44 protein-coding genes (1 of these 44 cut by a window edge) are annotated in these 57671 nt (G+C 57.7%); 26 read left to right on the top strand and 18 right to left on the bottom strand.

The genetic code is table 11. The annotated features are described in order from the left end of the window. Together ACR0BI_RS10510 and ACR0BI_RS10515 are read right to left on the bottom strand one after the other, a co-directional pair. Positions 1-362, bottom strand: partial view of an ABC transporter substrate-binding protein gene (locus tag ACR0BI_RS10510; protein ID WP_170509482.1) — the start only. It extends 1204 nt beyond the left edge of the window; 362 of the gene's 1566 nt are visible here — the first part of the coding sequence; the start codon lies at positions 360-362; its stop codon lies off the left edge, out of view. Positions 363-387: 25 nt separating this feature from the next. Beyond that, positions 388-2364 carry a CocE/NonD family hydrolase gene (locus ACR0BI_RS10515; RefSeq protein WP_480562088.1) on the bottom strand — a complete coding sequence of 659 codons (1977 nt, stop codon included), beginning with the start codon at positions 2362-2364 and terminating at the stop codon, positions 388-390. Positions 2365-2495: 131 nt separating this feature from the next. On the opposite strand from ACR0BI_RS10515, the gene ACR0BI_RS10520 reads away from it, so the two are divergent. Next, complete coding sequence (locus tag ACR0BI_RS10520) at positions 2496-3299, top strand: helix-turn-helix transcriptional regulator (RefSeq protein WP_170422944.1); 804 nt, start codon at positions 2496-2498, stop codon at positions 3297-3299. A 65-nt stretch (positions 3300-3364) separates the two neighbouring features. Here ACR0BI_RS10520 and ACR0BI_RS10525 read toward each other — a convergent pair whose 3' ends face one another. Continuing rightward, on the bottom strand, positions 3365-4402 hold the full coding sequence (locus ACR0BI_RS10525) for a zinc-dependent alcohol dehydrogenase family protein (protein WP_480562085.1): 1038 nt from the start codon (positions 4400-4402) through the stop codon (positions 3365-3367). A 384-nt stretch (positions 4403-4786) separates the two neighbouring features. Between ACR0BI_RS10525 and ACR0BI_RS10530 the strand changes: the two genes are divergently transcribed. Together ACR0BI_RS10530 and ACR0BI_RS10535 are read left to right on the top strand one after the other, a co-directional pair. After that, the gene (locus ACR0BI_RS10530) at positions 4787-17998 is read left to right on the top strand and encodes a hypothetical protein (protein WP_480888630.1); all 13212 of its coding nucleotides are present in this window, start codon (positions 4787-4789) and stop codon (positions 17996-17998) included. A gap of 18 nt (positions 17999-18016) precedes the next feature. Beyond that, a complete protein-coding gene (locus ACR0BI_RS10535) occupies positions 18017-18496 on the top strand; it encodes an invasion associated locus B family protein (protein ID WP_170407630.1) in 480 nt (159 codons plus the stop codon). 173 nt (positions 18497-18669) lie between these two features. Here the strand turns inward: ACR0BI_RS10535 and ACR0BI_RS10540 are convergent, their stop codons facing one another. Genes ACR0BI_RS10540 through ACR0BI_RS10555 form a run of 4 tightly spaced genes read right to left on the bottom strand, consistent with a single transcriptional unit; the run spans position 18670 to position 24815 of the window. Further along, complete coding sequence (locus ACR0BI_RS10540) at positions 18670-20031, bottom strand: aminotransferase class III-fold pyridoxal phosphate-dependent enzyme (protein WP_480562081.1); 1362 nt, start codon at positions 20029-20031, stop codon at positions 18670-18672. A 29-nt stretch (positions 20032-20060) separates the two neighbouring features. Continuing rightward, a complete protein-coding gene (locus ACR0BI_RS10545; protein ID WP_480562080.1) occupies positions 20061-21164 on the bottom strand; it encodes a mandelate racemase/muconate lactonizing enzyme family protein in 1104 nt (367 codons plus the stop codon). 13 nt (positions 21165-21177) lie between these two features. Next, positions 21178-22293: a mandelate racemase/muconate lactonizing enzyme family protein gene (locus ACR0BI_RS10550; protein ID WP_170646979.1), complete on the bottom strand. Its 1116-nt coding sequence runs from the start codon at positions 22291-22293 to the stop codon at positions 21178-21180. A 47-nt stretch (positions 22294-22340) separates the two neighbouring features. Further along, the gene (locus ACR0BI_RS10555) at positions 22341-24815 is read right to left on the bottom strand and encodes an FAD-dependent oxidoreductase (RefSeq protein ID WP_170512046.1); all 2475 of its coding nucleotides are present in this window, start codon (positions 24813-24815) and stop codon (positions 22341-22343) included. Positions 24816-25029: 214 nt separating this feature from the next. On the opposite strand from ACR0BI_RS10555, the gene ACR0BI_RS10560 reads away from it, so the two are divergent. Both ACR0BI_RS10560 and ACR0BI_RS10565 read left to right on the top strand, forming a co-directional pair. Next, positions 25030-26121, top strand: a complete 1092-nt coding sequence (locus ACR0BI_RS10560; RefSeq protein WP_170394282.1) for an aromatic ring-hydroxylating oxygenase subunit alpha — start codon at positions 25030-25032, stop codon at positions 26119-26121. 198 nt (positions 26122-26319) lie between these two features. Continuing rightward, the gene (locus tag ACR0BI_RS10565; protein ID WP_480436495.1) at positions 26320-26706 is read left to right on the top strand and encodes a carboxymuconolactone decarboxylase family protein; all 387 of its coding nucleotides are present in this window, start codon (positions 26320-26322) and stop codon (positions 26704-26706) included. 86 nt (positions 26707-26792) lie between these two features. On the opposite strand, the gene ACR0BI_RS10570 is transcribed toward ACR0BI_RS10565, so the two are convergent. Next, positions 26793-27086 carry a hypothetical protein gene (locus tag ACR0BI_RS10570; protein WP_170407642.1) on the bottom strand — a complete coding sequence of 98 codons (294 nt, stop codon included), beginning with the start codon at positions 27084-27086 and terminating at the stop codon, positions 26793-26795. 218 nt (positions 27087-27304) lie between these two features. On the opposite strand from ACR0BI_RS10570, the gene phnC reads away from it, so the two are divergent. From phnC to ACR0BI_RS10595, 5 genes are all read left to right on the top strand, one after another. Further along, on the top strand, positions 27305-28120 hold the full coding sequence (gene phnC, locus ACR0BI_RS10575; protein WP_170394291.1) for a phosphonate ABC transporter ATP-binding protein: 816 nt from the start codon (positions 27305-27307) through the stop codon (positions 28118-28120). A 58-nt stretch (positions 28121-28178) separates the two neighbouring features. After that, positions 28179-29090: a phosphonate ABC transporter substrate-binding protein gene (phnD, locus tag ACR0BI_RS10580; protein WP_480562077.1), complete on the top strand. Its 912-nt coding sequence runs from the start codon at positions 28179-28181 to the stop codon at positions 29088-29090. A 65-nt stretch (positions 29091-29155) separates the two neighbouring features. Beyond that, positions 29156-30031, top strand: a complete 876-nt coding sequence (gene phnE / locus ACR0BI_RS10585) for a phosphonate ABC transporter, permease protein PhnE (protein WP_170509514.1) — start codon at positions 29156-29158, stop codon at positions 30029-30031. Further along, entirely contained in the window at positions 30028-31353 is a 1326-nt protein-coding gene (gene phnE / locus ACR0BI_RS10590; RefSeq protein WP_170512037.1) for a phosphonate ABC transporter, permease protein PhnE, read from the top strand. The genes phnE (ACR0BI_RS10585) and phnE (ACR0BI_RS10590) overlap by 4 nt, the downstream gene beginning before the upstream one ends. Continuing rightward, positions 31353-31970 (top strand): DapH/DapD/GlmU-related protein, encoded by a 618-nt coding sequence (locus tag ACR0BI_RS10595; protein ID WP_170663538.1) that lies wholly within the window; start codon positions 31353-31355, stop codon positions 31968-31970. The genes phnE (ACR0BI_RS10590) and ACR0BI_RS10595 overlap by 1 nt, the downstream gene beginning before the upstream one ends. On the opposite strand, the gene phnF is transcribed toward ACR0BI_RS10595, so the two are convergent. Then, the gene (gene phnF, locus ACR0BI_RS10600; RefSeq protein WP_170509522.1) at positions 31967-32686 is read right to left on the bottom strand and encodes a phosphonate metabolism transcriptional regulator PhnF; all 720 of its coding nucleotides are present in this window, start codon (positions 32684-32686) and stop codon (positions 31967-31969) included. The two genes, ACR0BI_RS10595 and phnF, sit on opposite strands and share 4 nt — an antisense overlap. A gap of 81 nt (positions 32687-32767) precedes the next feature. On the opposite strand from phnF, the gene phnG reads away from it, so the two are divergent. Genes phnG through phnN form a run of 7 tightly spaced genes read left to right on the top strand, consistent with a single transcriptional unit; the run spans position 32768 to position 37724 of the window. Next, positions 32768-33223 (top strand): phosphonate C-P lyase system protein PhnG, encoded by a 456-nt coding sequence (gene phnG / locus ACR0BI_RS10605; protein ID WP_170663537.1) that lies wholly within the window; start codon positions 32768-32770, stop codon positions 33221-33223. Continuing rightward, on the top strand, positions 33223-33786 hold the full coding sequence (gene phnH, locus ACR0BI_RS10610) for a phosphonate C-P lyase system protein PhnH (protein ID WP_170663536.1): 564 nt from the start codon (positions 33223-33225) through the stop codon (positions 33784-33786). The genes phnG and phnH overlap by 1 nt, the downstream gene beginning before the upstream one ends. Then, on the top strand, positions 33786-34874 hold the full coding sequence (locus ACR0BI_RS10615) for a carbon-phosphorus lyase complex subunit (RefSeq protein WP_480562074.1): 1089 nt from the start codon (positions 33786-33788) through the stop codon (positions 34872-34874). The genes phnH and ACR0BI_RS10615 overlap by 1 nt, the downstream gene beginning before the upstream one ends. Next, positions 34871-35722, top strand: coding sequence for an alpha-D-ribose 1-methylphosphonate 5-phosphate C-P-lyase PhnJ (locus ACR0BI_RS10620; RefSeq protein ID WP_170394314.1), 852 nt, complete (start codon positions 34871-34873; stop codon positions 35720-35722). Before ACR0BI_RS10615 ends, ACR0BI_RS10620 begins: the two co-directional genes overlap by 4 nt. Next, a complete protein-coding gene (phnK, locus tag ACR0BI_RS10625) occupies positions 35719-36489 on the top strand; it encodes a phosphonate C-P lyase system protein PhnK (RefSeq protein ID WP_170394315.1) in 771 nt (256 codons plus the stop codon). The genes ACR0BI_RS10620 and phnK overlap by 4 nt, the downstream gene beginning before the upstream one ends. 3 nt (positions 36490-36492) lie before the next feature. Continuing rightward, the gene (gene phnL, locus ACR0BI_RS10630; protein WP_480562072.1) at positions 36493-37176 is read left to right on the top strand and encodes a phosphonate C-P lyase system protein PhnL; all 684 of its coding nucleotides are present in this window, start codon (positions 36493-36495) and stop codon (positions 37174-37176) included. Further along, a complete protein-coding gene (gene phnN, locus ACR0BI_RS10635; protein WP_480562070.1) occupies positions 37173-37724 on the top strand; it encodes a phosphonate metabolism protein/1,5-bisphosphokinase (PRPP-forming) PhnN in 552 nt (183 codons plus the stop codon). Before phnL ends, phnN begins: the two co-directional genes overlap by 4 nt. Here phnN and ACR0BI_RS10640 read toward each other — a convergent pair. Then, entirely contained in the window at positions 37700-38371 is a 672-nt protein-coding gene (locus tag ACR0BI_RS10640; protein WP_480562068.1) for a DUF1045 domain-containing protein, read from the bottom strand. The two genes, phnN and ACR0BI_RS10640, sit on opposite strands and share 25 nt — an antisense overlap. On the opposite strand from ACR0BI_RS10640, the gene ACR0BI_RS10645 reads away from it, so the two are divergent. The 4 genes from ACR0BI_RS10645 to ACR0BI_RS10660 all read left to right on the top strand — a co-directional run bounded on the left by ACR0BI_RS10645 (position 38370) and on the right by ACR0BI_RS10660 (position 42425). Continuing rightward, complete coding sequence (locus ACR0BI_RS10645) at positions 38370-39563, top strand: alpha-D-ribose 1-methylphosphonate 5-triphosphate diphosphatase (RefSeq protein ID WP_480878657.1); 1194 nt, start codon at positions 38370-38372, stop codon at positions 39561-39563. The genes ACR0BI_RS10640 and ACR0BI_RS10645 overlap by 2 nt on opposite strands. A 445-nt stretch (positions 39564-40008) precedes the next feature. Next, entirely contained in the window at positions 40009-41157 is a 1149-nt protein-coding gene (locus ACR0BI_RS10650; protein ID WP_480562066.1) for a TolC family protein, read from the top strand. 447 nt (positions 41158-41604) lie between these two features. Beyond that, complete coding sequence (locus tag ACR0BI_RS10655; protein WP_170635875.1) at positions 41605-41874, top strand: 6TM ABC transporter family protein; 270 nt, start codon at positions 41605-41607, stop codon at positions 41872-41874. Between the two features lie 125 nt (positions 41875-41999). After that, positions 42000-42425, top strand: coding sequence for a P-loop NTPase family protein (locus ACR0BI_RS10660; RefSeq protein WP_480878660.1), 426 nt, complete (start codon positions 42000-42002; stop codon positions 42423-42425). Between the two features lie 342 nt (positions 42426-42767). On the opposite strand, the gene ACR0BI_RS10665 is transcribed toward ACR0BI_RS10660, so the two are convergent. Further along, positions 42768-43883: a metal ABC transporter solute-binding protein, Zn/Mn family gene (locus tag ACR0BI_RS10665; protein ID WP_170635873.1), complete on the bottom strand. Its 1116-nt coding sequence runs from the start codon at positions 43881-43883 to the stop codon at positions 42768-42770. Positions 43884-43939: 56 nt separating this feature from the next. Between ACR0BI_RS10665 and ACR0BI_RS10670 the strand changes: the two genes are divergently transcribed. Genes ACR0BI_RS10670 through ACR0BI_RS10680 form a run of 3 tightly spaced genes read left to right on the top strand, consistent with a single transcriptional unit; the run spans position 43940 to position 45998 of the window. Next, positions 43940-44452 carry a transcriptional repressor gene (locus ACR0BI_RS10670; protein WP_480562061.1) on the top strand — a complete coding sequence of 171 codons (513 nt, stop codon included), beginning with the start codon at positions 43940-43942 and terminating at the stop codon, positions 44450-44452. Positions 44453-44454: 2 nt separating this feature from the next. After that, positions 44455-45201, top strand: coding sequence for a metal ABC transporter ATP-binding protein (locus ACR0BI_RS10675; RefSeq protein ID WP_170407697.1), 747 nt, complete (start codon positions 44455-44457; stop codon positions 45199-45201). After that, entirely contained in the window at positions 45201-45998 is a 798-nt protein-coding gene (locus tag ACR0BI_RS10680) for a metal ABC transporter permease (RefSeq protein ID WP_480562060.1), read from the top strand. The genes ACR0BI_RS10675 and ACR0BI_RS10680 overlap by 1 nt, the downstream gene beginning before the upstream one ends. A 14-nt stretch (positions 45999-46012) precedes the next feature. On the opposite strand, the gene ACR0BI_RS10685 is transcribed toward ACR0BI_RS10680, so the two are convergent. The 4 genes from ACR0BI_RS10685 to ACR0BI_RS10700 all read right to left on the bottom strand — a co-directional run bounded on the left by ACR0BI_RS10685 (position 46013) and on the right by ACR0BI_RS10700 (position 50708). Then, complete coding sequence (locus ACR0BI_RS10685) at positions 46013-46594, bottom strand: XRE family transcriptional regulator (RefSeq protein ID WP_170801715.1); 582 nt, start codon at positions 46592-46594, stop codon at positions 46013-46015. Between the two features lie 147 nt (positions 46595-46741). Beyond that, positions 46742-47521, bottom strand: a complete 780-nt coding sequence (locus ACR0BI_RS10690; RefSeq protein WP_170407705.1) for a carnitinyl-CoA dehydratase — start codon at positions 47519-47521, stop codon at positions 46742-46744. Positions 47522-47524: 3 nt separating this feature from the next. After that, a complete protein-coding gene (locus ACR0BI_RS10695) occupies positions 47525-49540 on the bottom strand; it encodes an acetate--CoA ligase family protein (protein ID WP_480562057.1) in 2016 nt (671 codons plus the stop codon). 7 nt (positions 49541-49547) lie between these two features. Next, positions 49548-50708 carry an acyl-CoA dehydrogenase family protein gene (locus ACR0BI_RS10700; RefSeq protein WP_480562055.1) on the bottom strand — a complete coding sequence of 387 codons (1161 nt, stop codon included), beginning with the start codon at positions 50706-50708 and terminating at the stop codon, positions 49548-49550. A gap of 95 nt (positions 50709-50803) precedes the next feature. On the opposite strand from ACR0BI_RS10700, the gene ACR0BI_RS10705 reads away from it, so the two are divergent. Then, positions 50804-51721 carry a GlxA family transcriptional regulator gene (locus ACR0BI_RS10705; protein ID WP_480562053.1) on the top strand — a complete coding sequence of 306 codons (918 nt, stop codon included), beginning with the start codon at positions 50804-50806 and terminating at the stop codon, positions 51719-51721. Positions 51722-51729: 8 nt separating this feature from the next. Here ACR0BI_RS10705 and ACR0BI_RS10710 read toward each other — a convergent pair whose 3' ends face one another. Further along, positions 51730-54165, bottom strand: a complete 2436-nt coding sequence (locus ACR0BI_RS10710; RefSeq protein ID WP_480562051.1) for a GcvT family protein — start codon at positions 54163-54165, stop codon at positions 51730-51732. A 189-nt stretch (positions 54166-54354) separates the two neighbouring features. Here ACR0BI_RS10710 and ACR0BI_RS10715 point away from each other — a divergent pair, with 189 nt between their 5' ends. Beyond that, positions 54355-55872: a trimethylamine methyltransferase family protein gene (locus tag ACR0BI_RS10715; protein WP_170646954.1), complete on the top strand. Its 1518-nt coding sequence runs from the start codon at positions 54355-54357 to the stop codon at positions 55870-55872. 14 nt (positions 55873-55886) lie between these two features. Here the strand turns inward: ACR0BI_RS10715 and ACR0BI_RS10720 are convergent, their stop codons facing one another. Continuing rightward, positions 55887-56861: a LysR family transcriptional regulator gene (locus ACR0BI_RS10720; protein WP_480562049.1), complete on the bottom strand. Its 975-nt coding sequence runs from the start codon at positions 56859-56861 to the stop codon at positions 55887-55889. A gap of 100 nt (positions 56862-56961) precedes the next feature. Continuing rightward, positions 56962-57648: a GntR family transcriptional regulator gene (locus tag ACR0BI_RS10725; RefSeq protein ID WP_170394376.1), complete on the bottom strand. Its 687-nt coding sequence runs from the start codon at positions 57646-57648 to the stop codon at positions 56962-56964. Positions 57649-57671 lie beyond the last annotated feature (23 nt).

Here is a 57671-nt window from a genome sequence, read left to right on the forward strand (position 1 = left end):
GTCATCGCACCGAAGCCATTGGTGAAACCGATATCATCGCGTAGGGCGAACTTGATATGGGTCGGGTCAACCTGCTCGATCATCGCCGCCGCATCCAGCTGCCAACCCCATTCCTCGCCGGGCTTGTATTGGATCAGCTTGTTGTAAATCGAGGCATGCACTTCTTCTTCGACAACACCGACGGAATGTGCGGGGTCCATGTTCTGGGCATCACCGTAGGCGCGCACCCGCAACACCCCGTCATCAGCGGCGAAGGCGCGATTGGCCCAGCTTGCAGGCAGCGCGGATGCCGCCCCAAGCGCAGTTGCCCCTTTCAAGAAGCCCCTGCGCCCGACATTTGCTTTTGTCCATTCGATTTTCATGATGTTCTCCCTTGGGTCAGATCGTTTACAGAAGCCTGCGCGGGATGGTTTCGTTCCATTCCTTTGTCAGAACTTCTGTTTTGTCCGCGCCTTCGGTGGCGCGCAGTTTTCGATGCAGATAGAAATTCTCGACGTCACAGGTCATCGCGTTTTCGGTGCTGATCTCGACCTGCCATTCGTCCCTCTCGAACGTGAAACGCCAGCCCGCCGTGAATTGCGCGGTCGCTGGGTCATCAGGATGGATCGCATAGCGCATGGCGACGTGGCTTCCGACGATCAGGCCGTGGCCGGGGTCCTGTGCTTTGCCGTAGTCGTCGAATGTCTCAAGTATGACGGTTCCGTCCGCTTCGATGCGCCGTTCGGATCGGCCCGACGGCGCGCGCAGCTCGGTGCTTTGCAACGTCGGATAATCCTGCGCTGGTCCGGGATGTGCAGGATCAGCTTCCTCAGACATCGTCCGAACCGGCAAATACAGCGCCGAACCTTGCAGTTGCAACGTCACCTCTGCTGCTTCTGGCGCGGGCCAAACGATTGGCCAGTAAGAGGTAGACAGCGCAAGACGCAGGATGTGACCGGGTTTCACGCGATGCGCGCATTCATTTAGTGCAATTTCCGCACTGTAGACCTGACCGGGAACCAACGCTTCAGGGGTCTCGTGGCTCTTGTAGTGCGTCAGGTTCAGCGCCCGATAGGTGATCCGCTGAGAAACCCCATCCGGGGCGACATCACACAATCGCGCAATCAGTTGGGCTACCGGTCTGTCCACGGTGAAGGACAGTTTCAGTCGCGCCCGTCCAAGCAGTTCAAGCGGCTTGTCCAGCGGTGCCGTATCGAAACAAAGCGACAGTGCGTCATCGGCTGCTTGATCTTCGGCCAACTCATTGTCGATCCGCATGCCCGGGCAGAAATACCCGCCAGCCTGTCCGATATGGGCCGAATTCGATACGGCTGTCTCGGCCGTAGTGGCGACGTCGGAAAACCCACCCAATCCCAAATGCCAGACTTCATCGCTGACATTGGGCGACGGCCATTCTGTCTCGGCGATCCAGCGGCCCTGCCTGGGTTTGTTCTTTTTGCTCGGGCCAAAATGATCCTGCATATAGGTTCGGTAGGCGGGCAGGTCTTCAGCGCCATTCTGCTGCCCCTTCAGCCAGCGATCAAACCAGCCGATCACCTCGGAGTGGAAATCCCCAGCCTCTAGTTTCGAGATATGCGGATAGCGGTGCTCCCACGGTCCGATCAGCGCTTTTGACGGCACGGCCAGATTTGCTGCCAGCGCTGGCGGAGCGTTGACATATGCATCCGACCAACCCGTTATCGCAAGAACCGGAGCTTGAATCGCCGACCAATCCTCGCAAACCGAGCCATGTTTCCAGAACGCGCTGCGCGTTGGATGACGCAGCCAATCGGCTGCTGAGAATGGTACATTCTCAAGTCGGGCAAGCCAGTCTTCTCGCCAATCAGATCGCAGCTCGGGGTCTGCGGGCCGTGTCAAATAGGCGAACATCTGACTGCCCCAGTTGATATTGTCGCTTAACAGGCAGCCGCCCATGAAGTGTATGTCATCGGCGTACCGATCCACGGTCGAGGCGACACTGACCACCGCCTTGAGCTCGGGCGGATGGCGAAAGGCCAGCTGCAGCCCATTGAATCCTCCCCACGAGATACCGATCATCCCAATGTTTCCGTCGCACCAGTTTTGTGCGGCGATCCAACTCAGAACGGCTTCACCATCGCGGAGTTCCTGTTCCGAATACTCGTCGTCGAACTGCCCCTCGCTATCACCGGTTCCGGCAATGTCGACGCGGATGCAGGCGTATCCTGCCTCGGCAAATACTGGATGAGTGGTTGCATCTCGCGGCGCAGTTCCATCCCGTTTGCGATAGGGGAGGTATTCCAGAATGGCGGGTGACGGCCCGGTTTCGGGCAACCAAATTCGTGCAGCCAGTTTCCGACCATCCGGCAGGGCGATCCAGGTGTTTTCGATGATTTTTGTGGACATTCGGAGCGAGGTCCCGTTGTTGCGTTTGGTACAGCCAACCCGCATTCCGAAATTTATTGAACTGAGCTACTTTACGCGCTTTTATTCAATCTTTAGCATTATAGCGTCAAAACGCGAAAGAAATGACGCTTATGTCCGAAAGTTTTTCCGCAAATTTACGGTCTTTGTGCGCCGAGCGAGGCAATATCTCGCAAGTCTGTCGAGAAATCGGCCTGAACAGGCAGCAGTTTAATCGCTACCTCAACGGCGAAAGCTTGCCATCAGCCCACAACCTACGCCGTATCGCTCGGTATTTTGATCTGCCTGAGGCACAGCTTTTTGCGCCTCGGACGGAGTTTGAAGAAACATTAAAAGACTCGATCGTCCGTCGGAAAGAAACTCCTGCCAGCTTGTTTGTTAAGCCGTACAGTGATCAGGTGAAGAATCTCAGACGCTATGTGGGCTTCTATCATTCTTTCTTTTGCACCCCGTCTTGGCAGGGGCGCATTTTTTGTTCTCTGATTCGACTTAAGGAGGTGGATGGCGTCGTGACGATCCGCTCGCACGAAAACGCCACCTCCCCGGACAAAAGCGTTCGGCAGATTTCGCGCTACGAAGGGCTGGTTGCCCTGCGCGGTAACAGGATCTTCGCCACCGAACATGAATGCGGCAAGGAAGGAAGCATTGCGCAGACCATCCTTTATTCCGCGCATCGCCAACAGCTAAAATACTTGCGTGGCATGACAATGGGTGTGGCTTGGCGGCCGTTTCCACACCCTTATGCGGCGAAAACAATCTGGAAACGGCTTGATGAGCGCATTACCGCCCGTGAAGCGCTCACTGCCTGCGGTGTCTATTCAGAACAGAGTAAATCAATCGACCTGGCGGTCCGAAAGTACCTTTTGGGATCAGGCGATGCCCATTTTTCAGCGATACCAACAGAACTTGCCAATTGAGTGATGCATTTTGAAATCGCCGTTTAGTGGCGCCATTTTCGCACGGGGCGGATCCTGTTTGTAACTCAGAACCTTGTGACGACCGTCGCACCGATTGAGGTAAACTTATCCATCCCTATCAAGGCCTTGGGTGCGTCTTCCAGGCCGATTTTTTCCCCCACCAACCGCGCCGGATCCAACTTGCCATTTTTAATCATGTCGAGCATCGCGCCATAGCGATGCGCCTGCATCCCGTGCGAACCAAGCAATTCGATCTCTTGTCCTACGATCTTTGGCATGGGTACTGCTGGCGAAGCGTGCTCACCCAGCATCAGACCGACCTGAATGTGCTTGCCGCGCGGACGCAGGCAGAGGATCGAGTTGGTCATTGTGACGGGATGACCCAAAGCGTCGATTGACACATGGGAGCCGCCTTTGGTGATTTCGCGGATCGCTTCGGGAACATCAGCATCTGTACCGTCAATGATCGCAACTGCACCCAGTTCTTGCGCAAGTTCGAGTCTGGCTTCGTCTAGATCAACCCCGATGACATTGGCCCCGACGGCGGCAGCAATCATAACGGCTGACAGACCGACCCCACCGCAGCCATGCACGGCAACCCATTGACCGGCCGAGACCCTTCCTTGATCGACGACCGCGCGGAATGAAGTGGCAAACCTGCAGCCAAGGCTGGCGGCGGTTGCAAAATCCATGGTTTCGGGCAGCGCGACCAAATTAAGGTCAGCCTGATGAATTGGTACATATTCTGCGAAACTGCCCCAATGGGTAAAGCCGGGTTGCTCTTGATACAGACAGGTTTGCTGATGCCCTGCGTGACATTCGCTGCACGTTCCGCAGCCGCAGACGAAAGGCACGGTTACCTTGTCGCCAACTTTCCAGTTCTTTACATCCCGTCCGACGGCTTCGACCACGCCAGCCAACTCATGACCGGGTATGTGAGGCAGCTCGATATCACTGTCATGCCCCATCCACCCGTGCCAATCGCTGCGACAAACGCCGGTGGCTTCGACCTTCAGAACAACGCCATGAGTATCGGGTGCAGGGTCGTCGACTGTGACAACCTTGGGGGTTTGTTGGAACTTCTCGAACAGGACAGCCTTCATAGTGTGCTCTTTCATTTTTTCGAAAAGTTGTGTGAACCTAAACCAACTCAGCCGAACTGATCCAGCCTTAGGGATGAACCCAGGTTGTGGCATTTTAGCACTATTTTAACCAAATCCAGTTTTAGACAAATATGAGAAATCCACTCTCCTTAAACTTGCGCATATCTTTCTTTAGGTGGTGATGGGGAAATTCCCAAAAGCAATGTGTTGCTTTTGGGTGCAGCTCTTCTTTGCCTTCTGTGCTGGTGAATTGGGTTGTAGGGTCTCAAGGTGTCAAAGTTTTCAAACCTGCTGTTTGCGCTTTCTATTTTTCTATTTAATTCAACACCTTTGCTTGCCGCGCCGACTGCAGATTCAATTGTTGGAGACACTGTTAACAACCCTGTGACTGGTCTGGATACGACAGTCACTGCACTGATCGTGGATCCCGCTTCAACACCTACAGCCGGGACGACGGCTTTTGTTGAGACGGCGGATGGCTATGTGTTTCTCGTCAAAGATGCCGGCGATACAATTTACAACTCCGACAATCCCCCGCTGGCATTTGAGATTGTATCCATAACGGGAACAACGGCTCAGATCAGTAATTCTGGTGCGACCGGAACGGCCAGCTTGTCCACTCAGCTGACCCTGTCTCAGTACAACAGCAACTTCAACAGTTCGGGTACTCCTGGCTCTGTCACCCCGCCGGTGAACGTCTCCGGACCTAACGGTGTGAGCCAGGTCGTTTACGGGCGAGATGGCAGCAATGGGCGCGATGGTGCGCTTGTTGTGCCACCAAGTTCAGGTGGAAACGGTGCCGATGGCCCAACCCAGACACAAACCCTGAGCGGGAATGTCAACGCAACCAGCAATGTCGGTTGGCAAGTGGGTAGCGTTGGCGGTGACGGTGGTCAGGGCGGCGACTCGTATCTGAGCTTTTGGGACGGGCGCGATGGCGGCGACGGCGGGGAAGGCGGCACGGTTAACGCAACACAATCCTCCAGCAGCACGATCCAGACATCGGGCGACGGCTATGACGGTATATTTGCCTTCAGCCGCAGCGGCGAGGCTGGTGATGGTGGCAGCGGCTTCGCGGCTCCGGGTGGGGGCACCGGTGGCCACTCGGCAGATGGTGGCGATGTAACCGTTACGCAGCGGGGTGACATTTCTACGTCCGGCGACTCGGCTGATGGCATCTATGCGCTGAGCGTTTCGAACAACGGCGGTAATGGTGGCTCACAATGGGGGCTGGTTGGCTCGTCCGGTAACGGAGGCTATGGCGGTAGCGGTGGCACCGTAACGGTAAACACGACCTCAAGCGGTAGCATCTTGACGACCGGCGACTATGCGAACGGGATTTACGCCCAATCCATCGGCGGTTCGGGGGGGGCAGCGGGGACAAGTGGCAACTTGTTGGTTTCGCTCATTGGCGGGGCCGATAATGGCGGAAATGGAGGCAGGGTTAACGTCTCGCATGGTGGCGCGATTGAAACACAAGGTGATTTCGCGCGCGGTATTGTTGCCCAGTCCATCGGCGGCGGCGGCGGTTCGGGCGGAACTGCAGGCGGTCTGGTATCACTTTCTCTTGGTGGCGTGGGCTCGAACGGCGGTAGCGGGGACGCGGTGAATGTCACTGTGCAAGGTTCGGGAAGCATCCTGACTTCGGGCATTGGGGCTGACGGTGTCATGGCGCAATCCATCGGCGGCAGCGGCGGAACCGGTGCAAACTCCTATGGGCTTGTTGCGATTGGTGGCACAGGATCTCGGGGCGGAACGGGCGCTGCAGTGAGCGTCAGCAACTACGGGCGTATTGTAACCGAAGACGACAACGCCCGCGGGATTATCGCGCAATCCATCGGCGGCGGTGGCGGTGACGGCGGCTCGTCCGGCGGAATGGTCTCGGTCGGTGGCAATGGCAGCGGCGGTGGCAGCGGGTCCACTGTGACGATCGTGAATGACGGGATCATCACCACTTCGGGTGATGATGCGATGGGTATTCTGGCCCAGTCGATTGGTGGCGGTGGCGGCAATGGTGGTTCGTCCGGTTCGGTAGGTGCGTTTGTCGGGGTAGCCATCGGTGGTGATGGCGGGGCCGGAGGGACCGGTGGCAATGTCAACGTAACCTTATCCAACACCGATGGCAGCCAGCCGTCGGCTATCCGGACTTCGGGCGCGCGCTCGGCAGGTGTATTTGCACAATCCGTCGGCGGCGGTGGCGGCAACGGTGGCGGAGCGGTCTCGGTTGCGGTTGGCGCATTTGGCGCGGCATCGGTCTCGGTTGGTGGGTCCGCTGGCAATGGTGGCAACGGTGGGACGGTCACGCTTAGCGGCAGCGGTTCAGCTTCTGTACAAACCGGTGGTGACGACTCGGTTGGGGTGATGCTGCAATCTGTTGGCGGCGGTGGCGGCAATGGTGGCTATGCCGTATCTGTCGCAGCGTCAGGCGGCCCGGTATCGGGTTCGCTGGCTGTTGGGGTTGGCGGTGACGGTGGTACGGGCGGCACGGGTGGTCCGGTCACGGTTGGCCAGTTCGATGGTAGTGGCGTCGCAACAGCAGCTGGGTTTGAAGGCACTGTCGTCACGACCGGAAACCGATCGACAGGCATGCTGTTCCAGTCCGTCGGCGGGGGTGGTGGCAATGGTGGTTTGGCGGTCGCTGCGACCGGTGGCGCCTCGGCTCTGTTTTCGGGCAACGTGTCAGTTGGAATTGGCGGCAAGGCCGGCAGTGCGGGCAATGGTGGACTTGTTCAGGTCTATACCAATGCTGACGTGACCACGACTGGCACAAGCTCCAGCGCGATTATCGCGCAATCCGTGGGCGGCGGTGGCGGTAATGGTGGTGGAAGCATCGCGGCCGGTATCAGCGCAAGCGGAGGCGCTGCGGTCGGGATCAACGTCGGTGTCGGCGGAGATGGTGGTGGTGCCGGTATCGGTGGCAACGTCACTTTGCGCGCCGGTGGGACCTCAATCGAAACCAGTGGCGCATTCTCCAGCGGTGTCGTTGCGCAATCCGTTGGCGGCGGCGGTGGTAATGGTGGTTATGCCATCGGGGCCAGCGCCGATATTGCGGGCGGCGCTGCCGGGTCCATCAGTGTAGGCCTCGGCGGCAAAGCTGGCGGTGGAGGTGCGGGCGGTACAGTGACGGCCCAAGTTGATGCGGATGTCACAACCCGTGGGGACGATGCCGGTGCGGTCGTGGTGCAATCCATCGGCGGTGGCGGTGGCAATGGCGGTTTCAGCGTCGCTGCTGGCTTGGCGGCCGGCGGTGGCGGTGCCGGAACGATTGGAGTCGGACTTGGCGGCGACGGAGGCAGCGGCGGCATAGGCGGTACGGTAACCGGCGTGCGCGTCAACGGCGAGGTTCGGACCGAAGGTGCACGCTCGACGGCTGTCGTTATTCAATCCATCGGCGGTGGCGGTGGTAATGGTGGTTTCAATGTCACTGCCGGTGTGGCAGCGGCAGGAGCCGGTGCTGGGTCAATTGGCGTCGGGCTCGGCGGCAACGGCGATACAGGCGGCAATGGCGGCGTGGTTGAAGGCCAGGTTGCTGGAAACGTCACAACAGTGTCCGAAGGCTCAGGCGGCGTAGTTTTCCAATCCATCGGCGGCGGTGGTGGCAATGGTGGCTTCAACGTGACGGCCGGTGTTGCTGGTGCGGGGGCAGGTGGCGGTGCCGTCACCGTAGGCCTTGGTGGCGACGGCTCAGGAGGTGGAATCGGTCAATCGGTGACAGGTCGAGTCACAGGCACCGTAAGCACCGGTGGCGCGGACTCTACTGCCGTTCTGGCACAGTCCGTTGGCGGAGGCGGTGGCAATGGTGCTTTTAATGTTAGCGCGTCACTTGCAGGGGCTGGGGTTGCGAGCGGTGCAGTTTCAGTTGGCCTTGGCGGCGACGCAGGTACGGGCTCGACGGGTGGCACAGTCAATCTGACGACTACAAATACGATTGTAACTGTCGGGGACCGTTCTTCAGGCGTCGTCGCCCAATCCATCGGCGGTGGTGGCGGCAATGGTGGGTTTAATATCTCGGGGACTGGGGCCGGTGCAGGTACTGCAAGCGGTGCGGTCAGTGTCGGGCTTGGTGGAACGGGCGCAGGTGGCGGTAATGGCGGGTCGGTTACGCTAAGATCCAGTGGGACAATTCTGACGCAAGGCGACTCGGCGACGGCCTTCCTCGCGCAGTCCATCGGCGGTGGCGGAGGTAACGGCGGGTTTAACGTCAGCGCATCGGTTCAGGGATCGGGCACTGCAGGGGCTGGCGTCTCGGTCGGATTGGGTGGCAACGGCGGCGGTGGCGGCGATGGCAGCACGGTCGATGCCGCATCGAATAATGCGGTTGAAACGCAGGGGGATCAGTCCTCGGGCGTCGTAGCGCAATCCATCGGTGGCGGAGGCGGAAATGGTGGGTTCAACGTAGCCCCGGTTCTGTCGGGCGCAGGTACAGCCAGTGGTGCGGTGAGTGTAGGACTGGGTGGTTCAGGTGATACCGGCGGCAATGGCGGCATTGTCACGCTGACTTCGAATGGCACCATCCTGACGGATGGCTTCGCCTCAAGTGGGTTTGTTGCGCAGTCGCTTGGCGGTGGCGGTGGTAACGGCGGGTTCAATGTCTCGCCCACCGTGTCCGGGGCTGGAACGGGTGCGGGATCAGTTTCGGTTGGTCTGGGCGGCTCAGGGTCCGCCGGGGGTGACGGCAGTTTGGTGGCGGCCAGCACAACAGCTAACGTGGTAACCCGAGGGGATGCTTCGGTGGGTATCCTCGCGCAGTCCGTTGGTGGCGGTGGTGGTAATGGTGGCTTCAATGTCTCACCGGCTTTGGCTGGGGCCGGCACCGGATCGGGCGCGATCAGCGTTGGCCTGGGTGGGTCCGGTGGCAGCGGCGGCACGGGGGGTGTTGTTGGCCTGACGGTTGCCAATAGTGTTCAAACCGAAGGTGCGCAGTCCAGCGCAGTTGTGGCGCAATCAATCGGCGGCGGCGGCGGCAATGGCGGGTTCAACGTTTCTGCTTCCGTCGGTGGCGCAGGTACGGGTTCTGGCGCTGCGGCAGTTGGCTTGGGCGGTCGTGGAACTGGCGGCGGTGACGCCTCGGCGGTCACGGCGAATGTAACCGGGAATCTGATCACGCAAGGTGAAACCTCCAGCGGTCTCTTGGCACAATCTGTCGGCGGTGGCGGCGGTAATGGTGGCATGAACGTCTCGGTTGCAGTGGCCGCGGCGGGCACCGGCTCGGGTGGGGCATCCGTGGGTCTTGGTGGGGCGTCCGGTACCGGCGGCAACGGAGGCACAGTTGAAGCCACATTGAACGGAAACGTCTCGACACAAGGCGATGAATCCGGCGGGGTGATCGTGCAAAGCCTTGGCGGCGGTGGGGGCAATGGAGGCATGAATGTTTCCGCCACAGTCACTGTCGCAGGAACCGGCAGCGGTGGTGCGTCTGTTGGTCTTGGTGGCAGCGGTGGCGACGGGGGCGACGCGGATACGGCCGAAGGCACGGTCGTTGGCAATGTTACCACTACCGGTGACAATTCTGGCGGCGTCTTGGTGCAATCTGCTGCGGGTGGCGGCGGCAATGGCGGGCTGAACGTATCAGCAGCCGTGAACATCTCGGGGACCGGGGGCGGCGCCGTCGGGGTTGGCATCGGTGGCTCGGGTGGCGATGGCGGTGCTGCGAGCGCGGCGACGGGGTCGGTCACCGGCGATGTCACTACAAGTGGTGAGAACGCAGCGGGCGTTCTGGTCCAATCCGTTGGCGGCGGCGGCGGTAATGGCGGCGTCAACATCTCGGGCGCTCTGAGCATCGCACGCACTGGATCGGGTGCGGCAGGTATCGGCGTGGGCGGCTTCGGCGGCAGTGGCGGGACCAGCGGGGTAGTCGACAACACGTTCTCGGGCAATGTGAGCACCTCGGGTCCGCGGTCGGCAGGTATTATTGCACAAAGCCTTGGCGGAGGTGGCGGCAATGGCGCCACAAACATTTCCGGGGCCATTTCTGTAGCCAGCAACTATTCCGGCGGTTTGGGGATCGGCGTCGGCGGCTTTGGCGGGGACGGTGGTGCGGCAGATAACGTCACGCAGCGGGTCACCGGAGATGTCATGACAACCGGTGATGACTCGGTCGGAATTCTGACGCAAAGCCTCGGCGGCGGTGGTGGCAACGGCGGCACCAACATTTCGGCAGCGTTGTCTCTGTCCCGATCAGCCAATGCGGCGGTCGGCATCGGTGTGGGCGGTTTTGGCGGCGGCGGTGCTGATGCCGGAGCGTTGGTGCAATCGACAATCACCGGTGGAGTAACCACAACAGGTGATCGCAGCACCGGGATCCTGACACAGAGCCTTGGCGGCGGTGGTGGCAACGGCGGCACTAATATCTCGGCCTCGTTGGGTATCAGCCAGGAAAATGGCGGCTCGGTCAGTCTGGGCGTTGGCGGCTTCGGTGGCGGGGCGGGTAACGCTGGTGAAGTGAACAGCACATTGCGCTCAAGAACGGACAGCAGTGGCACAACTTCGGTGGTAACCACTGGCGTAGACAGTATTGGTGTCATGGCCCAGTCGGTCGGCGGCGGCGGCGGTAACGGCGGTCTGAACGTTTCTGGCGCTGTCAATCTCACCGGCAAATCCGGTGCAGCGGTTGCCCTGGGACTTGGTGGCTTTGGTGGCGGTGGTGGCAATGCCGATGCGGTCACGTTGGATGTTCAAAGCGATGTAGTGACGGCGGGTGACGGATCGCATGGTCTGTTTGCGCAAAGCCTTGGTGGCGGTGGCGGCACCGGGGGCGTGAATATTTCGGGCACTCTGGCGCTGACCAAACCATCGGGGTCGGACACGATCTTTTCGGTTTCAGCGGGTGTTGGCGGCTTTGGCGGGGCGGGTGGTGATGCAAGCGATGTCGATCTGGACTATACCGGCAATGTACAGGCCGTACCGATGGTCGAGCAATCGGATGGCACTTTCGCCGTTGATGAAAGCAAAGGGGCCAGTGGCATCATTGCCCAGTCGCTTGGTGGCGGTGGCGGTGACGGCGGCACGAACGTCTCGGGTGGCCTCGCGATAAGCGGCAAACCCGGTGCGGGTCAGACGGACAGCAGTAAATCCTATGCGGTTGTCGTGGGCGTTGGAGGTTTTGGCGGCGGCGGTGGAGATGCCGGAAATGTCGATGTGAACATTGGCGCAGGCAGTACGATCACAGCTCACGGCACTGGCCAATCCGGCCTGCTGGCCCAATCCGTTGGCGGCGGCGGTGGCAACGGTGGTCTGAACGTGTCAGGCGGGATCGTATCCGACAGCTCTCTGATCGTGGGCGTCGGTGGTTTCGCAGGCGATGGCGGCCAGGCCGGAGACGTCACGGTCACCTCGCAAGCGGATATTACGGTTACAACGAACCCGGACGATATATCGATCCCCAACACAACGACCTTCGAAGACAAACTGCGCGATTTCCTGGGCGACTCGATCGTAGATGAGACCGAGGAATTGGCGTCGAACTTCGGGTTGGAACGCCTGTTCATCGACATGGGTGTCTTCAACGAAGAAAAACCCGATACCGATGGCTCGGCGGGTCTGCTGGCACAGTCCATCGGCGGAGGCGGCGGCAATGGCGGTCTGAATGTCTCGGGCGGTATTGCGCTCAGCAAAGATGGCAAGATCCCTTCGGTTACGTTTGGCGTCGGAGGCTTTGGCGGTGACGGCAATGTCTCGGGCAATGTGGGCGTCAATCACGCGGGAACTGTGTCAGTCGCCGGCAACTGGAAACATGGAGTTTTGGCCCAGTCGATCGCAGGCGGCGGTGGCAACGGTGCTTTGAACGTGACCGGGCAGCTGAACTATGGCGACTCCAACAACTCGGACGGCAAAACGGATCTGAGCATTGTGGGTGGCCTTGGCGGCCACGGAGGTACTGGTGCGGATGCGGGTGACGTGTCGGTCACTCAGACCGGCAACATCGCAACAAATGGCTATCACGCGCGCGGAATCTTTGCCCAGAGCATCGGCGGCGGCGGTGGCACTGGCGGCATCAATGCAACCTTTGTTGGTACTAAGGACAGCTCACCGATCGCGATGGGGATCGGCGGCTTTGGCGGCGGTGGCGGCGATGCGGGTGACGTGACCGTCGCGCGTGGCACAGCGGCCCTTGCTGCGGGGACAATCACGACCGATGGCGTTGGATCACACGGTATCGAGGCGTCGAGCATTGGCGGCGGCGGCGGCGATGCCGGGATCAACGCAGTTGTGGGTATCAGCAAGACCACCGGCAATCAAAGTAACGGCGGCACCGGCGATTCCACGGATCGCAAGACACCGACCAATACCGGCGTCGATGACTCGGTCATCGCCAACTACAACGCGGTTTTGGATGAGCTTGAAGGCAAGGTGAACCCTGCAGATTCCTCGGGCAACAAAACCGGAGTGTCGGCGGTGGTTGCCATCGGTGGCGATGCAGGTACGGCAGGGGACGGTGGCGAGGTCGATGTTGACCACTATGGTGATATCGTCACCTTGCAAGATGGCAGCCACGGTGTGTTTGGGCAATCCATCGGCGGTGGCGGCGGCAACGCCGCCTTGAACCTCGGCATGACCTATGAGCTTGCCTCCGACGCGACCAACAAAGGCTTTGGCTTGGCTATTGGCGGCGGCACGGGTGAGGGCGGCATCGGTGGTTCGGTGGATGTGCGCAATACAGGCGACATCGCGACCTCGGGCGCAGATTCCCATGGTCTGTTTGCGCAGTCCGTTGGCGGCGGCGGCGGCAATGCTGGCTACAATTCGGCATCGACGTCGGTTGATGGCGGCAATGTAAACATCCAGATCGGCCGCACGGGTGGAACCGGGGGCAGCGGCGGGGACGTCTATGCCAGCTCGAACGGCGCGATCAGCACGACGGGCAACCGGTCTTATGGCTTCTTTGCACAGTCCATCGGCAATGGCGGGGGTAACTCGTCATCAACTTCGGTCAGCATCGGCACCCCGAAATCCGGCGACAGCAAAGGCAACAAAGCCAGCCTGTCAGTCGGGCTTGAAGGCGGTACGGGTGGCGCGGCAGGCGATGTGACTTCTGTGGTGGCGGGCACCGTCGTCACGCAGGGCGATGACGCACATGGCGTATTTGCGCAGTCAGTTGGCGGCGGCGGAGGCAATGGCGGTAAGGCCAGCAACTCGGCTGGCAAGGGCACGTCAATTGCCTTGTCCATCGGTGGTACCGGCGGCACCGGAGGCGTTGGTGGCACGGTGGACGTGACCAACACTGCCCAGATCGCAACGTTCGGAGATCGCTCGATTGGGCTGATGGCGCAATCCATCGGTGGCGCAGGCGGAACTGGCGGCATGGTACAGGCCGGACAATCGAACCTCGATACCATCAAAGCTGTGGTCAACCCGTCCACAGTCGGCACCACAGCATCGATCAACATAGGCGGTACAGGTGGGGACGGTATGACCTCGGACATCGTGACCGTTGTGAGCGACGGAATAATCAGCACAGCAGGCACCATGGCCCATGGTATCTTTGCGCAGTCCGTCGGAGGCGGCGGCGGCATGGGTGGTGTCGTGGAAAACCGCATCATCAGCCTGCGTAAAGAGATTGGAAACACCGCGACATTATCCATCGGCGGCAACGGCGGCTCGGGTGCGATGTCGGCGGCGGTATCTGTGACCAACCGGGACGTGATCCTGACCACGGGCGACAAGTCGGTGGGTATCTACGCGCAATCGGTCGGTGGTGGCGGTGGTGATGCACAGCAGGTTCGAAACATTATTCTGGGCCGGTCCTCGGAGGGGTCTACGACAAACGCGATCCTTATTGGTGGCACCGGCGGCACCGGTGGTTCTGGCAGTACAACCACTGTTGTGAACGAAGCCGATGGTACGATCGTGACCAGCGGAGCGGAAAGCCACGGTATCTTCGCGCAGTCTGTCGGCGGTGGCGGCGGCAATGGCGGATCGACAATCTCGGTTGATGGTCGCTATGGCGGGGCCGAGGCGAGCACTCGGCGGGCGTTGCAGTTTGGCCTGGGTGGCTCGGGTGGTTCCGGTGGAACCGGAGGCAACGTGGCCGTCACAAATGCGGGCACGATCATCACCATTGGTGCAGGTGCGCATGGCATCTTTGCTCAATCCGTTGGTGGCGGCGGCGGCAATGGTGGGAGTTCGATTACTGGGACGCTGCGGCTAAAGACTGGGGACAACAGCTCTCCGACCGCGCAGTTGAACATCGGTGGTTCGGGTGGCAGTGGCAATGCTGCCGGAAACTCGGTTGTCACCAATACCGGCGACATCCGCGTTGATGGCGAAGGGGCCTACGGTATCTTCGCGCAATCCGTTGGTGGGGGCGGCGGTAACGGTGGTTTGGCCGTCGCGATGGATGTGAACGACCTCAAAAACACCATGACCGGCCAGTCATACTCGAAGATCGCCATTGGCGGTTCTGGTGGCGACGGTGCGGATGGTGGAGATGTCACGGTCAACCATACCGGTACGATTGTCGTGAACGCTGAAAACGGGTTCGGTATCTATGCCCAATCCGTAGGTGGCGGCGGCGGTAATGCGGGATATTCGGTATCGTCGCCCTTGGTCTCGGCGCTGGACTACACGATCTCTCATGTGTTGGGCGCGCGAGAAGGGACCACCGGATCGGTGGGAACCGCGACTGTCAATTCAACCGGTGACATTCTGGTGAATGGTGCAGGCAGCGAGGCCATCTTTGCACAATCCGTCAATGGCGGCGGCGGCAATTCCGAAACATCGGTCGACTTTACGACCGCGACGGCAAGCGCGGGTGGAACCGGCACTGTTTATATCAGTGACATCTCGCTGGGCGGTGATGATGTTTCGGGCACGGCGGGCAGCCAGGTTGCCCAGTCGCACGTCGGTAACATAGCGACCACCAGTGACCGCTCGACAGGTCTGATGCTGCAGAGTGTTGGCGGCGGTGGTGGCACATCGGCCAACAACATCAGCCTTCAGGATGGCGACGGTATCGAGATTGATGCGCGCCTGGGCGCGATTGATACGAATGATGCAGCAGGTGGCGATGTGTTCGGCAGCCGGACTGGCGATGTCGGCACTGATGGTGCGTTTTCCTCGGCAGGCACGGCGCAATCTATTGGCGGCGGCGGCGGTAAGCTGGTGCTCAACAGCACGGGCACGGCTGATACCAACAGGTTTGCTTCGGTAATCCTGGGGTCCGATCCAAGCTTCCGCAACAGCGGCGGTGATATCGATCTTGATCTGAATGGAGATGTCTTCACCAGCGGTGACCGGTCCTTTGGCCAAAGCGTTCAAAGCATCGGCGCGGGCGGTGGTGAAGCTGTCGTTGCTGGTCTTGGAGGCGTCGATGTGACCCTCGGGGCGCAGGACGATTCAACTGGAGATGGCGGCAACGTCGATTTCACCAATGCCGGTGACGTAAACACAAGTGGTACCGGATCGCATGCGTTCGTGATCCAGAGCATCGGCGGCGGCGGTGGTCTTGTCACGACAGACCTGGACCCCAGCCAGGTGACCGTAAATCTGTCAGCTGCAAATGGCGGGGACGGCGGGGACATTCTGTTCTCGCAAACTGGTAACACAGTCACCAGCGGAGAGAACGCGATCGGTGTTGCAGCGCAATCGCTGGGTGGCGGTGGCGGCATCGTCGACTCCATATTCCGGGGTGCCGCAGGTGGCGCCGGGTCGGGCGGTGCTATCGACATGACCCTGACCGGCAATGTGATGTCGGTCGGCGACGGTGGCATTGGTGTCTTTGCACAATCCGAAGGCCGTGACGGTGCAGACGCCATTATGCTTGGGTTAGATGGTGTTGTCATGGGCGGCACCGGGCAAGCGAACTCGGTTGCCTCGATCATTGTCGAAGGAGGTACCGACAACACGCTGACCCTATCAGAAGACACGGTGCTGATCGCGGGCAATAACCAACTGGTGAACGGCGGCGATGGCAATGAACAAATCACGCTGTCCGGACGCGCGCTTGGGAACCTGAACCTTGGTGACGGGACGAATGGCCTGACCGTGGAAGATGGTGCAACCTTCTATGCATTGGATACCGTGAATCTGGGCGACGCCGGGCTCATGCAGGTGGATGGCAACTTGGTTCTGGGCGCAAATTGGGGCGTCGACGGAGGCCTGACGGCTGCTGTTCAAGCGGATGATTTTTCCTTCACCGAAGATGTCAGCCAGACCACGAACGTGACCGGAAGTCTGGCCTTTGGCGGCACTGCGACTTCAACGTTCGACGTGTATTTCCGAACCACTGGCATATCGGGTGGAGACAGCGATCTGATCAATGTCACCGGGGATGCCACCATTGGTGGTACATTGGTGCCGCGGTTGAACACACTCGAACGCGCGTTGCCGCTTGTCATCATCAATCCCGAAGGTACGGCCGCAGATGCTGGCACGACCATCCAGGACACTGTGGTTCTGGATTACTCCATTGGTTTGAACGGGGCGACGTCGGACGGCAGTTCGATCGATCTGGTGATCACACCAGACTATTCGACGCCCAGGATGAACTCCAACCAGACCGCGATCGGTGACTATATCAATGATGTCCTGAACGGGAGGGGAACGTCCGACCAGGGCGAGCTTTTGGCGCTGATCGGGAACATGCAATCCGAGGCCGATGTGATCGCGGCCATTGAGAGCTTGTCGACAGCGGACTACGCCGCAGATGCGGTGGATGCGTATTTTGGCACGCGGGTATTCGCGGATACGCTGCAAAACTGCGAACGCTACACCAATTATCAAGCCGGGGATGATCCGCGTAACTGTATCTGGTTTACCGGCGGCCGCTATTTCTTCGACCGCGAGCAGACCGGGATTTACAACGATCTGAACGTCAATAACACCAATTGGTCGGCGGGTGTCCGTCTACCGGTGGGGGATGAGTTGTATGCAGGGTTTGCCCTGGGCTACGACCAGATCAGCCTGCAGAACGGATCGCAATACAATGCATCCGGCGATCGGTTCAATCTGGGTGCATCGCTGACCAAATACACAGGCGCGTGGGAGTTTGCGGCCATGCTGTCGGCAGGTTGGTCAAACTACGATACAAGCCGTGCAGGTGGGATCCGGGGCGTTTTGCCCAATGGCACAATTGTGGACACCGTTGGTGTCAGCGAGATCAAGCACAAGATGAACCACCAGAACCTGCGGCTCAGCCTGGCGTATGATCAAAGACTTGGCGCTGGTGGAGCGTATCTGCGCCCCGAACTGGCCGTCGATGCGACGCGGTTGGCGACGGAAAGCAATGGCGATGGCACTTTGTCAGGTATCGTCTTGCAGGACGACAACGAGATGATCTATTCGCTGACGCCGTCGATTGAGATCGGGACCGAGCAGATCCTGAGCGCCTCGCAGAAACTGCGTGCGAGCCTGCGCGCCGGTGCCATCCTCTCGTCTGACGACACGGTGTCGGTAACCGCTGGCTTCAGTGGGGCCAGCCCCGCCGACGGAGGGTTCGTGAATACCAGCTATACCGGTGACGCCCACGGCGTCGTGTCCGCGCGGTTGGGATTGTTTGCTTTGGATGACAGCAGCTTTATCAACCTGAGCCTGGACCATATGTTTGGAGACTCAACCGAAGCCCTGCAGGTTGGCATTGGCCTTGGGATACAATTCTAGTTTATGAGGAACAGCAGTATGAAAACTTGGATCTACGCTTTGGTGGCGTCGTTCGGTTTGACAACTCAACTTGGCGCACAGGAAAACGAAGCGCCATTGTGGTCGGTCAACTGCAGCAATCAGGTCAACGGAACTGAATTGATTTGTGAAATGACCCAGACCATTATCTTAACCGAGAACAATCAAAGGCTTGCCTCGATTGCGTTCGTCAAACCTGCCGGCAGAGACGAGATCGAAGCGGTGCTGACACTGCCATTTGGCCTGCTGTTCTCTGAAGGGCTGATTGCTAAAGTGGATGATGCCGAGATCGCGCGGCTGGATTTTCTAACCTGCGAAGCACAGGGTTGTTTTGCCCGTTCTCCTGTTTCTCAGGACTGGATGTCAAAGATGCGCGCTGGCAATCTGTTGAGTATTGAAAGCGTAAACCGGGTCGGCGATCCAATTTCCTTTGGTTTCGATCTGGCGGGATTTAGCAGAATATCCGATATGCTGCCGTGATTGCCTGGCCTTCCTTCCAGAAGGCCGCACAGGCCTTCTTGGTTAGCAACGCGTAGAAGGGTCTGACCAGAGCGTTCATTTTGTGATTGCGCTCGCAACGAGCGGAGGCTGCGGCGTAGGGCTATGTGATGGCCTTAGATTTCCGAGATGCGAGCGTTCGCGCCGACTAGTTCTCAGAGACACTCCCGGTCGGCGATGTCGAGGGTGCGGTCCAGAATCGCCAGCCCTGTCATCAGGTCGTCTTCACTGATGTTGAGCGGTGGGGTCAGGCGGATCACGTTCGAGAAGAATGACAGGTAGAGGCCTTCGTTCATCGCAAAGCTCATCATCTCGCTCATGGGTTTGGCGTCCGCACCTTTGGCGGCAAACGGCACCAGCGGTTCGCGGGTGTCGCGATTCTTGACCAGTTCGATCCCGTTGAACATGCCCTTGCCGCGAATATCCCCGATCGAGGGGTGTTTCTTTGCCAGCTTGTGCAGTTCGGCGCGCATCTTCTCACCCATCGCGGTGGCGTGGGCCAGCGTGCCTTCTTCCTGCATGGCGCGGATCGCGGCAATGCCAGATGCGCAGGCCAGCGGATGGCCGGCATAAGTCAGGCCTCCGGGCAATGGGTAATCGCGCAGCCAGTCATGCAGCTCGGTACTGACGGACATGGTGCCAAGCGGCACGTAACCCGAGTTGATGCCCTTGGCCGAACAAATGATGTCCGGCTGAACACCCCAGTGATCGACGGCGAACCATTTCCCGGTCCGGCCAAACCCGGCCATGACCTCATCCGCGATCAGTAGGATGCCGTATTTTTCGCAGGTTGCCTTAATAGATTGCAGATATCCGTCGGGTGGCACGATGATCCCGTTTGTGCCGACAATAGGTTCCAGAATGACAGCGGCCACGGTGTTGGGGTTTTCATACATCAGGATTTCTTCCAGATGCGGCCCGCCTTGGGCGACCGGGCACTGGGCCGGGTCTTTGTGGCCTGTTGGTAACCGATAGACGTAAGGATCAAGCATCCGCACGACGCCCGGCATATCGGCGCGGGTCAGATGGTGACGTGGATCGCCCGTCAGCGACAGCGTGCCTCCGGTTGCTCCGTGATAGGAACGGTAGCGGGCAATGATCTTTGTCCGACCGGTGTAATGCCGCGCCAAACGGATCGCGGTTTCATTGGCGGCGGACCCTCCGGTTGTAAAAAAGGTTGATGAGATGTTGGCAGGCGTGATCTCGGTCATGATTGCCGCGAGTTCTGATCGAACATCCGAGCCCATGGCCGGGCCGATATAACAAAGCTTGTCCGCCTGATCCTTAATCGCTTGTACGATCTTGGGGTGCTGATGACCCATATTGGCGTTTACCAGTTGGCTTTGAAAATCAAGGTAGCGTTTGCCGTCGCTGTCCCAGAACCAACTGCCCTGAGCACCTGTTATGACGCGCGGGCGGCTGCCCTGTTTCGACCAGCTTTGCAGATAATGATCCGCATGCATGTCTTTGACCCATTCGGGATCATGGGAGGGGTAGGCGTTGCTGAAGTCTTCCATAACAGGCCTCTTGGCGTGCGGGGTTGGGATCAATCGATGATGGTTACTGGCTGGCCCAAAGCGTCTGCATCAGGCGTGACGCCAAGGCCGGGGCCTTCGGGTGGGGCGATGCGACCGTTCCGGCGGCTAGGTGCATTCGGATCGAGACGCGGTTTGACATAGTGGGACAGATCACAGGTATTCATGATGCCGTGCGCTGGGGTTGAGGCTGCAAGATGCAGCGAGGCGGCCGTCGTAACATCGCTGCCCCAGGTGTCCTCGATGCACATCTGCGTGCCAAGCGACAGGCAGAGATCGCGGATTTGACGCATCGTCGAAAAGCCGCCCATCTTCGACAGTTTCAGTGCGGCGGCATCCATGCAGCCAGCGCGGTGTCCTGCCAGAACCGAATGAATGTCACAGGCGCTTTCGTCCAGCTTCATCGGCAGACCAGTCGCGGCGCGGACATGGGCGCATTCCTCGATCGTGGCGCAAGGTTGTTCCAGCATTATGTCCAGATGCGAGACAGCGCGGCCAACTCGTGTGGCGGTCAGCGTATCTGACCCGCAATTCCAGTCTCCATAAACCAACGGGCCATCACCAACAGCCTCGCGCACTTGAATCAAACGAGCAACGTCGGCTTCCCAGTTGTTATCTGCACCCAGCTTCACCTGAAACTGTCGCATGCCCTGATCAAAGGCATCGCGCGCCATGCGCGCCATTTCATCCGGCGCGATACAGGTGATCGAGTGATACAGCGGCAAATCCGCGACCGCCCGCCCACCGAGCAAAGCGTAAAGCGGTAGGTCGGCTGCCTGTGCGGTCAGATCCCAAAGCGCTGTATCAATGGCTGACTTGGCGTAGCCATGCCCGATCAGATGCTTATTAAGGCGCTCCATCAGCGCTTCGGGACCAACCGGGTTAGCGCCGATGAGAACGGGTGCCATCTCTTCAAGCGCTGGAACCACGCCCTTGGCATAGGCGGGTAAATAATGCGGGATCGGACAAACCTCTCCCCAGCCCGATGCGCCGGTGTCGGTATCCAGGCGGACGACCACTGAAACCGTCGTATCGCAGGTCTTGCCCTCGGCCATGTAATAGGTGTCATGCGAGGTCAGCGGGACTTCCCAGGCGGTGATGCGAGTAATCTTCATCAGGCGGTTTCCATCAGGCGCAGGATTCGTAGGTTGCGACAGGTGGGCCAAGGCTGTCAAAGTCCGGCGTCACCCCAAGCCCCGGAGTATCTGTGGCATAGAGTTTACCGTCCCTTACTGTGGGGCCGCCAATCCCGGTGTTACGGGTGTTGTAGTTCATCAGATCGGTTGAATTGATCAGCATCTCTTGGGGTGTTGAGGCCGCAAAATGGGCAACTACGGCGGTGGTGATCTGACCGCCCCATGTGTCCTCGGAGACAACCGGAATACCGTGATCAATCAGGAAATCGCGCACCCGGCGGGCTTTGGACAGGCCGCCCAGGTTAGAAATCTTCAAGCAACAAATTTCGGCACCCCGATCGTTCACGATGCGTCGGGCCATTTCAATCCCGGTGACGCATTCATCCAGTTTCATTGGTTGCTCGGCTACGCGGCGCACCTGCTGGCACTCGTGGTAACTGTGGCAGGGTTGTTCGAGGATAAAATCCAGATCGCGGGTTGCGCGGGCCACACGGATGGCGTTGTCAACGCGCCAACCCTGATTGGCATCTGCCATAGCCTTTTCACCGGGTTTCAGCAGGGGCACGCCTTCGCGGATACGGTCGATATCGGTCACCCAGTCGCCACCTACCTTGATCTGGAACTGCCGGTATCCCGCTGCGCGGTGCTGCTCCATCTCGGCGATGGTTTCTTCCAAGACAGGCTTTTGCGGCACAACCCGGTACATCGGCGCACCATCGGTGAGTTTGCCGCCCATCAGCATCCAAACAGGTTGTCCGGTGGACCGTCCCAGAATATCCCAACACGCTGCATCAAAGGGCGCTTTGGCGTAGCCGTGACCTTGGACCGTGCCATCCATCAACCGTTCGATCTTGGACAGCTGGCGGGGATCTTCCCCCAGCAAGCGCGGGGCGACGAGGCGGGCAAAGGCCTCGACGCCTTCGGAATGGGCGATCATGTAGTTCTCGCCGCATGGGGCAAACTCGCCGCAGCCCTGTAGACCCGCATCCGTGTCGATCACCACTACCGAAGACATCGACGTTGTGATCGCGTTGCCCGCGCCCCAGCCGTATGATCCGCCGACATAGGGCAGGGGGGTTTTGAACACACGGATACGGGTTATCTTCATGGCGTCACCATAGGGCTTCCGCGATGGCCGATGCTCTGGTTTTCAGATCACGCCAGTTCACGAACTGCGTCCGTGCGTGGGCGTTCGGATTTCGGATCATAGGCTGCTTCGCCGAGGACACGCCCTTTGCGGGGTACACCAGCGATAACTACTTCGATCTTTGTGCCCGGAACATTCACGTGTGGCTTGACGTAAGCAAAGGCGAGGATTTTGCCGACGCTGTGGCCATAGGCGACCGAGGCTGTTGCACCGACAACCTCGCCTTTGATCCGAATAGCCTCGCCCCCATGACCATCTTCGACCCCATCCGGTTCGATCTCCAAATAGGCGCAAATCCAAGGCATCTCGCCCGCCTCAGACTGAGCGGCACTGGCGCGCGTTGCTTCGACACCTAGATACTCTTTGTCCAGCTTGAAGAACCGGCTGACATTGGCCTCTGGCAGCGTGACCTCGTTGGTCAGTTCTCCAGCACCGGGGAATGCTTTTTCCATGCGCAGGCTGTTCATCGCAAACGAGCCGTAGTTTTCGATGCCAAATTCCTCGCCGGCAGCCCACAGTGCGTTGTAGACGTCAACGCAGGCTTCATCCGGCATGTGGAATTCCCAACCCAACTCGCCCGCATAGGACATGCGAAAGGCCCAGACCTTGTGCCCCGCAATGGTGATTTCCTGAGCCGACAGCCAGCGGAACCCGGCGTTGGACAGGTCTGCGTCGGTGCATCTGGCCAGTACCTCGCGGGATTTTGGCCCGTTCAGGGACAAAGCCGACCAATCTTCAGAGAGCGTTTTGACAAAGACGGTCTCTCCCGCGAGGTTCTGGTTCAAGTGATCGACAAGGCGCTGTTCAAAGAACGCCGCGCAGACCAGATAATAGCGGTCTTCCGCCATGCGAACGATGGTCGTCTCAAGCTCGATACGGCCACGGCGGTTCAGAAAGTGGGTCAAGGTGATCGAGCCATCTTTCTGTGGCATCTTGTTGGCCGTCAGCCTGTCAAGATAGGCATAGGCATCTGGGCCTGAAACTTCGACCTTGGTGAACGCGGTCACGTCCATGATGCCGACCCGCTCACGCACGGCCTGGCATTCCAGCGCCACCATGTCGAAAACCTCGTTACGGCGGAACGAATAGTGGTCACGCTGTTCAACACCATTGCGCGCGAACCAGCGGGGGCGTTCGTGGCCGAAAACCTCTTCATAGACCGCGCCCTTTTGTTTGAGGATCTCATAAAGCGGCGAGGGTTTGATCGGACGCCCTGCAAGGCGATTGAAATGCGGAAAGGGGATCTCGTGCCGCAGCTTGTAATCCTCGTGCGCCTTGATGACCTGCCAGTCTTTCTTGGCATAGCTGCCAAAGCGGCGCGGATCATAGTCGCGCATGTTGATATCAGCAGCACCGTGTACCATCCATTTGGCCAGTTCACGGGTCAGACCAGGCCCCCAACCGATGCCGATCTGCGTGCCACAGCAACACCAGTAATTCTTGACGCCCGGCGCGGGGCCGACCATCGGGTTGCCATCTGGCGGGTGGCTGATTGCACCATGGACTTCGCGGGTGATGCCCAGTTCAGAAAAGATCGGCATCCGTTCCAATGAGTTTTCCAGCCAAGGCATGACACGGTCATAATCCGCCTCGAACAGCCAGTTTTCGTACTCCCATGGGCATTCATCATGCCAGACAGAGTTCGAGTTCTCCTTTTCATAGATCCCGATCAGGCCCTTTTTCTGTTCCATGCGGATATAGCCCGAAACCATCTTGTCATCGCGGATCACCGGCAGCTCAGTTGTCAGGTCTTTGAATTCCGGCACATCTTCAGTGACAAAATAATGATGGGTCATCGAGGTCATAGGCAACTGCAGGTTCGACCATTCGCCCATTTGACGGGCATATGTGCCACCGGCGTTGACCACGTGTTCGCAGGTGATGGTGCCTTGTTCGGTTTTCACCACCCATTCACCTGCATCGTTCTGGGTGATGTTGGTCGCGCGACAGTGGCGGAAAATCTTCACACCTTTCTGACGGGCCCCAGCGGCCATGGCCATAGTCACGTTCGAAGGATCAACGTGACCGTCATCTGGCGTGTAAAGCGCGCCAATGACACCGTCGAGGTTATAGTAGGGGTGCATTTCAGCTATGAAGTCAGGCCCTACCAACTCGATGTTGAACCCCAGCGCTCGGCCAACTGATAATGTGTGGCGCAGCCAGTCCATCTCATCCTCGGTATAGGCCAGACGGAATGAACCGCAGCCATGCCATGTAACCGCCTGACCGGTTTCTTCCTCAAGTGTCTTGGAATAAAGGCCAATGTTATAGTCGACCATTTTGCCCAGCCCGTAGGAACTGGTGGAGTGAGTAATCTGACCAGCGGCATGCCAGGTGGAGCCCGAAGTTAACTCGGCCTTTTCCAACAGCACCGTGTCTTCGCCCCAACCTTCATGGCCCAGGTGATAGGCCAGTCCGCAACCCATGACGCCACCGCCGACAATGACGACCTTTGCGCGTGCAGGCAGTTCCTTTTTAGACATCGCAACTTCCTGTTTCCGAGACATGGAATTCTGTGGACTTCCTATTGCTACATATGTACCACTGTCAATTAAAAATGGCACAAATGTACATACCGAGGTAAGCAATGTGCGGTACAGATGTTTCAAGTGGTATTCTGACGCGTACGGATGTTACGAATCCTTACGCGATCTTTTTGACTGAAACACCAGCTCGGCTTGTATCAGGAGAAAAAATATGACTGTCCTGCCAACCCACTCGCTCGAGGCCCGGTACTATACGGATCCTGACATATTCGACAAAGAGATGAACGGCCTGTTGTGCAGAACTTGGCAATACGCAGGTCATGCGGCAGATATCCCAAATGTAGGCGATTACTTTGCGTTCGAAATCGCTGGTCAGAACCTTTTTGCCATTCGCGGACGCGACAATCTTGTCAGGACTTTCTACAACGTGTGCCAGCATCGTGCGCATGAAATGGTGACCGGAACCGGAAATACCCGTGTAGTGGTCTGTCCCTATCATCAGTGGACCTATGAGCTTACCGGCGGCCTGCGGTCTGGGCCGAACATCAAGAAAGTTCCCGGTTTTGATCGCGCGAAAATCTGTCTGACCGAAGTACGGACCGAAGACTTCCTCGGGTTCATCTTTGTCAATTTGGACGATAACGCGGCAACGATGGACGAATGGTATCCCGGTGTCCGGGACGAGTTGTCTGAGTTCGTGCCGAACACTAACGCTCTGGCCCCCTTAGAGTGGGTCGAAATTCCTGAGAACTGCAATTGGAAGGTTTCGATCGAGAATTACTCGGAATGCTATCACTGCCCAACTAATCACCCGACCTTTGCCGAAGGCGTGATCAAACCGGAAACCTATGACATTCAACCCGATGTGTCGGGAGGTTACGTGCTGCGTCACACGACCGAGTGCCAAAGCCTCGAAAAGATGACCTATCCGATTGATCTGGAAAGCAACAAGCACGCGGGCGACTATCAAAGCTGGTTCTTGTGGCCGATGTTCTCGTTCCAATGCTATCCGGGAAATGTTCTGAACACCTATCATTGGCGGGCAAATACAGTGGACAGCTGTACCGTCTGGCGCGGGTGGTACACAGAAGGCGGTCATGAAAGCGACGTGATCCGTGGCCTTGCCACTCAGGATCGCGAAACGACTGTGGCCGAAGATATTCGGTTAGTGGAATCCGTTCACCGCGGCCTGAAATCCAAAGGGTACAAACCGGGACCGCTGGTGCTTGATCCGGCCTGTGGCGTCATGAGCGAGCATTCCGTTGCGAAGCTTCAACAATGGATGCGCGAGGCGATTGAATAACGTTACGTGCTGTGGATGGGCCAGATAAGACATCACCGAAGCCAACGCTGTGCCAAAGGGCACACCCGACCAGAACGACGCGATCGAGCCCCTTGCCTTCGGTGGTGGGGTTGGTTGTAAGACAGGGGCGGCGGCTTTAGCGGAATATCGAGCCAGGACCGACTAAGTTGCAGATCGGTCGTTTCACCTGAGGAGAGAATGATGGACGACAACCTGTTTGAACATGGCCTGAAGCAGCGCAAGTCGACGCTGGGCGCCGAGTATGTTGAGAAGAACCTGGCAGCGGCGGATGATTTTACCCGCTCATTCCAAGAGAACATGACTGCTTGGTGCTGGGGCTTCGGCTGGGGGGATGACACGATCGATCACAAGACCCGTTCGATGATGAACCTCGCTATGATTGGGGCACTCGGCAAGATGCATGAATGGGAAATCCACTGTAACGGCGCGTTGAACAATGGCGTCACCAAAGAGGAAATCCGATCAATCATTCATGTGATCGGCATTTATTGTGGCGTCCCGCAGTCTCTTGAATGCTTCCGTGTCGCTCGCAAAGTCCTGACCGAACGTGGGCTGCTGGACTGACCTGATCCCTTCGCGAGATCTTCAGAAGGAACGACACAATCAGCGAGATTGCGCGTCTGCAGTTCGCGCGGTCTGCTGACACCTGCCTAAGCCGGGTCTGGCACCTCACCTTGCCAATGGTCCCCCATCGCGACGATGCATGAAGTACCGTTGGCGTAGTTCTGAACGATCATCCAGTCTCCGCTTGTGCGTTTGACCCAAACCTCCAGCATTGTTTCGGGATCGCGCAAACCCATGCCCTGACGTTCGGCTCCCAGAACCTGTTTCAGTGTCTGTGCCATCCGCGCGCTGTCATCACAGCTGACATCCGCCATTTTAGACTGCGCAGTAGAAGGCACCGCAAGGCATAGAAGAAGAAGGCTGGCATGAAGACGGGTCATAGGTGAAGGTTAGTTCTTTCTGCGCTCAAGCGTAACAGTTTTATGACGCCCTGTAGATAAAACTCGCGCAGAGTCCTGCGAGAAACGCCACACACTGCTGAACCAGGCAATCATCGCGCCTGTCACAAATCTTTCGCGTAGATGTAAACGAAACGATTCAAAAGCGTCACGAAGCTTTTGTTTTGACGTTCTATCCGCCTCGCAACGATGGGGGCGATATGCTGAGAATTGAAAAGCTGACCAAAAAGTTTGGTGACAAACGGGCCGTGGATTCGGCGAATATCGTTGTCGACAAGCCAACCATGATCGGGATTATAGGCAGCTCCGGGGCTGGAAAATCCACGCTTTTGCGCATGGTCAACCGTCTGAGCGATGCAACGACCGGCACAATTACTTTTGAAGGCGAAGAGATCTCTGCGCTTCGCGGTGCTGCCAAACGCGAATGGCAATCGCGCTGTGCGATGATCTTTCAGCAGTTCAATCTTGTACCGCGCATGGATGTCGTCTCGAACGTTTTGCATGGCACGCTGAACAGGCAATCGACCTTTTCGACGATGTTCAACCTGTACCCGCGGTCGGATATTCATAAGGCGATTGAAATTCTGGATCGGCTAGGCATTGCCGAGCAAGCACCCAAGCGAGCCGAAGCCTTATCAGGCGGCCAGCAGCAACGCGTCGCCATCGCCCGCGCGCTGATGCAGGACCCGAAGATCATTCTGGCGGATGAGCCGATCGCCTCGCTGGACCCAATGAATGCACAGGTTGTGATGCAGTCGCTGCGGGCCATTCACGAAGAAGACGGCCGTATGGTCATTGCGAATCTGCACACATTGGATACCGCGCGTCGCTACTGCGACCGGGTCATCGGAATGCGTGATGGTCGGATTGTGTTCGACGGCACCCCTGCGCAGCTGACCACGGGCGTAGCGCGCGACATCTACGGTGCAGGCGCAGACTTTTCCGAGGCCGCAACCTCGACCGAGATCGAAACACTGGACAGGCCCGAGGTCCGCGAAGCGGAAGCCTACGTCTGAGCCAGTTTCCCCCCGCGTCCGTCGCGGGCCACCTTCATCTAACCGAACGGAGAAAACGATGAAAAAGACCCTCGCACTGGCGTTTGCCGCCATGACCGTTTTGAGCACTGCTGCTCTTGCCGAAGAAATCACCGAGTTTCGCATTGGCATCCTTGGTGGTGAAAATGCCCAGGACCGCATGAACTCGTACCAGTGTCTCGCAGACTATACCTCTGAGGCGTTAGGCGTTGAGACCAAGCTATTCGCCCCGGCGGACTACAACGGTGTGATACAGGGCCTGTTGGGCGGGACACTCGACATGGCTTGGCTGGGTGCCTCTTCTTACGCAGCCACCTATCTGCAAGACCCCGAAGCAGTTGAGCCCGTTCTGATCAAGGTCAATGTGGATGGTTCAATCGGGTATCACTCGATTGGGTTCGCCCGCAAGGATAGTGGCGTCACCTCACTGGACGACATGAAAGGCAAAGTGTTTGGGTTTGGTGATCCGAACTCGACCTCAGGTTATCTGATCCCATCGATCGAAATCCCCCAATACAAAGAAGGTGTCACCATGGAGTCGGGTGAGTATTTCGGTGAGGTCAAATTCACTGGTGGCCACGAGCAGACGATCGTCGCTGTGAATAATGGCGACATTGATGGTGGTGTGACCTGGGCCGATGGTCAGGGCAACTGGGAAGACGGATACAATTCTGGTGCCCTGCGCAAAGCGGTTGACGCAGGTCTTGTCGACATGAACGACATGGTCCAGATCTGGAAATCGAACGTTATCCCCGAAGGCCCTGTGGTTCTGCGCAAGGCGTTGCCTGCCGATGTCCGTGCGACCATGACAGATCTTGTCGATGGCCTGCACGAGCGTGACCCCGATTGCGCTTATGGTGTGGCGGCAGGCGAGACGCTGGGTTTCCAGCCGGTATCGCATGACACCTACATCTCGATTGTTGAGGCCCGCAAAGCCAAAATCGGTGGCTAACGCGCGCGCATGACGTTTCCGGCAACCCATTGGGGTTGCCGGTCTTTATTCATTCGGGGCTCGGGATGGCAGACTTATCAATCGGTGCGGCGCCAGGCGGCGTTGAGACCATTCAATCCAGCTATATGGCACAAGTTCACAAGCGCAGGCTTTATGGCGGGCTGACGCTGCTGATCTTTGTGGTCCTGATGGTATCAGGTTTCAACATTGCGGATTCCCGAAACGCGGGTGGGTTCTGGGACGGATTGCATCAGATCGGTGATTACCCGGCGGATGTGCTGTCTGAAGCTTGGGAAAAGCGGGCCGATCTGCCTGGCCTGATCGTGAAGTACTTCCCTGCACTGGTTGAGACGGTGAACATTGCAGCAGTTTCCACGTTGATCGGGGCCATCGGTGGTCTGATCCTGTCGCTTCTTGGCACACGCGGGCTGGCGAAATGGCCGGGTTTAATCCCGGTCTTCCGGCGTATCTCGGATGTTATGCGCGCAGTGCCGGAAATCGTTATCGCGCTTGTGCTGATCTTCGTCCTTGGGGGCGGTCCGGTGCCGGCGATGATCGCTATCTCAATCCACACCGCAGGGGCGCTTGGTAAAATGTTCTCGGAAGTATCCGAAAACGCTGACCTGAAACCGGTTGAGGGGTTGGCTTCGACCGGGGCGACTTGGTCGAAACAGATGATGCTGGGTATCCTGCCACAGGTCGCGCCAAACTATATCAGCTACACGTTGCTGCGATTTGAGATCAATATTCGCGCTTCTGCCATCCTGGGCTTCGTCGGCGCGGGAGGGTTGGGTTACGAACTGCGCAATGCCATGGCTTGGGGTCCGGGTCGTTTTGACGAGGCCGGCGCGATTTTCATCCTGCTATTCAGCACCATCGTATTCTTCGATCAGGTGTCCAGCCGCTACCGCAACCGTCTGACCGAAGGGCAGGGCCAATGACCACAATTGATTGGAACTTCGGGCTGGACGAGGCCAAGCTTGACGCCGAAAAGCTATTTCAGCGTAAACGATTGATCGGCTTTAGCATCCCCGTCGTGATCCTCGTTTATCTCACCTACATCTTCTTCGCCTTCGACCTGCCGGGCCTTGCGCAACGTGCCAATCTGGACAACGCCGTTACACTGGCTTCTGATAGCTGGTCACACAAAGTGCATGTCACACGCAATAATCGGAGCGGTGAGGTGACCTATGCGGTTGAGGGCGAGCGTAAGGGCACTTATCCCGAGGGTAAACGTCCCGACTGGGTATCGGGTGAAGAGGTGACGACGATCGATCTGGGCCGCAATCATATCGTGCGGTTCCTGCCTGACAACCGGACCGAGATTGAAATACCCGATTTCCAGCTGATCGAAGTGCAGGCCAAGGGACGCCGCCTGACGACAAATCTGCCCTCTGAACTGCCCGACTGGATTTCCGCATCTGAACGGCGTGTTGGCGTCACAACGCCTGAGGGCCGGATCACCATGACGGGCGCTCGGACTGAAGTGTTCAACTATTTCCCGGGTTGGGAGCTGTTCTGGTTCACGCTTGACAGTCCCTACCACGGCCATGGGATTGGAGAGATCCTGTTTGGCGCGCAGATCGATCCAAGCCGTTCGAATATCGCAGGCGCAATCTCTGACTGGTGGAACAACGCGATGTGGCGGCATAAGGATGTGGCCTGGGCCATCGGAGAAACGATCCTGATGGCATTTCTGGGTACGATGGGTGCCGCGATGATCGCGCTGCCATTGGCCTTTCTCGCCGCCAAACGGTTTTCGCCGATCATGTTGCTTCGCGCCGCAACGCGCCGTCTTTTCGACTTTGTGCGCGGTGTGGACGCATTGATCTGGACTGTGGTTCTGGCTCGGGCTTTTGGCCCCGGACCATTGACCGGCGCGTTGGCGATTCTGATTACCGACACAGGCACGTTTGGCAAAATCTTCTCGGAGGCGTTGGAAAACGTTGATCAGAAACAGATCGAGGGGGTGTCCTCGACCGGGGCTAAACCGCTACAGCGATACCGGTTCGGGGTGATCCCGCAGGTTGTTCCCGTGCTGCTGGCCCAGATTCTATATTTCCTCGAATCCAATACACGTTCTGCGACGATCATCGGTGCGATCACCGGTGGCGGCATCGGACTGATGCTGACGCAAGCCATCCAGACGCAGAAAGATTGGGAAGAGGTCGCCTATTACATTGTCCTGATCATCATCATGGTGATGTTCATGGATTGGGCCTCGGGCTGGTTGCGCGGTAAGCTGATCGGGCGGAAAGACTGATGGCGCGGCTTTCAGCGGAACAGCCCTGCATTCACCCCGAATGTGAGATTACCGAAAGCACGTTCGGGGCCTATGTTGAAATCGGCAAGGGCAGTCGCGTCGTACATACAAAAATGGGCGACTACAGCTATTGCGATCGTTATGCCGACATCGCCAACGCGAAGGTCGGTAAGTTCGCCAACATCGCCGCGTTTTCGCGGATCGGCGCGACTGATCACCCGCTGCACACGGCGTCCTGTCACCATTTCCTGTATCGCTCGAACGATTATTGGGACGATGCGGATCGGGACGAGGTGTTTTTCAGTCACCGCAAATCCCGAATTGTCCATATCGGGAACGATACATGGATTGGCGCAGGCGCGATGATAAAGCCCGAGGTCACACTGGGTGACGGGGCTGTTGTGGCTGCGGGTGCCTTGGTGACGAAGGATGTAGACCCCTACACAATTGTTGCCGGTAAACCTGCAAGACCCTTGCGACTGCGTCAGCCACGACACATCGCCGATCGGTTGATCGCATTGGCCTGGTGGAATTGGTCTCATGACAAGTTGCGGTTGGCGCTCGACGATTTCCGTGCTCTGACGGCTGATGCGTTTCTGGAGAAATACGAGCCTTAACTCTCAAGGGTCAGTGTCACCCGATCTCCAACAAACCAGGTTCGGCCAAATTCAACCGGTTGTCCCTTTTCGTCCACATTCACCCCGGATGATCTAAGCAGCGGATCACCTTCTGAAACCTGCAGATGTAGCGCTTGGGTGGCCGTTGCGCGCGTGGCCGTCAGACGGGTTGAGGCCCGAGTATAGTCAGTGACGCCCGACCTGTTTAATGCCTCGGTAACGCTGCTGGTCTCTTGCAGCGCAGCAGTGATGCCAGGCAGGCGCTCAAGGGGAAACATGCTTTCAAACACTGCAATCGGGTGCCCGTCCGCCAATGAGAGGCCGTGATACGCACAGATCTGATCACCGGGTGAAACGGTCAGTGCGGTGGCCTCGCCCTCGGTCGCTGCCCGTTCTTCAACATGAAGCACCCTCTTTTCTGGTCTGCGACCAGCAGCGATGAGGTTTTCATGGAATCGCACCCGCGAGCCGATGGGGTAATCGGTGGGCGTGGCTGCCACAAAAGCGCCCGCGCCCCGGCGCGTTCGGATTAGGCCCTCATCCACAAGGGCCGAGATGCCGTGACGCACCGTATGGCGGTTCACACCGAACCGCTCTGCCAGTGCCGCTTCGGTTGGCAGCTTATCACCCGGGCCATAGCGCCCTTCGGCCATATCGCTGCGAAGTGCGTCGGCGATGGCCTTCCAGATCGGGGTTTTGGTGGGAGTGTCACGCAAGTTTCACAAAATTCCTCTGTCTGACGGCGGCAAATATGATAAGATGTGTATAGTTGTATAGTATATGGAAAAGTTGTCGAGATGAAAGACACTTTTAATGAAAACGCGGACCGGAAGGCTTGGATGAGCCTGCTGGCCAAAGCGCCGGAGGGACGCGTGGCCGCCCTGTTGGATGCAGCGATGCCTCGCCCCGGCTTCACATGGCTGCGTGCTCCTGAGATTGGCAGCACCATGGTTCGGGCTCGCGCTGGCGGGACTGGTGCGCCGTTCAATCTGGGCGAAATGACGGTAACACGCTGTGCGCTGACGCTGGGAACGGGCGAAGTCGGGCATGCCTATATACAAGGCCGTCGGAAAGAAGATGCCGAAGTCGCCGCGCTGGTTGATGCACTGATGCAGACAGATGTGTCTGATCTGTTGCGCATAAAAGTGCTGACCCCTTTGCGAGATGAGCTGACCAATGCAAAGGCCGCGCGTGCCGCCAAAGCCGCAGCCACTAAGGTTGATTTCTTCACCATGGTACGAGGAGAGGATTGATGCAGTCAGAAGCCCTGATCGGCGGTTTCAAGGATCCCGCGATCAAATCTGCCCACGCCTTTCGCAGCGTGATGGAAGCAATGGCGCGTCCCGGTACCGTGCAAGAGATTTCTGGCGCAGTTCCTCCGGCCCCAATGTCACCAGCAGCAGGTGCGGTGTTGTTGACGCTTTGCGACACTGAGACGCCCGTTTATCTGGCAGGTGCGCTAGATTGCGACGCCGTACGCAGCTGGCTTGCATTCCACACCGGCGCACCGCTGACCGGCCCGTCGCATTGTATGTTTGCCATTGGTGCGTGGTTGGATCTGGAACCATTGAACGCATACCCGATCGGGACGTCTGAATATCCGGATCGTTCTGCCACGTTGATCGTGGAATGCCCCGAACTCATCGCTTCAGGGGCGACACTGACAGGTCCGGGAATCAAGGATAAAGCCGCGCTTTCATTGCCCGAGCTTGAGGCGTTTCAGCATAATCAGACGCTATATCCACTGGGGCTCGACTTCATCTTCACGAATAGCAGCCGCCTAGCGGCTTTGCCAAGAACGACCGAGGTGTCCTGATGTATGTCGCAGTAAAAGGCGGTGAGCGCGCGATTGAGAACGCCCACGCTTGGCTTGCCGAAGAACGCCGCGGTGATACCGATGTGGCGGAACTGAGCATCGCGCAAATCCGCGAACAGCTTAGCCTGGCGGTCAATCGGGTTATGGCCGAAGGCTCGTTGTTCGATCCTGATCTGGCCGCGCTTGCGATCAAGCAGTCGCGCGGCGATCTGATTGAGGCCATCTTCTTAATCCGCGCCTATCGAACCACGTTGCCACGCTTTGGCGCATCCGAGCCTGTTGATACCGGGGCAATGGCTTGTGACCGGCGCATTTCGGCAACCTTCAAGGACTTGCCGGGCGGGCAGGTGCTTGGGCCGACCTTCGACTATACTCATCGCTTACTGGATTTCAAACTGGCTGCTGATGGTGAGGTGCCCAAAGCCCCAGCGCGCGAAGCTGAACTGGGTGATGTGCCGCATGTCACGGATTTCCTCAATCGCGAAGGCCTGATCGAGGAAGCGCCGCATGACGATACGCCGCCACCTGATCTGACCCGCGAGCCGCTTGAAATGCCCGCCGATCGCGCCCTGCGCCTTCAGGCGCTGACCCGCGCGGATGAAGGTTTCACCCTCGGTCTGGCGTATTCCACACAGCGCGGATACGCGCGCAATCACGCCTTTGTTGGAGAGCTTCGGATCGGGTCCGTGCCGGTTGAAATGGAGATCCCTGAACTCGGCTTTGCCATCGAAATCGGTGAAGTTGTTCTGACCGAATGTGAAACAGTTAACCAGTTCAAGGGCTCCAAAACCGAGCCGCCGCAATTCACCCGAGGTTATGGGCTTGTGTTTGGTCAGACGGAACGCAAGGCGATCTCGATGGCTTTGGTCGACCGCGCGCTGCGGTGGGAAGAACTGGGTGAGGATAATGTTGGCGCACCTGCTCAGGATGCCGAGTTTGTCCTTTATCACGCGGACAACATTCAAGCGACGGGGTTTCTAGAGCATATCAAGCTTCCGCACTACGTCGATTTCCAGTCTGAACTGGAACTGGTGCGCAAACTACGCCGCGAAGCAAGTGCTGATAAAGCGCAGGAGGCTGCGGAATGAACGCCTATAACTTTGCTTATCTGGACGAGCAGACCAAGCGTATGATCCGCCGTGCAATCCTGAAAGGTCTGGCGATCCCGGGTTATCAGGTGCCGTTTGCCTCGCGCGAAATGCCCATGCCGTATGGCTGGGGTACGGGCGGTGTGCAGGTCTCGGCCGCTGTGTTGACCCCGGATGACACGTTTAAGGTGATCGATCAGGGCTCGGACGATACCACAAACGCGGTCTCGATCCGCACCTTCTTTGAACGCACTGCGGGGGTTGAAACAACCACAACGACAAGCGACGCCTCCGTGATTCAGACTCGCCACCGGATTCCCGAGGAGCCGCTGCAAGAAGGTCAGATCCTTGTCTATCAGGTGCCTATCCCTGAGCCGTTGCGCTTTCTGGAACCGCGAGAGAGCGAAACCCGCAAGATGCACAGCCTTGAGGAATACGGGCTGATGCATGTGAAGCTGTACGAAGATATCAGTCGTCACGGGCATATCGCGACGTCGTATGCTTACCCGGTGAAGGTCGAAGGCCGCTATGTAATGGACCCGTCGCCAATCCCGAAATTCGATAACCCAAAGCTTGGTGATATGGCTGCGATCCAGCTGTTCGGAGCTGGGCGTGAACAACGGATCTACGCGCTGCCACCCTACACGCAGGTTGTCTCACTGGATTTTGAGGATCATCCGTTTGAGGCGTCCAAGGCCGACCAAGCCTGCGGCTTGTGCGGTGCCGAAGACAGCTATCTGGACGAGGTAATCATCGATGACGCGGGTGGGCGGATGTTCGTCTGCTCGGATACCGACTATTGCGAGGCGCGCCAGGCGGCGGGTCATAAAGGAAAGGACGCCGCATGACACCTTTGCTGTCTGTTCGGGACATCACAAAGCGCTATGGCCCAAACATTGGCTGTGCTGATGTGTCATTCGACCTCTATCCTGGCGAGGTCATGGGGATCGTTGGCGAAAGCGGGTCAGGTAAGTCGACACTGCTGAATTGCATGGCCGGGCATCTGACCCCGGATGCCGGAGAGGTTGTGTTCGACACCCGCGCAAAAGGTCCGCAGGACACGGTAACGATGTCCGAGCCCGAGCGCCGGATGCTGAGCCGTACCGATTGGGCCTTTGTCCACCAACATGCACGCGACGGGTTGCGCATGGGCGTCAGTGCCGGTGGGAATGTAGGTGAACGGCTGATGGCCGTTGGAGAGCGTCACTATGGCGACATACGTGACAAGGCCACGGATTGGCTGCAACGAGTGGAGATCGATGCCTCCCGTGTAGATGATCGCCCGACGACCTTTTCGGGCGGGATGCAGCAGCGCCTGCAGATTGCACGAAACCTCGTGACCGGTCCTCGGCTGGTGTTTATGGATGAGCCAACGGGCGGTTTGGACGTGTCCGTTCAGGCGCGGTTGCTCGACTTGTTGCGCGGGTTAGTTCGCGACATGGGCTTATCGGCGATCATCGTCACGCATGATCTGGCCGTGGTGCGCCTGCTGGCAGATCGGTTGATGGTGATGAAATCGGGCCGCGTGGTCGAGGCAGGCCTGACCGATCAAGTGCTGGATGACCCGCAACACGCCTATAGCCAACTTCTTGTCAGTTCCGTTTTGCAGGTGTGAGCAATGATTGAGCTTAATAACGTCTCAAAGACTTTCACCCTCCATGATCAAGGCGCGGCCGTGATTGAGGTTTTGAATGATGTATCCTTCTCGGTCTCTCCGGGCGAATGCGTAGCGCTGACGGGCGCGTCTGGAGCGGGCAAGTCCACCCTCATGCGTATGATCTATGGCAACTATCTGGCCCGAAGCGGAGAAATTCGCATCGGTGATGTGGATATCGTGCAGGCAGAGCCTCGGACAGTTATCGCCCTGCGCCGCGAGGTTCTGGGTTATGTCAGCCAGTTTCTTCGCGTGGTTCCGCGCGTGCCCACCGTCGATGTGGTGGCCGAGCCGCTGCGCGCGGTGGGCATTTCCGCTGCTGACGCGAAGGCGCGCGCCGAAGCCTTGTTGCAGCAACTAAACATTCCTGAGCGGCTCTGGACCCTTTCGCCGACTACCTTCTCGGGTGGTGAACAGCAGCGTGTCAACATCGCACGCGGGTTCGCCCATTCTTATCCCGCGATGCTGTTGGATGAGCCGACTGCCAGTCTGGATGCGGCCAATCGCGAGGTTGTTCTAAGGCTCATCGAAAAGGCAAAGGCGCGTGGTACTGCAATCATCGGCATTTTCCATGACGAAGCGGCTAGGGCGTGCGTTTGTGATCGCGAAATCGACGCCAGTCAGTTTTCACCCGAGGTCGCGGCATGACCCGGGGTCGCCTCATCGCTGTGGTTGGCCCGTCGGGGGCTGGCAAAGACAGTGTGATGCTAGGGCTTTGTGACTTGTTGCCCGATTTGCATTTGGTGCGCCGCGTCATCACCCGGGCACCAGAGTTGGGCGGGGAAGACTATGACGCCGTCGAACTCGCCGAATTTGAAGAAATGGCGGCGAATGGTGCCTTTGCGGTGCATTGGGTTGCTCATGGGCTTTGCTACGGGATACCGGTTGCCGTCAAAGATCGGCTGAGTGATGGCGCAGACTGTCTGGCAAATTTCTCGCGCAAAGCTCTGCTCGAGGCCGCAGAAAATTTCCCACACTTCATTGTCCTGAATATCACGGCGAAGCCGGAAACTCTTGCACGGCGTTTGGCGGCTCGCGGCCGAGAAAGCGATAGCGAGATTGCAAATCGGCTTGCTCAGGCAGAAAAACCCTTGCCCGATGGGTTGGACGTTATCACCATTTCCAACGATGGCCCGCTGGCCGAGACGGTTGCGCGCGCCGCAGGGGTCCTTCAACCAGCGAGCGCGTACCGATGAATAAGCTCGAAACGCCCATCAATGCGCTCGCCGCACAAGGCAATTTGATCGATGACGAATGGCTCGGGCAAGGCTGGCAAATGGCGGTGCAGCGCCTCGGTCCACACAGGAATATCACCATTCGGCAGCCGACCTGTCAGCGTCATGTGAAACCGAAACTCGTCCATCACATAGGGATAACCCCACTCGATCAACAGTGCGTCCTGACGTTGGCTCAACCTTGCACCGCGCCGCCGCTCAAGTTCAGCCTCATTGGTTGGGGCGCGAAACGGGTCAAGCTCACGTACACAGGCCGCAGCAATTCTTTGCAAGCCGCTCACATCGCCCTGTGGGGTCAAAGCGAGAAACCGGCCCAGCCTCGTCAGACTCAGCCGTTCACAGCTCGAAGGCGCCAGGCCAGCGGCCATCTCAGACGCCGCCGCTTTCAGGGCTTCAAGCGAATAACCTCCGGCAAGTTGAAAGGGTGGTTTCAGCGTTCCGTGAAAGCCGTATTTGCGCGGTGTCATCGTAACGTCATGCAAATCGGGCAGATCGGGCTGAGGCACCTCGCAGCCCTGCACGACATCCCATCCCAGCCAGCGCGCGCCGAACTGTTCCAATGGTCCTTCGGGCGGCACGTAGTAGATTGCAAATCGAGAGTATGACATGAATTCCCCTTTTCCCGCACCCTCTTTGGCAAAGGCTTGTGACAGCGATATGTCAGATAATCTGTGCCTTGCGAATGCCCAGCTTGTGATGCCCGATCGGGTAGTAACCGGTTCGGTGACAATCGAACAGGGCGTCATTTCCGAGATCACCGAAGGGGATCATGTTCCGACCGGCGCAGTCGATTGTGCAGGTGATTACATCCTTCCGGGACTGGTCGAGCTGCACACCGACAATATCGAACGTCATATCGAGCCTCGCCCGGAAGTGGACTGGCCTCATCTTCCGGCCCTGATCGCGCATGATAGCGAGCTGGCCTCGACCGGAATCACAACCGTGTTCGACGCCATGCGAGTAGGTTCCATTCACAGCGGCAAGGGCCGTTACATCGATTATGCCCGCAAACTGGCGGACGAACTGTTGTCGGCGCGCGCCGCAGGCTATTTCAAGATCAGCCATTTCCTTCACCTGCGGGCCGAGATCTGCTCGGAGACACTGCTTGAGGAATTGGCGACCTTCGGGCCGGAAGACAGGGTTGGCATTGTCAGTCTGATGGACCACACGCCGGGTCAACGCCAATTCAGCGATCTGAGTGCATTGAAGACCTATGTCGCCAAAAAGCGCGGTATGACCGACGCCGATTTCGTTGCACATGTCGAGAACCTGCGTGGTCTACAGCAGCGTTTCGGAGAAAAGCACGAAGCCGGTGCAGTGATCGAGGCCGCCCGTCTTGGCGCCGCGCTGGCCAGCCATGACGATACCACGGCGCGGCATGTCGAAAAATCGTCCGAAAATGGTGTGGCTTTCGCCGAATTCCCAACCACGTTCGAGGCGGCTGAGGCCTGCCGTACCCGCAACATCGCCGTCATGATGGGTGCCCCGAATCTGATCCGTGGCGGCTCGCATTCCGGCAATGTCGCGGCTGAAGATCTTGCAAAGGCCGATCTTCTGGAAATTGTGTCTTCCGACTACGTGCCCTCTGCGCTACTGCTGTCGGCTTTTCATCTTGCCAGTGTTTGGGACGACCTGCCACGTGCTGTGGCCACGGTTACACGTAATCCTGCAATGGCTGTCGGTCTTGATGACCGTGGCATCCTGAATGTAGGTCTGCGCGGTGACGTTCTGCGTGTGCGTCGCATGGGTCAAACACCAGTTTTGCGCGGTGTCTGGAGCCAAGGCAACAAGGTTGGATGAGTTGTGATTGGTTGAATCAAACTTGCCGAACAGAACATGGCTGGCGGCCGAAAGCTCGCGGATTATCAGATGGGATCTGCGCCCTTGCTCCGCTTGATTTTTCTGGACACGCATCTTGATAAACTGATGTCGTGCCAGAACATTAAACTCGTAAAGAATATGGTTACTTTTTTACCGCACTTTCTCCTGTAACGCAAAATGCGGGCAACAAGTTCCACGATTAACTGACTGGAAATTTGTTGCTTATCTCAGAGTTGAAATCAGGAGCTTTGGCGGGATGAGGGCATGGTTGTCGGTTGTGATAGCCACTATTATTTTGGCGGGCTGCAGTCAGGATTTACAGGGAACCAAGTCCTTTGATCCCGGGGCGACACCAGCCCCCGCTCCCTTATCGGGGGGGAATAATCTGAAGGGAAATGTCGCACACACTGAATTCGCTGAGTTGGTGCGAAGGTCTGTCGCGACATCGCCCACCACCGCAGCCGGAGCCGCCAGCGTTCTGGCTTCGAAATCCCGCATTGATGCCGAGCAGGGTGCATTCCTGCCGCAGATCGAGGCCGAGACATCCCTGACGTCCGATGGGGATACCGTACCGATCCTGCGGCTTAGCCAGATCATCTATGATGGTGGCAAAGTCTCGGGTCGTGTGGGTTTGCGTCAGATTGAAGCCCGGCAGACCTGGTTAAACGAATTGTCAGAGCTGAGCGCGCTGAGCTTCGAGGCCATCGAAACCATAATTGATCTGGATCGAAATCGCCGCCTCGAAGAACAAGCCCAGCAGAATCTGGATCGTACGGACGTTTTGGTCAGCGACCTCCAGTCCCGCTTTGATGCCGGGGCCGGGTCGGTGGCAGATTTGCTGGCGGGGCAGGGGCGGAAGTCTAACGCCGAGACAGAATTAGAGCAGGCTCAGACGGATGTGGAACTGGCGACGGCAACATGGGTCGAAGTCTTCGGAACGCGACCCGATATAATTCCGACCATCCCCCCCGCACCCATTCTGGCAGCGGCCACCTCGCAGCAAATGGTTGCACGCAGCCCGCGTCTGCGTACTCAGGTCGCCTTCAGTCAAGTGCGTGCGCAAGAGGTTGTGGTTGCCGAACGAGCGACCCGCCCAACACTCTCTGCGATTCTTGAGACAGATTTCGACCAGGGCAGAATCGACGACGGTGTGCAGGCCCGATTGGGTGTAACGGTCCCGATTTACCAAGGGGGATCCGCGCGCGCCAATGTCGAAACCGCAAGGGCGAATCTTCAACAAAGCAGGGCTGATGAAGAAGAATTGCGGCGCGAGTTGCAACGTAATCTCTCCCAAGCCTTGGAAGAGACCAATTCAATCCAGCGACGGCTCGCCACAGCCCGGCGCGCTGTCGAGATCAATGAGCAAGCGCTGGATGCAGCTCGTGGACAGTTTGATATCGGGCGCAGCACGCTGGTACAGATATTGGATGCGTTGCGCGAGTTGAATCTTGCGCAGGTTCGGGTGATCCAGCTTGAGGCTCAGGCACGTCGTGCAGAATATGCCGTGCTGGCGGTCACGGGCGATATCCTGGACGCGTTGGGTGTTGCACAGCCGACCGATCCAACCTTGTGATATCCGTCGTGAACCCGACTGCGACTAACCCGCTGAATACGCACCTCCGACTTCTGACAGAGCATTTGGGTCTTGGGTTGTCCGAGGTGGATATCTTTCGGGTGTTCTAGGGCAATGAAGTCGCCTAGGCGGTCAGCGCAGTGGAAGCGGTGGGCTAAAGGCGGGTTTCGGGAAAGCGCGGTTGCTGAAACTGGACCCGAACTTGTTTCTGGTCCTGGCGTTTGATGCAGCTGTGCAATCTTTCGCGTTTCTGGATCGAGAAGACACCAACGCTTTCTTGTGATCGATGCCAGCAGCGGATTCAGCGATCTTCAGATCTGGCGGCGACAGGAAACACGACTGCGCAAGACGCCCTGGATATTGCGCGCATAATGCTCGCGCCGTTCGGACGAGGACCGCTCTGCCCCACAAGGCCAATGGTTTTAGTCTGCGTTCAGCGATCTGCGCGTGGTCTACATTCAGAATATGTTGGCCGCGATGGTGATAAGTGTGCTTGGGCCGACGACGTCGCTGTTCACCATGGTCGTTCATGACCTCATTCTGCCAAACGAAGTGGTTGATAGCTTGCTGGCTCTGGTCTTCGGGGTTGGCCTTGCACTGTTGTTCGATTTCCTGATCAAGAAATTGCGGACACGGTTCATCGATACAGCGGGAAAACGGGCGGACCTGAAGATCACCGAGCGGCTGTTCAATCAGTTGATGGCGCTTAAAATGTAAGCCTTGGGCGGGCAGAATGGACGCATGGCCTGGATCCTTCGGGATTTTGAGGTCGTCCGGGATTTCTTTACGTCTGCCTCGCTGGTTGCTTTGGTCGATCTGCCCTTCCCTTTCGTTTTCGTGGCGTGATCTGGGCGATTGGCGGGCCGCTTGCTTTAGATCCGGCAATTGCTGTGCCGATCACTCGGGTATCCTGCCTTTTGGCACAGTCTTTCCTCAGCCGCGATGCGCGCGAGTCCAGTATTGATGGTCAGATCGATTTCAACGGCGTCAGCACTTTGGCGCGCTTGACCCTGGGCCTTTATGAACCCGATGACGGCTCGGTCATGCTGGACGGATTGAATGCCCGTGCCGAGGATCCTGCGGACAACACGCGCAATATAGGTGCCATGCCGCGGGACTGCTGGCTATTTTCCGGGACTCTGCGGGAAAACCTAATTGCAGGCCATCTGGGCGTCACCGATGACGAGGTACATCGCAAGGCTGTACTCTCGCTCGTCGATCATATCGCAGGGGCGCATCTGCACGGATGTAACATGCTGGTGCAGTAGTGCGGTGCAGGCGTATCTGGCGAGCAGCGACAGGCGATTGCAATCGTGTTGCGCGCGAGACTTGAGGCTAAGATATCCGGACAAGAATTTGATCTTACCGACCGTACAGGTGTGGAGGCGGCGTTTCTGGAGGAATAGATTGGCGTGATCCAACCTCTGGTCGAGCGCGGCATCGAAAGTTCGCTGGCGATGATTGACTTGCGCCGGCAGCTTAGCCGCCAAATTGGACAGCTTAGAGAGGCCGGTAGCCGAATACTGATGACTTTGTTGGAGCGATGAGTGGAAAGACCACTCAGACTTCAGCTCGGTTGGAACCAAATCCCAACCGGGCTGTTGATTGAGTCAGAGGCACTCAGACAGTGTTTTGGCCAGATTGCGGATGAGTTGCGGGTACAGATCCGCTCCGGGTTCCAGATCAGATCCCAGCGGGTCCATGATGCCGGTTTTAGCTTCGGTGCCGTCGAGAACGGTTGCGACAATTCCGGGGTTGAACTGGGGTTCAGCCATGACACAATCCACACCTTCGTCGCGGATACGCCCCTGAATTTCGGCGATCCTTGCCGGGCTTGGATTGGTCGCATCGCTGAGGGAAATTGCACCCGAGGCCGGGAAGCCAAAGGCATCTTCGAAATATTGATAGGCATCGTGGAACACGATGAAGCTGCCACCTTTGACCGGCGCCAGCGTTTCGGCCACTTCCGCTGACAAAGCAGCCATTTCTTCACGCGCAGCTGCCGCATTTGCAAAATAAGCACCTGCGTTGTCTGGGTCAGCCGAAGAAAGCTGCGCCGCGATCGTTTTCAGCCAGATTTCTGCGTTGACCGGAGAGAGCCAGGCGTGCGGATCATGTTCGCCATGCGCGTGGCCCTCATGGTCGTCATGTCCGGCGTGGTCCTCATGATCATCGTGGTCATGCTCATCCGCATGCTCTTCGTCATGATTATGATCATCATGCTCTTTGTCCTCGGCATGATCCTCGTGATCGTGGTCATCGTCTTTTGCATGATCGTCGTGGTCGTCGTGATCATGACCATCATCCTCAGCATGGTCGTGATCGTCATCCCCATGATCTTCGTCGTCGCCATGGTCATGCGCTTCGAACAAAGCACTTTCACGGAAATCGAGCAGAACCGTTCCGTCCGACTCAAGCAACACCGTAACAGTCGCCCCGTCGCTGAGCGTCTCGACAGCGCCTTCCATCCACGGGGTCAGGTCCTCGCCAATCCAGAATACCAGATCTGCCTCTTGCAGTGCGGCTGCTTCTGACGGACGAAGGTTGTATTCGTGTGGCGAGGCACCGGGCTGCACTATCAATTCAGGCGTTCCTACCCCCTCCATCACCCGGGCCACGAGTGAGTGAACGGGTGCGATGTCAACCGCAACCTTGGGTGCATCCGCCATGGCGGTTCCGCCCATCAATGCAGCGGTAATCGATAGTGGGAGCAGCTTTCTGGACATCAGACCCTCTGTGTGATTTTATAACGTTACGAGCGGCATATATGATATGGTATAACATGACAAGTGAGATGCGCCCCATTTCGGTTGGTGAAGATGCGCCGGTAGGATTTCAGGAGCATGATCACAAGAATTGCGTCGAAACGGCGTTGGCCACAGCGGATGCGCGGTGCAGGGAAGAAGGGTTGCGGCTAACCCCTGTGCGGCGAAAAGTCCTTGAAATGCTGTTGCAAGACCACAAGTCGCTTGGGGCTTACGCTATACTTGATCGTTTGCGCGAAGCCGGTTTTGGTTCGCAGCCGCCGGTGGCTTATCGCGCGCTGGATTTTCTGGTCCAGTACGGGTTCGTCCATAAGATTGAACGTTTGAACGCCTTTGTGGCCTGCTCTCATCCCGGAGAGGTCCATTCCCCGGCCTTCATGATCTGCAGAAAATGCGACGCTGTCGCCGAAGCTCAGTCGGCACCGTCCAATGGCGTCTTCGGCGCAGCCGCGCGCGCGGCGGGTTTCGAAATCGAGCGAACCGTTGTAGAAGCCGAGGGACTCTGCCCAGACTGCACCGAGAAGGCGTAGACATGACCCTGATCACCGTTGAAAATCTCAGCGTGCGTTATGGCGCGAATACCGTTCTGCGCCATGTCGGCATGACGATTGAGGCTGGTGAAATCGTGACGATCGTTGGTCCAAACGGATCGGGAAAGACCAGCCTGTTGCGTGCCGTCATTGGCGCGACCAAGCCTGCAGAAGGTAAGGTTACGCTGAAGCCTGGGCTAAAAATCGGGTATGTCCCCCAAAAACTGCACATTGATCCGACCCTGCCGATATCAGTCGAAAGATTCATGCGTCTGACGGATCGTGTCTCTAGGCTTCAATGTACAGAAGCGCTTGAAACTGCTGGGGTGCCGGATCTGCTAAAGCGCCAAATGTCGCAATTGTCAGGCGGACAGTTTCAGCGCGTTTTGCTGGCGCGGGCGTTGATCAATCGGCCCGACGTTCTGCTTTTGGACGAAGCCACTCAGGGTCTCGACCAACCGGGGTCTGCGGCGTTTTATCGTCAGATCGAAGAGGTCCGGCGTGAAACCGGATGCGCCATATTGATGATAAGCCATGAATTGCACGTGGTCATGAGCGCGTCGGACAGGGTGATCTGTCTCAATGGTCATGTGTGCTGCCAAGGGTCCCCCGCAGTCGTAGCTTCGGCCCCGGAATATCGGGCCCTGTTCGGAACGGGTACCGGAGGCGCACTGGCCCTTTATCGCCATGATCACGACCATGATCACGATCACGGTCACTGTGAAACCTCTCAGGAAGCCGCAGAATAATGCTGGATGATTTCATGACGCGCGCGACGCTTGCAGGTGTTGGCGTTGCTTTTGCTGCGGCACCACTGGGGTGTTTTGTTGTCTGGCGTCGAATGGCCTATTTCGGGGATGCCACCGCCCATGCGGCAATCCTGGGTGTCGCTTTATCGCTGACGTTTCAGTTGTCCGTCTTTACTGGGGCGCTAGCTGTTGCGCTTGCAATGGCACTTACCGTGACACTGTTGTCCGGACGTGGTTACGCGATGGATACACTGCTGGGTGTTCTAGCACATTCTGCACTTGCCTTCGGTCTGGTCGCCGTATCTTTCCTGTCCGGTGTTCGCATCGACCTGATGGCCTATCTCTTCGGTGATATTCTGGCCGTGTCACGCACCGATCTGGTTGTGATCTGGGGGGGGGCAGCGCTTGTCGTGGCCTTCATCGTATGGCGCTGGTCGCAGCTTTTGACGGCGACCATGAATGAAGAGTTGGCCTATGCCAGCGGCTTTGACCCCAAGCGAGAGCAGTTGATCCTGACGCTGTCTCTGGCAGTTACAGTGGCCGTGGCGATAAAGGTCGTAGGTGTTCTACTGATTGCTGCAATGCTGATCATCCCGGCGGCGGCTGCGCGCAGTCTGGCCAGATCTCCGGAAGCGATGGCATTGATTGCGGCGGCGATTGGCGCATTCTCCGCAATCGCCGGGCTACGGGCTGCTTACATGTTTGATACGCCTGCAGGGCCATCCATTGTTTGTGTTGCTGCAGTAGTGTTCGCGTGTTTCAGTCTGATCGGATGGCAAACGCGGCGTGGAGCCTAGGGCATCTGCAAAGATCAATGCGGTCGCGTCGACACGGTCACGAATTCAATTTCGTCTGACAGGATGACCCGTACCCCATGTGGGAGCTTGGCGTCGAAGCTGAGCGTGTCACCTTCTGACATCTGGAACTCTTCGGTCCCACAGCCATAGATGGCGCTGCCTTCAATCATGTAGATGAAGACGTAGCCTTCGTGCTGATAGTTAGGCAACTTGCGTTGGTCTTGTTTTGAGATGCGGATGCGTGCGGATTGGAATGACCCGCTAGGCCCGCTGTGTTTGCCGAGCAGTAGATAGTCATGGGCATGGTCTGGTGTGATACGCCGCGACGGCAACCCGGTTCCCGCCTGAACGTGATGCACATCCGAGGTCGTGTCGGTATGGCTGAACATCGCCATCAGAGAGACAGATAGTGCATCTGCCAACGCGTGTAAGGTACCAAGGGACGGCGACACATGACCATTTTCGATCCGGCTGATCATCGGCGCGGAAACCTTTGACTGCGCGGCGAGTTCGGTCACCGTGAGCTGACGTTCCTGTCGCAAACGCTGCAGGGTTCGCCCGATCTCAAGTTCTGGTTCTGTTTTCTTGTCCTGCATCGGGCCGCTTTGACATTCCTTCTTCCAGATAAAGTAGCTGTGGCCTGAATTGCAGGATAGTAAAAGTGTGTTCTGACAAAAAACAAGCTTAGCTGAGCGATTGGAGCAAAACTGCGCCAATGCGATGAAGGCAGCGGTGTTTTGAACTTATTTTCCTTTCCAGACCGGATCACGCTTTTCAGCGAAGGCTTTTGCGCCTTCAAGCTGATCCTCGCTGGAATAGAGGATATCGACGGTGCGCAGCTGGCGCTTGGTGATGCGGTTCATGGCGTCCTGAAATTTGCTGTCTTCAGCTTCGCGCACGACCTCTTTGATCGCAGCATAAACCAGCGGAGGACCCGAGGCGAGCAGACGCGCCAATTCCCAGGCACGATCCATCAGTTGATCGGCAGGCAGGACTTCATTGACCAAGCCCCAACGCTGACCTTCTTCGGCATCGAACCAGCGTCCAGTCAGCAATAGCTCCATCGCGATGTGGTAGGGAATGCGTTTGGGTAGCTTGACGCTCGCCGCATCTGCAACGGTTCCGGATCGAATCTCAGGCAGGGCAAAAGTTGCGTGTTCAGCGGCCAGGATCATATCGGCTGAAATCGCAAGCTCGAGCCCGCCACCACAGGCAATACCATTGATGGCCGCGATGACCGGTTTGTTCAGATCGCGTAACTCCTGCAAACCGCCAAAGCCACCGACACCATAATCTCCATCTACGGCATCGCCTTCGGCGGCTGCCTTCAGGTCCCAGCCAGGGCAAAAGAATTTGTCACCTGCTCCGGTCAAGATCGCGACGCGCAGTTCGGGATCATCGCGAAACTCGGCAAATACCTGCCCCATGATGCGGCTGGTAGCTAGATCGATCGCATTGGCTTTTGGCCGATCCAGCGTCACTTCGAGAATTGCGCCGTCACGGCGGGTCTTGATCGGGTCCATTTCTCAGGCCTTTCTGATAAGCGCATCCACCGCCACCGCCCGGGTGGGCGTGCAGAGAAGCGGGTTGATTTCGACCTCGCCGAGCGTTTCGGCATTTTGCATTACATAGTCTTGAACGGCCTGAATGGCGGCAACGATTTCATCCATATCAGCCGCTGGTTGGCCGCGATAGCCTGCCAGCAATGACGCGATCTTTAGTTCGCCGAGAGCAGCGCGAATACTGTCGGATGTTGCCGGGACCAGAAGAGAGGTGGTATCGCGCAATATTTCGGTCAAGACACCACCGGCCCCTATTGTCAGCACAAAGCCATGGGCAGGGTCCCGCACCACACCGACGAGGATTTCAGCCACCGCACCCGTGATCATCTCTTCGATCAGAATCTCATCAGTTCCAATATCCGCTGCCACACCTGTCACATCGGCAGCCTGAACCCTCAATCGTACAGCGGAATGTTCGGACTTGTGGGCAAGGCCGACGCCTTTGACAGCAAATGGCGCTTCCATTTCTTGCGCCGCGCTGAGGGCTTCCTTTGCGCCACGAACGGACCTGTTCCGAGGGATGCGCAAACCATGGGCAGCCAGAGCTTGCTTGGCCTCGGCTTCGAACAGCGTATGCGTGACATCAGACGTACCCGGCAAGCAGACTAGCACGCTTGCAGGTGCGGCGACCTGACCCGCCGCGCGCGTGGCAGAAAGGGCTTCGCGGAGACCCATGAAGGGTACCACACCGGCCTCCATTAGGGTTTGTGCTACATCCTCAGGTAGCAATTCGGGCAGGGTAGAAACCACGGCAAAACGCGCACCCGTATCTGCCCGCACTTTTTGTGCTGTACGCGTGGCAGCGGCCCAATCTGTGGGATCGGTGGTCGGGTAATCAACGATCGTGAATGTCAGATCTATGTCGTCGCCAGTCATTCCCGCCCAGGCGTTCGCCATCGCCTCTTCATCGCGCCAGATATAGGTGTGGTAATCGAGTGGATTGCTTAGTGCGACCATCGGACCAAGCGCATCGCGCAATCGGGTTTGCTTGTCTCTGGACAGTTCTGGAAATCTGAGGCCAGTGCCGATCGCCATATCTGCGATCAGGCTGGCCTCGCCGCCCGAGCAGCTGATCGACGCAATGTTGCCCCCCGGCAAAGGCCCATAGCAATGTAACAGTTTCAAGGATTCCAGAAACTCGGGCAGCGAGGACAGGCGCGGGATGCCCAGCCGGTTTAGCAAAGCCTGCGCACCCGTATCGCTCCCAGCCAGTGAGGCGGTATGAGAAACTGTTGCTGCCTGCGCCTGTTCGGATGCACCCACCTTAAGTGCGATCAGAGGCACGCCTTTCCGATGTGCCTTGGCAGCAAGGGCCTCCCATTCGCGGATATCCTTGAAGCCCTCGATATGTAAACCGACGGCAGTGACCCGTGGATCATCGATCAGCGACATGGCAATCTCAGCCTGGCTGGTCTGCGCCATGTTCCCGCAAGTCACCATATAGGCAATCGGCAGGGCTCGTTTCTGCATAGTCAGGTTGATCGAGATGTTGGAGCTCTGGGTCAGAATGGCAACGCCTCGATCTACCCGAGCGGCTCCATGCTGATCGGGCCACAATAGCGCACCATCAAGCGCATTGATAAAGCCATAGCAGTTTGGCCCAAGAATGGGCATGCTGCCTGCTGCATTGATCAACTCTGATTGCAAATCTCCTCCTGCCTGATCCTCGGCTGCAGCTTCCGAGAAGCCAGAGGCAAAGCAAACTGCGCCGCCGCTGCCCATGTCTGACAGAACCTGAACGGCCTCAACGGTGGCGTGACGGTTGATGCCAACAAAGGCCGCGTCCGGGGACGATGGCAGGTCTTCAATCCGTGCGTAGGCGTTGTGCCCGGCAATTTCATCCGCCTTGGGATGGACAGGCCAGATTTTCCCTGCGTAGTCCATGCGTTCCGATTGCAGGATAACCTGCTTGCACCACGCGCCGCCGCCGATCACCGCGATGGATTCCGGGCGTAGAAGACGGGAGATATCCTTGCTCATTCGGGCCTCAGGCACCCAGAGGCCGCAGCAGATCACGACTGATGATATGCCGCTGGATTTCACTCGTACCATCCCAGATACGTTCTACGCGCGCATCCCGCCAGAACCGTTCGATCGGGAAGTCGTCCATCAGACCCATGCCACCATAGATTTGCAGCGTCGTATCCGTGACCTTTGCCAGCATTTCCGAAGCATAAAGCTTGGCCGAGGCAATCTCGCGATTTGAGGGCAAGTCCTGATCCAGACGCCATGCGGCCGCGAGCGTCAGCCAGTCAGCAGCGTCGATCTCGGTGATCATGTCGGCGATCTGAAAGCCGACACCCTGAAACTTACCGATCGGCTGGCCGAATTGCTTGCGCTCAGCCGCGTAGTTCAGCGCATAATCAAAACAGCGCCGCGCGCGCCCGACCGAAAAAGCAGCAACCGTCAGGCGCGTTGCATAGAGCCACTCGTTCATCACGGCGAAACCGCCATCGACCTCGCCCAGAACCTGTGTGTCAGGCAGGCGGCAATTGTCAAAATACAGGATATAGTTCTTGTAGCCTTTGTGGCTGACTGAATTGTACCCCTCGCGCACTTCAAAACCCGGCGTACCACGATCTACGAGGAATGTAGTGATCCGCTTTTTAGGGCCTTTCGGAGTTTCATCCACACCTGTTGCGATGAATACGATGAAGAAATCCGCGTGCTCCGCGCCCGAGATGAAGTGTTTCGAACCGTTGACGACCCAGTCACCGCCATCGCGTACGGCCTGACATTTCATGCCCCGAACATCTGAACCCGCGTCAGGTTCGGTCATAGCCAGAGCATCCATCTTTTCGCCACGCACGGCAGGCAACAAATAGCGTTCACGTTGGTCGGCGTTGCAGGCCATCAGGATATTCTGCGGGCGACCGAAGAAATGGGTCAATGCCATCGATCCTCGGCCGAGCTCGCGTTCGACAAGAGTGAAATCAAGATGCGAGAGACCTGCGCCACCAACTTCTTCGGGGAAGTTACAGGCATAAAACCCCAGTTCGATGCATTTCCGCTTGATTTCGTCTCCCAGCTCTTGCGGCACCTGTCCGGTGCGTTCGACCTCAGCTTCGTGGGGGTAAATCTCGTTCTCAACAAAGCTCCGCACTGTTGAGACGATCATTTCCTGTTCTTCGGTTAAGCCAAATTGCATGACGCGTTCCCCTGATGTCTGATTGGCAATGAAACGTAATTGCCTGACACAATGACATGCAGTAATCGTACGATATCATGCCGAGTTAGAAAAATTTGACCCAGATCTATAACTTTTTGCTGTTCGACGGGTTCTCGAACCTTTGCCTCGCCAACATGGTTGAGCCATTGCGCGCGGCGAACACTTTGGCGGGGCAGGATCTCTATGCCTGGCAGTTTTATTCACCCCATGGTGCGCCAGTCCAAAGCTCCAGCGGGTTGCAGGTCGCGCCGCATGGAGCGATGGGCATTGAGGCGGGTGATGCTTTGGTTGTCATGCCGTCTTATGGGTATCTGGAACACTCGGTTCCCGATACTCATCGCGCTTTGCGCAGGGCCGCAACCCGTCATCGCAAACTGGCTGGTCTGGACACAGGGAGTTGGTTGCTCGCGCGTGCGGGACTGTTGGAAGGGCATCGCGCGACCATTCACTGGGATGAACTTTCCCGGTTCGAAGAAACTTTTACCGATGTCGAGGTCGTGCAGGAACGTTTTGTGGTCGACCGGGACCGGATCACCTGTTCAGGCGCGATGGCTGCTTATGATCTGGCGACTGCTCTGATTCTTGCGGATCACGGGCCGCTGTTGTCGATGGAGGTGGCGCATCTTCTGATGAACCGTGGTGAACCAAGTGCTGCTTCATCACAGATGAAATCCGAAGACAGGCTGGTGAATCGGGTGCTGGGCGTCATGCAGGGCACGTTGGATGCGCCAGTAATGATAAAGGATATCGCTCGTCAGCTCGGGTGCTCTCAAAAGAAGATTGAGACCCGGGTTTTGTCCGAGCTGGGTGTAACACCGCAGGCGCTCTATCGTCGCCTGCGTCTGAATTTGGCGCGTAAACTTGCGGTCGAGACCCAGCAGTCCGTGGCCGAGATCGCCAGCCGCTGCGGGTATGAGAACCCAAGCGCAATGACGCGGGCGTTCCGGATGCAATTCGGGCAGACACCAACAGCCTATCGAAACGGGGAGTAACTTTGGGATTAGCCTCGCACGCGTGAGAGGTCCGGGTCATACGGGGACGGCGCAATCACCTCGGCCGCGATCATTTCTCCGCACAGGTCAAGTTGCATTCGGCTGCCGGGTTCGGAAAATTCCGGATTCACAAAGCCGTAAGCAAGGTTTAGCCCTGTTCTGTGGCCCCAGTCACCTGACGTGATCGTACCAACAACCATGTCGTCCAACATCAGGGAGGCTCCACCATGCGCCGGTGCTTTGGTTGCATCGATTTTCAGGCTTACCAGTTTCTTTTGAGGCCCGTTCTCAAGGCGTCTCTGCAACGCGTTTCGGCCAATGAAATCGCCTTTGGTCAGTTTCACGAACTGATCCAAACCGGTCTCAAACGGGTCGAACTCTGTGAGCAGATCGGCTTTCCAGTGCAAGAACCCTTTCTCCATCCGCATGGACTCGACGGCGCGAGCACCAAATAATTTCAAGTCACGCGTCTCGCCAGCTTTTCTGAGCGCCAGATAGGCCGCGTATAGTGAGGCGTTCGGGACATGTATCTCGTAGGCCAGTTCCCCTGAGAAGCTGATATTCAATACAGTTGCTGGCGCGGACCCGACAAAGCACTCGCGAACTGACAGCCAGGGAAAAGCTTCTCGCGACCAGTCTCCTCGAGCACAAGCGGACAGCACGTCGCGCGATTTGGGTCCGGCCAGCACTAATATTGTCTGATCATTGGTGAGTGAGCGGATTTGCACATCTTCGCCATCATGCAGATGCGCCTTTAGCCAGTCCATATCATGGTATTCGCTGGCGGCGGCGGACCCGTACCAGACCCGTGCCGGGCCGCGATCACTCGCGGGCAGGTTGGCGATGGTGGCCTCGGCTTTGACCATCCCGTGGTGGTTCAGCAGATAACCAAGGCCGACCCGCCCGTCGCGTTTTGTCACCGCGCCGCACATCATCCGATCCAGAAACCGATGCCGATCGGTTCCGGTGATTTCCAGCCGGTTGAAGCCGTTCACTTCGGCCAGTCCGACATTTTCCTGAAGGTTTCTGATTTCCGCCGCGACGACGTCAAAGGCCTCATCAAAACTGAAACTCAGCGTTGGGTGAAAATCAGGCGCAGGCTTGATATAGTCGAACCGCTCCCAACCGTTGACCACTGTAAATTCAGCCCCTTCTGCTGCGAGGATGGGGGTCAGCGGTGTGGTTTTGGCGGGGCGACCGGCAGGCCGGTGTTCGTGCGGGAAATGAAAGCGGAATTCATTCTGGTAATCTTCGATGGCTTTCAGCGCGGTCAGCTCCACATTTGTGTGGCCGGTAAACCGACGCGGATCAAGGCACCAGGTGTCATAGCAGGCTTCGCCATGAACGATCTGTTGGGCCAGCAGCCAGCCGTGGCCTCCTCCTTCACCTAGACCTGCGCGTAGGCCGATGATGCAGAAAGCATTGCGCTTTCCGGGGATTGGCCCGACCAAAGGTGCGCCGTCAATTGTGTAGGTGATCGGACCATTCACCACTGTATGAATACCGACATCCATCAGTGCAGGCATGCGTGCGAAGGCACCTTCCAGCACATCCGTCACGCGGTCCAGATCGTCAGGGCACAGCGCGTTCACAAAATTCGGATCGATCCCGTCCATGCCCCAGGTTTTGCAATCCTGCTCGTAGAAGCCGACCAGCAAGCCGTTCTTCTCCTGCCGACAATAATAGTCGCTGATCGGACAGCGCAGCAGGGGCATCCGATGGCCTGCGTCGCGGATCGCTTCGATTTCTTCTGTCAGAAAATACTGATGCTCCATCGAAGCGATAGGGTGGTGCACGCCCATCATCGCGCCCACTTCGTTGACCCGATAACCACAAGCGTTAACTACGATATCGCAGTCAATATTGCCGTGTTCCGTGTGAACCGTCCAGGTATCGTCCTTGTGCTGTGTCAGTCCTGTGACCGGAGTATTGCGATATACCTCGGCCCCGGCTTTGCGCGCACGGCGTGCCAGAGCTTGGCACAGTTGAGCCGGATCGATGTCGCCATCTAGCGGATCCCATAGCCCACCGAGAAGGTTGTCGGTGGAAATCAACGGGTGCCGGCGGGCGCATTCCTCTGCATCTATGACCTCGAAATGCACATCCATTCCGCGCGCCATAGACGCAAAATGATGGTACCCCTGCATCTGCTCAGGCGTATTTGCAAGCCGGATGCCACCGTCACCGTGATGGTAGTTGATAGGATAGTCCGGATCCTCGGCCAGTTCCTTGTACAGGTTGATCGAGTGGGTCTTCAGACCAACCATGGTCTGGTTCATGCCAAAATTGGTCACCTGCGCGGCCGAATGCCAAGTTGTGCCGCTGGTCAACTCATCGCGCTCGACCAGCACCACATCGGACCAACCTTCACGGGTCAAGTGATACAGAGTCGAGCAGCCGGCGATACCGCCGCCAATGACGACCACTTTAGTGCGCGATTTCATCAAGGACCCTCCGGTACGTAGTCTTTTGGGGATTAGCCTGTTCTGTCAGTTGGTTCACAAGCGGCTGGATATTGTTACGTAAAAAATCGAAAATAAAAGCTCATTAACTCGTAGTAATTCGAATGCGGTTGAAATTGGCTTTAGGCGTTTAGTTGAATTGATCCACCTGATGCGGTTGGAGGATCACAAATGGCTGCGCCGCAGGCGAAAAGGTCCGGTCGAAAAGGACGTATCGCACAGCGGGCTGAAAAGCCTGCGCTCGACCCCTGTCCGCCAGGTCAACCGGGAGGCGCTTACAAACCCTTGACTGGGGTTGAGCTTGAGCGGATTTACAACACAGCTCTGGATCTTCTTGAGAAGCTGGGGATCGGCGAGGTGCCGGATCGCTTGCGTTCTGATTTGTTGGCGGTTGGGGCGCAAGATAGCGGGGAGGGGAGGATACTTTTTTCGCCTCAACTTGTGGAACAGGCGATTGATCAGGCAGCCAAGACCTTCGTTCTGCACGGGCGTGATCCAGCCCGATCCATCGAAGTTGGCGGTAATCGCGTCTATTTCGGAACCGGAGGGGCGGCGGTTCAGACGCTTGATCTGCGCAGTGGTCGCTATCGGCCTTCAACCTTGCAGGACTTGCATGATTTCACGCGTCTTCAAGATGTCTTGCCAAATGTCAGCTGGTTCACGCGCTGTTGCGTTGCAACCGATCTGGAGGAAACCTTCGATCTGGATGTGAACACCGTCTATGCGCTGTTGAAGAATACCTCCAAGCCCACCGCGACGTCTTTTACATTGGCGCAGCACGTTGCGCCAATTGTTGAGATATTAGATATCGCAGCCGGGGGACCCGGCGAATTCGCAAAACGCCCGTTCATGAAAGCACATATAAGCCCGGTGATCTCGCCGATGCGCTACGGCGAAGACGCAGTGGATGTGGTCTACGCCTGCATCGAACACAATATTCCGATTTCTTGCATCACCGCTGCTCAGGCCGGCGCGACTGCACCAGCGACCTTGGCTGGTTTTCTGGCGCAGTCATTGGCAGAAACTCTTGCGAGTCTGGTAATGGTCCACGCGATCCAGCCCGGGTTTCCTATGGTCTTTTCAAATTGGCCACTGGTGATTGACCTTCGGACCGGCGCGTTCTCAGGTGGCAGCGGAGAGACGGCTGTCCTGAATGCAGCATCAGCACAATTATCAAATTGGCTTGGGCTGCCGTCAGGCGTGGCCTGTTCGATGTCTGATGCCAAGGCGATCGACGCTCAATACGGGATGGAAAAGGGACTGACCTCAATGGCGGCGGCGCTGGCAGGTGGTAATCTGATCTATGAAAGCTCGGGCATGACGGCCTCGTTGCTGGGTGCAAGTTTTGAGGCGTTCGTGCTGGATGATGAGATGCACTCGTACACCTACCGCGCTTTGAGGGGGATAGAGGTGACACACGAGAATCTGGGCTTTGACGCAATCTGCGAAGCAGTTCTGGGCGAGGGCCATTTTCTGGGTGGTCAGCATACTTTTGCGGCCATGGAACGGGATTACTTTTATCCCTCACTCGCAGACAGGGATGAGCCCCGGACTTGGGCAGAAAACGGAGCGCAAGATGCCTGGAGCCGCGCGCGACATCGGGCGCAAGAAATTTTGCAGACCCATACGCCAAGATACCTGTCAGACGAACAGGATCGGCAAATCCGAGATCGCTTCAACATTCTTTGAAAGCTGATCCAGTGCTATTCGATAAGTTTGAAACTATCCGTCAGCCACGGGATATCATCGCGCAGTGGGGAAATGATGCGGTCATTGATCAATGATCGGGTTTTGGCATCCACAAGCTCAATCACTGATCTTGAACAATCCGGCGTCGCGACCAGCGCCAGTGTGCGTGCAAAGCTCTTGCCCGGAAATGGGTGCATGCACAGCTTTGATTGGAACCGCTTTGCCCGAGAATACAGCAGCGGCGTCGTGATGGTCCAACCCGCACCGGAGGACACCATCGACATCAGCGTCTGATTGTTGCTGCATTCAAACCTGTGAGAGGACGAAATCCCCATCCGGCGTAATTGGGACTCGATCTGGCGCGCGATGATCAGATTGCTGGAATATCGTAGAAACGGCAATTTGGTTCGACCCTCAACAATGTCGTGCAAAGACTTGTCACTCACCGCAGGCAAAACGATCACAAATGGATCGCGCAGAAGGGGGCGATCCTGCAGATCGCGCATACGTTCGCTAGGAGTAGTGGAAATCCCCAGATCCAACTGCCTGTCGCGCAGCATAACGATAATCGCGTGGCTGGAATCCGTGTGGTACATGAAATCACAGGCGGGCATATTCGCGAATAGATAGACCGCCAGCTCTGGAATGATGTCGCTGTCGAAGTCTTCGATCGTGCCGAAACGCAGATAGCTGGCCTCGGTGATGCTTCCTGCAGACGCTTCGGCCTTGGCCTTTCGGATCAGGTGCAGCGCATCGTCGATATTGCGCAGGAAGACCCGGCCCTTTGGGGTCAGAACCATGGGTCTACGGGTGTGGTTGAACAGCTCAACGCCCAGATGGTCTTCGAGATTGCGCAGGTGATGGGAAACGGTGCTGATCGTCAGCCCTGTTTCCTTGGCGGCCGCCTGTAGCGAGCCCTTTTGCGCACATATCTGAAACAGTTCCAGCCATTTGAGACTGAGGTCTTTGGGAGCAGACTGACGCGGCATTCCGGTTCTTTCGTGAGATCAGGGCGGTCCTGACGAAAATACGCAGATTTTGAAAGCTTTGATATCAGAATCTTGGAATTCTGGCTCAATTGCCGAGCAATCAGGTTTCAGAGCTTTCCAAAAAGCCGCGCGCGGTCTGTGCAGCATCCGCGATATGGCTTTCGACTGCTTTTCGGGCTTTGGCAGGATCACCACTGAGGATGGCATCATGGATGGCAGTCATGTGGCTCATCCCAGAACGCTCTCGATTCCGCGCTGCGAGGGTCAAGGCCCGCAGGCGGCTGATCCGGCCGTTCAGACGTTGCACGACATCCCAGGCGATGCTGTGCCCAGCCTGTAGAAAAATCAGTTCATAGAAGCGAGTTGTGGCCTGTAGCAGATTTGACCATTCGGTGTCATTCTGCGCCGCGCCCACTGCTTTCAATGCCTTGCCCAGATCGTTTGCGAAACCTGTCTCATGCGCTTGTGCACAGGCGGCGGCGGCTGAGCCTTCTAGCTGTAAGCGGATGTCATAGATTTGCCGCGCTTGGTCCCAGCTGAGGGTCGAGACGATTGGCCCGCGGTTGGGGATAATCTCAACCAATCCTTCGGCTTCCAGAAACCGGATCGTCTCGCGGATGACGGTGCGGCTGACACCAAGCTGATCGCAAAGCGGGCGTTCAACAAGCCGCTCACCGGGGGCAAAATGCCCGGCGATGATCGCTTCGCGCAGGCGCGCTTGCACGATATCCCGCAAGGTTTGCGGTGCTTTTTCGATCTTTTGTAGGGTGGAGTCGGTGTTCATCATCGACGCTTTCATATCTGTGGTAC

The organism is Ruegeria sp. E5, from assembly GCF_056534105.1.

Excerpts from the sequence above, each read along its gene's own strand:
- phnG (WP_170663537.1), top strand. The coding sequence starts at position 32,768 with ATGAAAGACACTTTTAATGAAAACGCGGACCGGAAGGCTTGGATGAGC.
- ACR0BI_RS10620 (WP_170394314.1), top strand. The coding sequence starts at position 34,871 with ATGAACGCCTATAACTTTGCTTATCTGGACGAGCAGACCAAGCGTATG.
- phnH (WP_170663536.1), top strand. The coding sequence starts at position 33,223 with ATGCAGTCAGAAGCCCTGATCGGCGGTTTCAAGGATCCCGCGATCAAA.
- ACR0BI_RS10695 (WP_480562057.1), bottom strand. The coding sequence starts at position 49,540 with ATGAGCAAGGATATCTCCCGTCTTCTACGCCCGGAATCCATCGCGGTG.
- ACR0BI_RS10545 (WP_480562080.1), bottom strand. The coding sequence starts at position 21,164 with ATGAAGATTACTCGCATCACCGCCTGGGAAGTCCCGCTGACCTCGCAT.
- ACR0BI_RS10715 (WP_170646954.1), top strand. The coding sequence starts at position 54,355 with ATGGCTGCGCCGCAGGCGAAAAGGTCCGGTCGAAAAGGACGTATCGCA.
- ACR0BI_RS10670 (WP_480562061.1), top strand. The coding sequence starts at position 43,940 with ATGACAAGTGAGATGCGCCCCATTTCGGTTGGTGAAGATGCGCCGGTA.
- phnN (WP_480562070.1), top strand. The coding sequence starts at position 37,173 with ATGACCCGGGGTCGCCTCATCGCTGTGGTTGGCCCGTCGGGGGCTGGC.
- ACR0BI_RS10725 (WP_170394376.1), bottom strand. The coding sequence starts at position 57,648 with ATGATGAACACCGACTCCACCCTACAAAAGATCGAAAAAGCACCGCAA.
- ACR0BI_RS10710 (WP_480562051.1), bottom strand. The coding sequence starts at position 54,165 with ATGAAATCGCGCACTAAAGTGGTCGTCATTGGCGGCGGTATCGCCGGC.
- ACR0BI_RS10555 (WP_170512046.1), bottom strand. The coding sequence starts at position 24,815 with ATGTCTAAAAAGGAACTGCCTGCACGCGCAAAGGTCGTCATTGTCGGC.
- phnK (WP_170394315.1), top strand. The coding sequence starts at position 35,719 with ATGACACCTTTGCTGTCTGTTCGGGACATCACAAAGCGCTATGGCCCA.
- phnE (WP_170512037.1), top strand. The coding sequence starts at position 30,028 with ATGACCACAATTGATTGGAACTTCGGGCTGGACGAGGCCAAGCTTGAC.
- ACR0BI_RS10690 (WP_170407705.1), bottom strand. The coding sequence starts at position 47,521 with ATGGACCCGATCAAGACCCGCCGTGACGGCGCAATTCTCGAAGTGACG.
- ACR0BI_RS10570 (WP_170407642.1), bottom strand. The coding sequence starts at position 27,086 with ATGACCCGTCTTCATGCCAGCCTTCTTCTTCTATGCCTTGCGGTGCCT.
- ACR0BI_RS10560 (WP_170394282.1), top strand. The coding sequence starts at position 25,030 with ATGACTGTCCTGCCAACCCACTCGCTCGAGGCCCGGTACTATACGGAT.
- ACR0BI_RS10685 (WP_170801715.1), bottom strand. The coding sequence starts at position 46,594 with ATGCAGGACAAGAAAACAGAACCAGAACTTGAGATCGGGCGAACCCTG.
- ACR0BI_RS10720 (WP_480562049.1), bottom strand. The coding sequence starts at position 56,861 with ATGCCGCGTCAGTCTGCTCCCAAAGACCTCAGTCTCAAATGGCTGGAA.
- ACR0BI_RS10665 (WP_170635873.1), bottom strand. The coding sequence starts at position 43,883 with ATGTCCAGAAAGCTGCTCCCACTATCGATTACCGCTGCATTGATGGGC.
- ACR0BI_RS10680 (WP_480562060.1), top strand. The coding sequence starts at position 45,201 with ATGCTGGATGATTTCATGACGCGCGCGACGCTTGCAGGTGTTGGCGTT.
- ACR0BI_RS10515 (WP_480562088.1), bottom strand. The coding sequence starts at position 2,364 with ATGTCCACAAAAATCATCGAAAACACCTGGATCGCCCTGCCGGATGGT.
- phnC (WP_170394291.1), top strand. The coding sequence starts at position 27,305 with ATGCTGAGAATTGAAAAGCTGACCAAAAAGTTTGGTGACAAACGGGCC.
- ACR0BI_RS10675 (WP_170407697.1), top strand. The coding sequence starts at position 44,455 with ATGACCCTGATCACCGTTGAAAATCTCAGCGTGCGTTATGGCGCGAAT.
- phnD (WP_480562077.1), top strand. The coding sequence starts at position 28,179 with ATGAAAAAGACCCTCGCACTGGCGTTTGCCGCCATGACCGTTTTGAGC.
- ACR0BI_RS10540 (WP_480562081.1), bottom strand. The coding sequence starts at position 20,031 with ATGGAAGACTTCAGCAACGCCTACCCCTCCCATGATCCCGAATGGGTC.
- ACR0BI_RS10550 (WP_170646979.1), bottom strand. The coding sequence starts at position 22,293 with ATGAAGATAACCCGTATCCGTGTGTTCAAAACCCCCCTGCCCTATGTC.
- ACR0BI_RS10565 (WP_480436495.1), top strand. The coding sequence starts at position 26,320 with ATGATGGACGACAACCTGTTTGAACATGGCCTGAAGCAGCGCAAGTCG.
- ACR0BI_RS10615 (WP_480562074.1), top strand. The coding sequence starts at position 33,786 with ATGTATGTCGCAGTAAAAGGCGGTGAGCGCGCGATTGAGAACGCCCAC.
- ACR0BI_RS10520 (WP_170422944.1), top strand. The coding sequence starts at position 2,496 with ATGTCCGAAAGTTTTTCCGCAAATTTACGGTCTTTGTGCGCCGAGCGA.
- phnL (WP_480562072.1), top strand. The coding sequence starts at position 36,493 with ATGATTGAGCTTAATAACGTCTCAAAGACTTTCACCCTCCATGATCAA.
- ACR0BI_RS10595 (WP_170663538.1), top strand. The coding sequence starts at position 31,353 with ATGGCGCGGCTTTCAGCGGAACAGCCCTGCATTCACCCCGAATGTGAG.
- ACR0BI_RS10640 (WP_480562068.1), bottom strand. The coding sequence starts at position 38,371 with ATGTCATACTCTCGATTTGCAATCTACTACGTGCCGCCCGAAGGACCA.
- ACR0BI_RS10645 (WP_480878657.1), top strand. The coding sequence starts at position 38,370 with ATGAATTCCCCTTTTCCCGCACCCTCTTTGGCAAAGGCTTGTGACAGC.
- ACR0BI_RS10700 (WP_480562055.1), bottom strand. The coding sequence starts at position 50,708 with ATGCAATTTGGCTTAACCGAAGAACAGGAAATGATCGTCTCAACAGTG.
- ACR0BI_RS10535 (WP_170407630.1), top strand. The coding sequence starts at position 18,017 with ATGAAAACTTGGATCTACGCTTTGGTGGCGTCGTTCGGTTTGACAACT.
- phnE (WP_170509514.1), top strand. The coding sequence starts at position 29,156 with ATGGCAGACTTATCAATCGGTGCGGCGCCAGGCGGCGTTGAGACCATT.
- ACR0BI_RS10525 (WP_480562085.1), bottom strand. The coding sequence starts at position 4,402 with ATGAAGGCTGTCCTGTTCGAGAAGTTCCAACAAACCCCCAAGGTTGTC.